The organism is Pseudomonas graminis, from assembly GCF_004364335.1.
GTDB classification, from domain to species: domain Bacteria; phylum Pseudomonadota; class Gammaproteobacteria; order Pseudomonadales; family Pseudomonadaceae; genus Aquipseudomonas; species Aquipseudomonas graminis_D.
In genome coordinates this window covers 1-56,530 of record NZ_SOCR01000013.1, presented here as the reverse complement: position 1 = coordinate 56,530, position 56,530 = coordinate 1, and the positions used below count along the sequence as shown (strand labels likewise).

The 56,530-nt window shown below is 61.5% G+C and carries 55 protein-coding genes (1 of these 55 cut by a window edge); 18 read left to right on the top strand and 37 right to left on the bottom strand.

Annotated features, from left to right (window positions below; translation table 11 throughout):
* A protein-coding gene (locus EC919_RS22410) for a T6SS phospholipase effector Tle1-like catalytic domain-containing protein (protein ID WP_133776508.1) crosses the window boundary here: on the top strand, window positions 1-1,129 show its 3' portion. 335 nt of this gene lie to the left of the window's left edge; 1,129 of the gene's 1,464 nt are visible here — the last part of the coding sequence; the start codon falls outside the window, past its left edge; the stop codon is at window positions 1,127-1,129.
* 93 nt (window positions 1,130-1,222) lie between these two features.
* Here the strand turns inward: EC919_RS22410 and EC919_RS22405 are convergent, their stop codons facing one another.
* Window positions 1,223-1,459, bottom strand: a complete 237-nt coding sequence (locus EC919_RS22405; RefSeq protein ID WP_133776507.1) for a DUF2789 domain-containing protein — start codon at window positions 1,457-1,459, stop codon at window positions 1,223-1,225.
* A 1,102-nt stretch (window positions 1,460-2,561) separates the two neighbouring features.
* Between EC919_RS22405 and EC919_RS22400 the strand changes: the two genes are divergently transcribed.
* A complete protein-coding gene (locus EC919_RS22400; RefSeq protein ID WP_133776506.1) occupies window positions 2,562-3,029 on the top strand; it encodes a hypothetical protein in 468 nt (155 codons plus the stop codon).
* 107 nt (window positions 3,030-3,136) lie between these two features.
* On the opposite strand, the gene EC919_RS22395 is transcribed toward EC919_RS22400, so the two are convergent.
* From EC919_RS22395 to EC919_RS22370, 6 genes are read right to left on the bottom strand one after another with little or no spacing between them, the layout of a single operon-like run.
* Complete coding sequence (locus EC919_RS22395; protein ID WP_133776505.1) at window positions 3,137-3,502, bottom strand: Na+/H+ antiporter subunit G; 366 nt, start codon at window positions 3,500-3,502, stop codon at window positions 3,137-3,139.
* A complete protein-coding gene (locus EC919_RS22390; RefSeq protein WP_133776504.1) occupies window positions 3,499-3,777 on the bottom strand; it encodes a K+/H+ antiporter subunit F in 279 nt (92 codons plus the stop codon). The genes EC919_RS22395 and EC919_RS22390 overlap by 4 nt, the downstream gene beginning before the upstream one ends.
* The gene (locus EC919_RS22385) at window positions 3,774-4,262 is read right to left on the bottom strand and encodes a Na+/H+ antiporter subunit E (protein ID WP_133776503.1); all 489 of its coding nucleotides are present in this window, start codon (window positions 4,260-4,262) and stop codon (window positions 3,774-3,776) included. The genes EC919_RS22390 and EC919_RS22385 overlap by 4 nt, the downstream gene beginning before the upstream one ends.
* Complete coding sequence (locus tag EC919_RS22380) at window positions 4,259-5,938, bottom strand: monovalent cation/H+ antiporter subunit D (protein WP_133776502.1); 1,680 nt, start codon at window positions 5,936-5,938, stop codon at window positions 4,259-4,261. The genes EC919_RS22385 and EC919_RS22380 overlap by 4 nt, the downstream gene beginning before the upstream one ends.
* On the bottom strand, window positions 5,935-6,279 hold the full coding sequence (locus tag EC919_RS22375; protein ID WP_065986226.1) for a Na+/H+ antiporter subunit C: 345 nt from the start codon (window positions 6,277-6,279) through the stop codon (window positions 5,935-5,937). The genes EC919_RS22380 and EC919_RS22375 overlap by 4 nt, the downstream gene beginning before the upstream one ends.
* Window positions 6,279-9,221: a monovalent cation/H+ antiporter subunit A gene (locus EC919_RS22370; RefSeq protein ID WP_133776501.1), complete on the bottom strand. Its 2,943-nt coding sequence runs from the start codon at window positions 9,219-9,221 to the stop codon at window positions 6,279-6,281. Before EC919_RS22370 ends, EC919_RS22375 begins: the two co-directional genes overlap by 1 nt.
* Window positions 9,222-9,452: 231 nt before the next feature.
* On the opposite strand from EC919_RS22370, the gene tusA reads away from it, so the two are divergent.
* Complete coding sequence (tusA, locus tag EC919_RS22365) at window positions 9,453-9,707, top strand: sulfurtransferase TusA (protein ID WP_133776588.1); 255 nt, start codon at window positions 9,453-9,455, stop codon at window positions 9,705-9,707.
* An 88-nt stretch (window positions 9,708-9,795) separates the two neighbouring features.
* Complete coding sequence (gene pdxB / locus EC919_RS22360) at window positions 9,796-10,944, top strand: 4-phosphoerythronate dehydrogenase PdxB (protein WP_133776500.1); 1,149 nt, start codon at window positions 9,796-9,798, stop codon at window positions 10,942-10,944.
* Window positions 10,945-11,126: 182 nt separating this feature from the next.
* On the opposite strand, the gene EC919_RS27215 is transcribed toward pdxB, so the two are convergent.
* The gene (locus tag EC919_RS27215) at window positions 11,127-11,303 is read right to left on the bottom strand and encodes a PA1571 family protein (RefSeq protein WP_166650608.1); all 177 of its coding nucleotides are present in this window, start codon (window positions 11,301-11,303) and stop codon (window positions 11,127-11,129) included.
* Between the two features lie 172 nt (window positions 11,304-11,475).
* Between EC919_RS27215 and EC919_RS22355 the strand changes: the two genes are divergently transcribed.
* Window positions 11,476-13,254, top strand: coding sequence for an ABC transporter transmembrane domain-containing protein (locus tag EC919_RS22355; protein WP_133776499.1), 1,779 nt, complete (start codon window positions 11,476-11,478; stop codon window positions 13,252-13,254).
* A 21-nt stretch (window positions 13,255-13,275) separates the two neighbouring features.
* Here the strand turns inward: EC919_RS22355 and EC919_RS22350 are convergent, their stop codons facing one another.
* Both EC919_RS22350 and EC919_RS22345 read right to left on the bottom strand, forming a co-directional pair.
* A complete protein-coding gene (locus EC919_RS22350) occupies window positions 13,276-13,563 on the bottom strand; it encodes a pyrimidine/purine nucleoside phosphorylase (RefSeq protein WP_133776498.1) in 288 nt (95 codons plus the stop codon).
* Between the two features lie 90 nt (window positions 13,564-13,653).
* On the bottom strand, window positions 13,654-14,196 hold the full coding sequence (locus tag EC919_RS22345; protein ID WP_133776497.1) for an exonuclease domain-containing protein: 543 nt from the start codon (window positions 14,194-14,196) through the stop codon (window positions 13,654-13,656).
* Between the two features lie 569 nt (window positions 14,197-14,765).
* On the opposite strand from EC919_RS22345, the gene EC919_RS22340 reads away from it, so the two are divergent.
* Window positions 14,766-15,596 carry a substrate-binding periplasmic protein gene (locus EC919_RS22340; RefSeq protein WP_133776496.1) on the top strand — a complete coding sequence of 277 codons (831 nt, stop codon included), beginning with the start codon at window positions 14,766-14,768 and terminating at the stop codon, window positions 15,594-15,596.
* A 117-nt stretch (window positions 15,597-15,713) separates the two neighbouring features.
* On the opposite strand, the gene EC919_RS22335 is transcribed toward EC919_RS22340, so the two are convergent.
* On the bottom strand, window positions 15,714-15,881 hold the full coding sequence (locus EC919_RS22335; RefSeq protein ID WP_065986232.1) for a DUF2897 family protein: 168 nt from the start codon (window positions 15,879-15,881) through the stop codon (window positions 15,714-15,716).
* A 175-nt stretch (window positions 15,882-16,056) separates the two neighbouring features.
* Between EC919_RS22335 and pyrF the strand changes: the two genes are divergently transcribed.
* Entirely contained in the window at window positions 16,057-16,755 is a 699-nt protein-coding gene (gene pyrF / locus EC919_RS22330) for an orotidine-5'-phosphate decarboxylase (RefSeq protein WP_163022158.1), read from the top strand.
* 137 nt (window positions 16,756-16,892) lie between these two features.
* Here the strand turns inward: pyrF and EC919_RS22325 are convergent, their stop codons facing one another.
* Together EC919_RS22325 and EC919_RS22320 are read right to left on the bottom strand one after the other, a co-directional pair.
* Window positions 16,893-18,032: a glycerophosphodiester phosphodiesterase gene (locus EC919_RS22325; protein ID WP_133776495.1), complete on the bottom strand. Its 1,140-nt coding sequence runs from the start codon at window positions 18,030-18,032 to the stop codon at window positions 16,893-16,895.
* Between the two features lie 242 nt (window positions 18,033-18,274).
* Window positions 18,275-18,727, bottom strand: a complete 453-nt coding sequence (locus EC919_RS22320; protein ID WP_133776494.1) for a DUF2442 domain-containing protein — start codon at window positions 18,725-18,727, stop codon at window positions 18,275-18,277.
* Window positions 18,728-19,001: 274 nt separating this feature from the next.
* On the opposite strand from EC919_RS22320, the gene EC919_RS22315 reads away from it, so the two are divergent.
* The 4 genes from EC919_RS22315 (at window position 19,002) to EC919_RS22300 (ending at window position 22,599) form a co-directional block, all read left to right on the top strand.
* Entirely contained in the window at window positions 19,002-19,934 is a 933-nt protein-coding gene (locus tag EC919_RS22315; protein ID WP_133776493.1) for a 2-hydroxyacid dehydrogenase, read from the top strand.
* Window positions 19,935-20,006: 72 nt separating this feature from the next.
* On the top strand, window positions 20,007-20,771 hold the full coding sequence (locus EC919_RS22310) for an SDR family oxidoreductase (protein WP_133776492.1): 765 nt from the start codon (window positions 20,007-20,009) through the stop codon (window positions 20,769-20,771).
* A gap of 136 nt (window positions 20,772-20,907) precedes the next feature.
* Entirely contained in the window at window positions 20,908-21,597 is a 690-nt protein-coding gene (locus EC919_RS22305) for a fumarylacetoacetate hydrolase family protein (protein ID WP_133776491.1), read from the top strand.
* Window positions 21,598-21,693: 96 nt separating this feature from the next.
* A complete protein-coding gene (locus EC919_RS22300) occupies window positions 21,694-22,599 on the top strand; it encodes a helix-turn-helix transcriptional regulator (RefSeq protein ID WP_133776490.1) in 906 nt (301 codons plus the stop codon).
* 190 nt (window positions 22,600-22,789) lie between these two features.
* On the opposite strand, the gene EC919_RS22295 is transcribed toward EC919_RS22300, so the two are convergent.
* Entirely contained in the window at window positions 22,790-23,668 is an 879-nt protein-coding gene (locus EC919_RS22295; protein ID WP_133776489.1) for a LysR family transcriptional regulator, read from the bottom strand.
* An 89-nt stretch (window positions 23,669-23,757) separates the two neighbouring features.
* Here EC919_RS22295 and EC919_RS22290 point away from each other — a divergent pair, with 89 nt between their 5' ends.
* Window positions 23,758-24,468, top strand: coding sequence for a CTP synthase C-terminal region-related (seleno)protein (locus tag EC919_RS22290; protein ID WP_133776488.1), 711 nt, complete (start codon window positions 23,758-23,760; stop codon window positions 24,466-24,468).
* A gap of 4 nt (window positions 24,469-24,472) precedes the next feature.
* A complete protein-coding gene (locus tag EC919_RS22285; protein WP_133776587.1) occupies window positions 24,473-24,799 on the top strand; it encodes an antibiotic biosynthesis monooxygenase family protein in 327 nt (108 codons plus the stop codon).
* Window positions 24,800-25,133: 334 nt separating this feature from the next.
* Here EC919_RS22285 and EC919_RS22280 read toward each other — a convergent pair whose 3' ends face one another.
* From EC919_RS22280 to EC919_RS22270, 3 genes are all read right to left on the bottom strand, one after another.
* Window positions 25,134-26,552 (bottom strand): short-chain fatty acid transporter, encoded by a 1,419-nt coding sequence (locus tag EC919_RS22280; RefSeq protein ID WP_133776487.1) that lies wholly within the window; start codon window positions 26,550-26,552, stop codon window positions 25,134-25,136.
* A 302-nt stretch (window positions 26,553-26,854) separates the two neighbouring features.
* Entirely contained in the window at window positions 26,855-27,511 is a 657-nt protein-coding gene (locus tag EC919_RS22275; protein WP_133776486.1) for a CoA transferase subunit B, read from the bottom strand.
* A gap of 91 nt (window positions 27,512-27,602) precedes the next feature.
* A complete protein-coding gene (locus tag EC919_RS22270; RefSeq protein ID WP_133776485.1) occupies window positions 27,603-28,304 on the bottom strand; it encodes a CoA transferase subunit A in 702 nt (233 codons plus the stop codon).
* A gap of 130 nt (window positions 28,305-28,434) precedes the next feature.
* Between EC919_RS22270 and EC919_RS22265 the strand changes: the two genes are divergently transcribed.
* The 3 genes from EC919_RS22265 (at window position 28,435) to EC919_RS22255 (ending at window position 31,386) form a co-directional block, all read left to right on the top strand.
* Window positions 28,435-29,337 (top strand): LysR family transcriptional regulator, encoded by a 903-nt coding sequence (locus tag EC919_RS22265; RefSeq protein WP_133776484.1) that lies wholly within the window; start codon window positions 28,435-28,437, stop codon window positions 29,335-29,337.
* A 104-nt stretch (window positions 29,338-29,441) separates the two neighbouring features.
* Complete coding sequence (locus tag EC919_RS22260) at window positions 29,442-30,812, top strand: gluconate:H+ symporter (RefSeq protein WP_133776483.1); 1,371 nt, start codon at window positions 29,442-29,444, stop codon at window positions 30,810-30,812.
* Between the two features lie 298 nt (window positions 30,813-31,110).
* The gene (locus EC919_RS22255; protein ID WP_133776482.1) at window positions 31,111-31,386 is read left to right on the top strand and encodes a hypothetical protein; all 276 of its coding nucleotides are present in this window, start codon (window positions 31,111-31,113) and stop codon (window positions 31,384-31,386) included.
* 9 nt (window positions 31,387-31,395) lie between these two features.
* On the opposite strand, the gene ssuE is transcribed toward EC919_RS22255, so the two are convergent.
* The 17 genes from ssuE to EC919_RS22170 form a co-directional block, all read right to left on the bottom strand.
* Window positions 31,396-31,977: an NADPH-dependent FMN reductase gene (gene ssuE, locus EC919_RS22250; RefSeq protein ID WP_133776481.1), complete on the bottom strand. Its 582-nt coding sequence runs from the start codon at window positions 31,975-31,977 to the stop codon at window positions 31,396-31,398.
* 346 nt (window positions 31,978-32,323) lie between these two features.
* Window positions 32,324-33,406 carry a polysaccharide biosynthesis/export family protein gene (locus tag EC919_RS22245; protein WP_133776480.1) on the bottom strand — a complete coding sequence of 361 codons (1,083 nt, stop codon included), beginning with the start codon at window positions 33,404-33,406 and terminating at the stop codon, window positions 32,324-32,326.
* Between the two features lie 171 nt (window positions 33,407-33,577).
* Window positions 33,578-34,990: an undecaprenyl-phosphate glucose phosphotransferase gene (locus tag EC919_RS22240; RefSeq protein ID WP_133776479.1), complete on the bottom strand. Its 1,413-nt coding sequence runs from the start codon at window positions 34,988-34,990 to the stop codon at window positions 33,578-33,580.
* A 13-nt stretch (window positions 34,991-35,003) separates the two neighbouring features.
* Window positions 35,004-36,227, bottom strand: coding sequence for a glycosyltransferase family 4 protein (locus EC919_RS22235; RefSeq protein ID WP_133776478.1), 1,224 nt, complete (start codon window positions 36,225-36,227; stop codon window positions 35,004-35,006).
* 96 nt (window positions 36,228-36,323) lie between these two features.
* A complete protein-coding gene (locus tag EC919_RS22230; RefSeq protein WP_133776477.1) occupies window positions 36,324-37,364 on the bottom strand; it encodes an acyltransferase family protein in 1,041 nt (346 codons plus the stop codon).
* 9 nt (window positions 37,365-37,373) lie between these two features.
* The gene (locus EC919_RS22225) at window positions 37,374-38,492 is read right to left on the bottom strand and encodes a glycosyltransferase family 4 protein (RefSeq protein WP_133776476.1); all 1,119 of its coding nucleotides are present in this window, start codon (window positions 38,490-38,492) and stop codon (window positions 37,374-37,376) included.
* Between the two features lie 126 nt (window positions 38,493-38,618).
* A complete protein-coding gene (locus EC919_RS22220; protein ID WP_133776475.1) occupies window positions 38,619-39,941 on the bottom strand; it encodes a hypothetical protein in 1,323 nt (440 codons plus the stop codon).
* Between the two features lie 100 nt (window positions 39,942-40,041).
* Entirely contained in the window at window positions 40,042-41,295 is a 1,254-nt protein-coding gene (locus EC919_RS22215) for a glycosyltransferase family 4 protein (protein WP_133776474.1), read from the bottom strand.
* Window positions 41,292-42,293: a glycosyltransferase gene (locus EC919_RS22210; protein WP_133776473.1), complete on the bottom strand. Its 1,002-nt coding sequence runs from the start codon at window positions 42,291-42,293 to the stop codon at window positions 41,292-41,294. Before EC919_RS22210 ends, EC919_RS22215 begins: the two co-directional genes overlap by 4 nt.
* A gap of 119 nt (window positions 42,294-42,412) precedes the next feature.
* A complete protein-coding gene (rfaH, locus tag EC919_RS22205; protein WP_108121322.1) occupies window positions 42,413-42,937 on the bottom strand; it encodes a transcription/translation regulatory transformer protein RfaH in 525 nt (174 codons plus the stop codon).
* A 5-nt stretch (window positions 42,938-42,942) separates the two neighbouring features.
* Entirely contained in the window at window positions 42,943-43,743 is an 801-nt protein-coding gene (locus EC919_RS22200) for a WbqC family protein (RefSeq protein ID WP_133776472.1), read from the bottom strand.
* A gap of 27 nt (window positions 43,744-43,770) precedes the next feature.
* Window positions 43,771-45,987, bottom strand: a complete 2,217-nt coding sequence (locus tag EC919_RS22195; RefSeq protein ID WP_133776471.1) for a polysaccharide biosynthesis tyrosine autokinase — start codon at window positions 45,985-45,987, stop codon at window positions 43,771-43,773.
* On the bottom strand, window positions 45,988-46,440 hold the full coding sequence (locus tag EC919_RS22190) for a low molecular weight protein-tyrosine-phosphatase (protein WP_133776470.1): 453 nt from the start codon (window positions 46,438-46,440) through the stop codon (window positions 45,988-45,990). It lies immediately after the preceding gene.
* Window positions 46,430-47,359 (bottom strand): glycosyltransferase family 2 protein, encoded by a 930-nt coding sequence (locus tag EC919_RS22185; protein WP_133776469.1) that lies wholly within the window; start codon window positions 47,357-47,359, stop codon window positions 46,430-46,432. Before EC919_RS22185 ends, EC919_RS22190 begins: the two co-directional genes overlap by 11 nt.
* Before the next feature lie 17 nt (window positions 47,360-47,376).
* On the bottom strand, window positions 47,377-48,891 hold the full coding sequence (locus tag EC919_RS22180) for a lipopolysaccharide biosynthesis protein (RefSeq protein WP_133776468.1): 1,515 nt from the start codon (window positions 48,889-48,891) through the stop codon (window positions 47,377-47,379).
* 42 nt (window positions 48,892-48,933) lie between these two features.
* Window positions 48,934-50,055 (bottom strand): DegT/DnrJ/EryC1/StrS family aminotransferase, encoded by a 1,122-nt coding sequence (locus tag EC919_RS22175; protein ID WP_133776467.1) that lies wholly within the window; start codon window positions 50,053-50,055, stop codon window positions 48,934-48,936.
* Window positions 50,056-50,157: 102 nt separating this feature from the next.
* A complete protein-coding gene (locus tag EC919_RS22170; RefSeq protein WP_208295009.1) occupies window positions 50,158-50,943 on the bottom strand; it encodes a hypothetical protein in 786 nt (261 codons plus the stop codon).
* Window positions 50,944-51,853: 910 nt separating this feature from the next.
* On the opposite strand from EC919_RS22170, the gene EC919_RS22165 reads away from it, so the two are divergent.
* Entirely contained in the window at window positions 51,854-53,662 is a 1,809-nt protein-coding gene (locus EC919_RS22165) for an aminopeptidase P family protein (protein ID WP_133776466.1), read from the top strand.
* A 44-nt stretch (window positions 53,663-53,706) separates the two neighbouring features.
* On the opposite strand, the gene EC919_RS22160 is transcribed toward EC919_RS22165, so the two are convergent.
* Window positions 53,707-54,300, bottom strand: a complete 594-nt coding sequence (locus EC919_RS22160; protein ID WP_133776465.1) for a 2-hydroxychromene-2-carboxylate isomerase — start codon at window positions 54,298-54,300, stop codon at window positions 53,707-53,709.
* Window positions 54,301-54,363: 63 nt separating this feature from the next.
* On the bottom strand, window positions 54,364-55,104 hold the full coding sequence (locus EC919_RS22155) for an SDR family oxidoreductase (protein ID WP_133776464.1): 741 nt from the start codon (window positions 55,102-55,104) through the stop codon (window positions 54,364-54,366).
* 93 nt (window positions 55,105-55,197) lie between these two features.
* On the opposite strand from EC919_RS22155, the gene EC919_RS22150 reads away from it, so the two are divergent.
* Window positions 55,198-55,770: a TetR/AcrR family transcriptional regulator gene (locus EC919_RS22150; protein ID WP_133776463.1), complete on the top strand. Its 573-nt coding sequence runs from the start codon at window positions 55,198-55,200 to the stop codon at window positions 55,768-55,770.
* Here EC919_RS22150 and EC919_RS22145 read toward each other — a convergent pair.
* On the bottom strand, window positions 55,767-56,057 hold the full coding sequence (locus tag EC919_RS22145) for a hypothetical protein (protein WP_133776462.1): 291 nt from the start codon (window positions 56,055-56,057) through the stop codon (window positions 55,767-55,769). The genes EC919_RS22150 and EC919_RS22145 overlap by 4 nt on opposite strands.
* Window positions 56,058-56,530: the final 473 nt, after the last annotated feature.

The following is a 56,530-nucleotide window of genomic DNA, read 5'->3' as shown; positions in this document are numbered from 1 at the left end:
TGGCGGGCGCGATTCCCGCGTGTCGGGCCAGGGCTTTGGTCGAGGCACCACCGGTGTGGTGGCAAAAGTGTCGCGTGGCATCAAAAAACTCGCCGACGAACTTCAGACGTTTGAAAGCGATAACCCGGGCTGCGTCATCGGGGCGCTGGAGCTGGACGTGTTTGGCTTCAGTCGGGGGGCGGCGTCAGCCCGCCATCTGGCCAACGAGGTGCTGAAAAAGTCCCGGGGCGCGCTCGACCCGGTGCTCGATCCCCGCAAGCTGCCGCTGTCGGACAGCTTCTCATGGGCCAGCGGCAGCGTGCGGTTGAAGGTCATCGGGCTGTTCGACACCGTGGCTGCGGTGGGCGGGATTTCCGATCTGGGCAGCGTTCGCGATGCGGTCAACAAGCGGGTCAATCTGTTTCTGCCCCCGGGGTGTGCGCAGCAGGTGCTGCATCTGGTGGCCGGCGATGAGCATCGGCGCAACTTTGTGCTCAACAGCGTCAAGCCCGACTGGCCCCGGGAAATCGTGCTGCCCGGCAGCCATTCGGACATCGGCGGTGGCTACCAGCCCCAGGAAGTGGAAAAAGTGTCGCTGTTCCGGCCTCGCCGCAGTCTGGTCAGCGTCAGTACGCCGTACGACGCCACGGACGCATGGCTGCAGGCCCACGCCGAACTGTCCACCCTCGACGCCGCGCGTCTGCTCGACCCCACCGATGAAAGTGCCTCGCTGGGCGTTGAATGTTTCGAACGGTTCGCCAGCAGCTCACGCGGGGTCAAGACGGTGGTCGCGACGGTGACGCTGGAGCGCCGCGTCTACAACCATCTGGCCCACGTTTACCTGCGGGTGATGCACACGCTGGCCACTGACGAAGGTGTGCCGTTCTTGCCGATCCGTGATTCAGCGGAGATCACCCTGCCACCGGAATTGCGTTCCATCGCCGCCAAGCTGATCAGCCACGCGAAAGGAGAAGGCGCGGTATTGAACGATGCAGAGCTGACATTGTTGTATCAGCGCTACATCCATCGCTCGGCCCACTGGAACAACGCCCGGCGTGATGCGCTGGTGGATGGTCTTTTTGTGCACGCGCCTGCGCGCAACGGGCGGCAGATGTTTTCCAATATCGGCCAGCCCGGTTATCCACACTGAGCGGGCTGCAACGAGCGATCCGGTGACGATAATGGTGAAGCAGGAAAAAAAAGGGCGGCCTCAAGGGGCCGCCTTTTTTACGCGTGCGCCGGATCAGGTCGGCGTGTGCAGCAATACGTTCAGTTCGTCGACGATGGGTGCCCAATCGTCATCCAGCTGGATCTTTTCCTTGAGCAATGCCGCTTGATTGTCTGTCCAGAAATCAGCTTCGGACACTTTCACACCTTCCGGCAGAGGATGTTCGGCGACGAATGCGTCGATGCTGGCCTGATCAGACTCCAGCCCCAGTTGTTCAAACAAAAGCTCAAGCGACGGCGTCATGATTTCCATTTTTTCTCCCGAACGGGTCAAGGACCCGGATTGGCGTTGTCAGTGAGTAACCTTCTGTTGCATGGGAGTGCGCGGGGCAGGCAAGAGTTCTAACTGATTGCCTGAAAGCGTGGGCCCCGGCGTCTTGATCGGCATGGGGCAGGGCGTGAACACAGAGGCTGCTGGCTGACGCGCATCCTGTAGGAGCGCGCTTGCCCGCGAAGGCGTTATTCCTGTGAAAACTGTATCGCCTGGTTCACCGATTTCGCGGGCAAGCTCCTACAATTGCCCGCGTCAGGCAGCAGATCGTCAGTGAAGCCAGTCAGCCAGTGCATGCACGAGGTTTTTAAATGGGGCGGGCGTCTTGATCGGCATGGGGGCAGGGCGTGAACACAGAGGCTGCTGGCTGACGCGCATCCTGTAGGAGCGCGCTTGCCCGCGAAGGCGTTATTCCTGTGACAACTGTATCGCCTGGTTCACCGATTTCGCGGGCAAGCGCGCTCCTACAGTTGCCCGCGTCAGGCAGCAGATTGTCAGTGAAGCCAGCCGGCAGTGCGTGTGCGATGTTTTTAAATGGGGCGGGCGTCTTGATCGGCATGGGGCAGGGCGTGAACACAGAGGCTGCTGGCTGACGCGCATCCTGTAGGAGCGCGCTTGCCCGCGAAGGCGTTATTCCTGTGACAACTGTATCGCCTGGTTCACCGATTTCGCGGGCAAGCGCGCTCCTACAATTGCCCGCGTCAGGCAGCAGATTGTCAGGGAAGCCAGTCAGCCAGTGCATGCACGAGGTTTTTACGTGGGACCGGCTTTAGCCGGGAAGGCGTCAGGTGTCGCACTGCAGCGTTGATGGTTGCCAAGGTTGCCAAACGGGCCTCTTCCCGGCTGAAGCCGGTCTCACCAAAACATCCCATCGCATCTTGCAGTGTAGGGCCAGCCCCACCGGAATATCGTATGGCCGCAAAAACCACATCACTCCGGACGAATGGGATATAGCCCGTATAGACTGACTGCCGGTAGAATCCGTGTTCACGCCAGCGTCCGGCTTCAGGGCGCACCATTTCTCGTTTCTTTCTCGCCCGGTCCGCTGTCCGGGCGAGTTCCTATCAGGTTGGGAGTTTGTACATTGGCAGTAGGTAATCTGGATACCCACGCGTTATTCGTGCTCGGCGACGTGCGCGCGAAGTTGGTAAAGCTGTTCCAGGCGCGATTTGTTTATGTCATCGAACAATCCCCTGAAGGCATTTACATGTCGGAAATCGACACCGAAACCGCTCTGGTAGTCGATGACAAACCCGGGCTGGAACTGAAAGTGGGTGACCACTTCCGTGCCGCGGTATTGCCCAGCCGCGAAGGCGGCAAGTTCGAAATCCGCTTCCGCGACATCAAGATGACCATCTACGGCCTGGGCGAATACGCGTTTGTCGAAGTGCCGGAAGGCCACGGCATCGTCTTCAAAGAGTCCCACAGCATCTTTATGGTGTTCGCCGCCCACGAACAGATTCAGTCCGGCCTGAGCAAAGTACTCAAAGCCGCCACCGCCAAAGCCGCCAAATGGCGCAAGGGCGAGCTGACGTTCAAAGCCAGCGAGTAAGAACAGCCCTTCACAAAAACCTGCACACGGAACGCGCCCACATCCCCCCACGCGACAGCGATGGGTGGCGGGCATGCGTGCGTCCGGTTATCGCCAACGGCATGGAATCAATGCCCCTGCTGTCTGCCGTCGCTGACCTCAGGAGGCACGTCGTCGCCGGCCATGCGCTTGCGAAACAGCCCGGTGCGCGCCAGCAGCAGGGTGGTCACCGGCACGGTGATGGCCAGCAGGGTCGGGATCAGCCAGGCGTGCAGCACAGGACCGTTCTTCAGCGCCGAGAAGTAGACAATCGACGCCAGCGCCACACACCATGCGCCCAGGGTCGAGGCCAGTGCGGGCGGGTGCATGCGCTGGAAAAAGTCCTTCATGCGCAGCAGACCCAGCGCGCCGATCAGGCCGAACAGGCTGCTCAGCACCAGCAGCACGGCGGTCAGCACTTCGACCCAGAACGGCAACACCTGCAACGAATTCATTCGATCACCTCGCCGCGTAACAGAAATTTGGCCAGCGCGAAGGAGCCGACGAAGCCAAACAGCGCGATCAGCAGCGCCGCCTCGAAGTAAGTGTCACTGGCATAACGAATGCCCAGCACCAGCATCATCAGCATGGCCAGGATGTACAGGTAGTCCAGTGCCAGCACCCGGTCCTGCGCCGACGGGCCTTTGAACAGGCGAATCAGGGTCAGGACCATGGCGAGGGTGAACGCCGACAGCGTGAACAGAATCGCGTTGGTGAGCAGGGCGCTCATTGGAAAATCTCCATCAGTGGCCGTTCGTATGTGCTTTTGAAGTGCTCGATGAAAGCCGCTTCGTCGTCCAGATCAAACACATGCATCAGCAGCACGCTGCGATCCAGCGCCAGTTCAGACCAGACCGTTCCGGGCACCACCGTGCAAATCATCGCCAGCGCCGCCAGGCCGTGGGCGTCGTGCAGGTCCAGCGGCACCTTGACGAACGCCGAGCGCGGCGGACGACGGCCCGCGCGCAGCACGCCCCAGGCGACGACCAGATTGGACGCCACCACATCGCGGCCCACCAGCAGGAACAAACGGAGGGCGACGCCGGGTTTGCGAATCCGCGCAGGCGAGGGGCGCAACGGCGCGAAAATGTACGGCGCGAAGAAGCCGAGCAGGGCGCCCAGCAGCAGATGGCCCGGGCTCAGCGACAGGTTGAGCAACAGCCACAACCCCCACAGCGAAAGGGATAACAGCGGCGCGGGAAACAGACGCTTCATGGCTGCACCTGCGCCGCGGCCGAAGCGGGCACCGGTATCGGCCGCGCTGCCATCACCGACAACACGTATTGCTGCGGGTCATGCAGCGCTTGCGCGGTGTCCTGGGTGTAATGCAACAGCGCCTGAGCCTTGAACGTCAGCACGATGGCGCAGCCCACCAGCAAGGCGATCGGCAGGCATTCGTTGAGTCGCAGCATCGGTGCCGCGTGTTCCTGGGGTGTCCAGAAGCGCTTGATGCCTACACGCACGAAGGCAAACAGCGACGTCAGCCCGGAAATAATCAGCAGCGCCACCAGCGTCCAGCTGTCAGCGCGAATGGCTTCGTCCTTCGCCACATCAAGGCCCAGCGGATTGAGCAGGGCGCTGATCAGCGTCAGCTTGCCGAGGAAGCCCGACAACGGCGGCATGCCGATGATCAACAGCGCGCAGGCAATGAAACTCAAGCCCAGAAACGCCATGGTCCAGGGGATGACGTGGCCGACAACGGCTTTCTGCTCGTCATCCAGGTTGGTCCCCGGTACCGGGTGCAACGACTCCAGCGCCTTGGGCAACTGGTCGGCGTCCTCGTCGAGGGCGATGTCGTTGGCCGAGCGCGAGCGTTCGATCAACTCCGCCAGCAGAAACAGCGCACTCAGCGCCAGGGTTGAGCTGACCAGATAGAACAGCGCCCCGGCGGTCAGGCTCGGCTGCGCGAAACCGACCGCCGAGAGCAGAATCCCCGCCGACACCAGAATGCTCAGGCTGGCCATGCGTTCCAGGCGCTGGGCAGCAACCACGGAAATCGCGGCGACGGTGACGGTGGCCATGCCGCCCCAGATCAGCCAGTCCCCGCCGAAGAACGCCGACGCCCCGGCCTGCCCGGAAAACAGCAGCGTCCACAACCGCAGCAGCGTGTAAAAGCCGACCTTGGTCATGATCGCGAACAGCGCCGCCACCGGTGCGCTGGCGGCGGAATAGGCCGGCACCAGCCAGAAATTCAGCGGCCACATGCCGGCCTTGGCCAGAAACGCCACCGCCAGAATGGCCGCGCCCGCGTGCAGCAAACCCAGGTCGCCGTCCGGCACCTGGGGGATTTTCACCGCAAGGTCCGCCAGGTTGAGTGTGCCGGTCACGCCATAGATCAACGCCGCGCCGATCAGAAACAGCGACGAGGCCAGCAGATTGATAGTGATGTAATGCAAGCCCGCGGACACCCGCGCTCGTCCCGAACCGTGCAGCATCAGGCCGTAGGACGCCGCCAGCAAAACCTCGAAGAACACGAACAGGTTGAACAGGTCGGCGGTGAGAAAAGCGCCATACAGCCCCATCAGCTGAATCTGAAACAGCGCGTGGAAACTCGCCCCCGCGCGGTCCCATCGCGCCAGGGCGAAGAGCAGGGCGCAGAAGGCGACGATGCCGGTCAGCACCAGCATCAGCGCCGACAGGTGATCGACCACCAGCACGATGCCGAACGGCGCCTCCCAGTTGCCCGGCAGGTACACACCGATCGAGCCGGTGGTGCCGGTTTTCTGCACCCACATCATCAGCGTGATGGCGATGGCCAGGCCGAGGCCGGTGGAGAACAGGTTGATCCGCGCTTTCAGCGGGCGGTGCTTCTCACCGAGCCACAGCATCAGCGCGGCGGTCAGCACCGGCAGCAGGATCGGCGCGACGATCAGTTGATTCATCAAACTCATTCACCCAACTCCCGACCGTCGACGTGGTCGTTGCCGGTCAGACCCCGCGACGCCAGCAGCACCACCAGAAACAGCGCGGTCATGGCGAAACTGATGACGATGGCCGTCAGCACCAGCGCCTGGGGCAGGGGATCGGTGTAGTTGAGCAGGTCCTGGGGCACGCCGTCCTTGATGATCGGCTCCTTGCCGATGAACAGGCTGCCCATGCTGAAGATGAACAGATTGACGCCATAGGACAGCAGGCACAGGCCCATGACGACCTGAAAGGTCCGTGGACGCAGGATCAGCCACACGCCGGAAGCGGCGAGCACGCCGATGGCAATGGCGATGACTTCTTCCATCAGATGGCTCCTTGTGAAATCGGGCTGTCGGCCGGGACCGGTTCAATGGGCTGCGGCAGCGAGGTCGGGCGATGGCTGCGCACCGACTGGTGAGCCAGCGCCGTGAGGATCAGCAAGGTCGAGCCGACCACCACCGCGTACACGCCGATGTCGAAAAACAGCGCGCTGGCGATGTGCAGGTCACCGAGTATCGGCAGGACCACGTGTGCGGTGTGGGTGGTCATGAACGGATAACCCAGGGCCATTGAACCCAGACCTGTGGCCAGCGCGAAGAACAGACCGGTGCCCATCCAGCGCAACGGCCGCAGGCTCATGTTGGCCTCGACCCACTGGGTGCCGGCCACCATGTATTGCAGGATGAACGCCACCGACATCACCAGCCCGGCGACGAAACCGCCACCCGGCTGGTTATGCCCGCGCATGAACAGGTACATCGACACCACAAAAGCCACCGGCAACAGCAGGCGCACCAGCACCGCCGGCACCATCATGAAGCCCAGTGCCGTGTCGGCGGCGTGACGCGGATTGACCAGATCGGTGACCACGTCACGGGCCAGCAAGCGCTGTTGGGCCGGCAGGGCGATGCTTTCCTTCGGCGGGCGGAAGCGCCGCAGCAGGGCGAAGACCGTCAGCGCCACCACGGCCAGCACGGTGATTTCGCCAAAGGTGTCGAAGCCACGGAAGTCCACGAGCATGACGTTGACGGCGTTGGTACCGCCGCCCTGGGCCAGGGCGCGGCTCAGGTAGAACTCGGAGATGGTATTGGGCGTCGGTCGCGTCAGCATCGCGTAGGACAACACCGCCATGCCGCCACCCACCGCCACGGCGAGGACGAAATCGCGGATCCGCCGCACCTTGGCCCGGCGTCGTGCCTGGGACGGTGGCGGTACGTTTTCATTGCGTCGCGGCAGCCAGCGCAGGCCCAGCAGAATCAGCACCGTGGTGACGACTTCCACCACCAGTTGGGTCAGTGCCAGGTCCGGCGCGGAGAACCAGACGAAGGTCACACAGGTCATCAGCCCGCAGACGCTGACCATGGTCACGGCCGCCAGACGGTGGTACTTGGCTTGCCACGCAGCGCCGATGGCGCAGGCAATCGCGATCAGCCAGAGCATCACAAACACGCCGGAACCCGGAATCTTCGGGCGATCACCCCAGCTCAGGCCGCTCTCGTACATCGGCACGAACCCGGCGACCACAGCGGCCAGCACCATCAGAAACAGCTGGGCCTGCAGGCGACGCGTGGTCAGCAGCCCCACCAGTCGGCGTGCGCCACGCATCTTCAGCACCAGTACGCGCTCGAACATACGCTTGCCGTTCAGCCGCCAGATCAGCGGCGGCCCATTGACCTGTTTGCGCTTCATCGGGCTACGCAGCAGCAGGTACAGGCCGATGCCGGCGGCCATGGCGATCAGGCTCATGAACATCGGCGCGTTCAGCCCGTGCCAGATCGCCAGGCTGTAGTCGGGCAACTCCCCACCGACCACTGGTTGCGCCGCGGCGGCCAGCAATGGACCGACGGAGTGTGTGGGAAAAATGCCGACGATCAGGCAGGCCAGCACCAGCAATTCCACCGGCAGGCGCATCCAGCGCGGCGGTTCGTGGGGCGTGTGGGGCAGGCGCGTGGCTTTCGGGCCGAAAAACACATCGACGGTAAAGCGCAGGGAATAGGCCACGCTGAAAATCCCGGCGATCGTGGCGATCACTGGCAGGGCGATTTCCACCCAGTCGGTCGAAGTGATAAACACTGTTTCTGCGAAGAACATCTCTTTGGACAGAAAGCCGTTCAGCAGTGGCACGCCGGCCATTGACGCGCTGGCGACCATCGCCAGCGTCGCGGTGTAGGGCATCAGCTTGATCAGCCCGCTGAGTTTGCGGATGTCGCGGGTGCCGCTTTCGTGGTCGATGATCCCCGCGGCCATGAACAGCGACGCCTTGAAGGTGGCGTGGTTGAGGATGTGAAACACTGCGGCGACGGCGGCCAGTGGACTGTTCAGGCCCAGCAGCAGGGTGATCAGCCCCAGGTGACTGATGGTGGAATAGGCCAACAGGCCTTTGAGGTCGTTTTGAAAGATCGCGGAATAGGCGCCGATCACCAGCGTGCACGCACCCGCGCCGCTGACGATCCAGAACCACTGTTCACTGCCCGACAGCGAAGGCCACAGGCGCGCGAGCAGGAATACCCCGGCCTTGACCATCGTCGCCGAGTGCAGATACGCCGACACCGGTGTCGGCGCTGCCATGGCGTGGGGCAGCCAGAAATGGAAAGGGAATTGCGCGCTCTTGCTCAGCGCGCCGATCAGAATCAGCGTCAGCAGCACCGGGTACAGCGCGTGGGCGCGAATCGCCTCGCCCGAGGCCAGCACGCGATCCAGGTCATAACTGCCAACGACGTGCCCGAGCAGCATCATCCCGACCAGCAGCGCGAGGCCGCCGGCGCCGGTGACCATCAGCGCCATGTAAGCGCCGCGCCGGGCGTCGGCGCGGTGGTGCCAGTAGCCGATCAGGAGGAACGAGAAGACGCTGGTAAGCTCCCAGAAAAACACGATTTGAATGAGGTTGCCGGACATGACCAGCCCGAGCATGGCGCCCATGAACGCAAGAAAAAATGAAAAGAAGCGCGGCACCGGGTCATCCGGCGACATGTAATAACGCGCATACAGCGACACCAGCGCGCCGATCCCCAGCACCAGCATCGAGAACAGCCAGGCAAAACCGTCCAGGCGCAGGACGAAATTCAGGCCCAGGCTGGGCAGCCAGAAAAACTCTTCTCTGATGACCCCGCCATGGGCGATCTGTGGATACCACAGTGCGACCTGCACCGCGCCGATCAAGGCGATCAGGCCGGCGAGAATGGATTCACTGTTGCGTGCGTTGTGCGGCAAAAGGGCCGCCAGACAGCTGCCGATGAAAGGCAGAAGCAGTAGAACTATCAGGGACATAGGTTTCTAATCTGCGAAGAAATGTCAAGGATCATACGTGCCGGGTCCGGTATGACCAAACGCCAAGATGTCGCAGAATCCTACAAAGTTTGTAGGCAGCAGCGTAGTCCATGGCAATTGACGCACCGGTGTTAGCCTGAAGCCCGTTGCCCGATTTGGCGTCCTTCATCAATTAGGCGACAATGCCGGCCTGTTTTCGGAGCCCCCCTCATGCCTGATTCCATCGCCTCCATGTCTGATTCCGTTGAAAGGCCCGCCGTCGATGCCGTGCTCGACGCCACCGGCCTCAATTGCCCCGAGCCGGTCATGATGCTGCACCAGAAGGTGCGTGACCTGCCGCCCGGCGGCCTGCTCAAGGTGATCGCCACCGATCCTTCCACCCAGCGTGATATCCCCAAATTCTGTGTGTTTCTCGGCCACGAGCTGGTGGACAAACAGGCGGGCGGCGGCGAGTTCCTTTACTGGATCCGCAAGAAGCTTGACTGATTGGCGGCGTACCGGCTGACGCATTACGCGTCACGCTGGCTCGACAGGGCGCTGGCGCCTACACTGCGGCCACTCCAGGAGCCCTGACATGCGCATAGTTGCCGACGAAAACATTCCCTTGCTCGACGCGTTTTTCGCAGGCGTCGGCGATATCCAGCGATACCCGGGCCGCACGCTCGACCGCGCCGCCTTCGCCGAGGCCGATATTCTGCTGGTGCGCTCGGTGACCCGGGTCGACCGTGCCTTGCTCGAAGGCACCCCGGTGCGCTTCGTGGGCACCTGCACCATCGGCACCGATCACCTCGACCTCGATTACTTCAAAGAAGCCGGCATTCAATGGTCCAGCGCCCCGGGCTGCAACGCTCGCGGCGTGGTGGACTACGTGCTGGGCAGCCTGCTGACCCTTGCGGAAATCGAAGGCGTCGAACTCGCCAGTCGCACCTATGGCGTCGTCGGCGCGGGGCAGGTCGGCAGCCGCCTGATCAAGGTTCTGCGCGGCCTGGGCTGGAACGTCCTGGTCTGCGACCCGCCCCGTCAGGCCAGCGAAGGCGGCGATTACGTCAGCCTTGACGAGATCATCGCCCGCTGCGACGTGATCAGCCTGCACACGCCGCTGGATAAATCCGGCGACACGCCCACCTGGCACCTGTTCGACCGCGCCCGCCTGCAGCAGCTCAAGCCCGGAGCCTGGCTGATCAACGCAGCGCGTGGCCCTGTGGTCGACAACACCGCTTTGCGCCAGGTGTTGCTGGAACGCGAAGACCTGCAAGCGGTGCTGGATGTCTGGGAGCAGGAACCCGCGGTGGACGTCGAACTGGCCGAGTTGTGCGTCATCGGTACGCCGCACATCGCCGGCTACAGCCTCGACGGCCGGCAGCGCGGCACGGCGCAGATCTATCAGGCCTTATGCGCGTACCTCGGCCAGCCGGCGAGCATCCGTCTGGAAGACCTGCTGCCCAAGCCGTGGCTGGCCGAGGTCACGCTGGACGCTGCCACGGACCCGGTGTGGGCGCTTAATGCGCTGTGTCGCGGCGTTTACGATCCTCGCCGCGACGACGCGGATTTCCGCCGCAGTCTGGTGGGGGATGCCCAGAGCCAGCGGCTGGCCTTCGATGCCTTGCGCAAGCACTATCCGCCACGTCGGGAAATCGACAGCCTGCGGGTTCGTATCAACGGCGAGTCCGCAGCGCTGCGCCAGATCGTTGAAGCGTTGGGCGCGACGGTTGTCACTGAGTGAGTCGCACACTGCGGGACGGTGTGAATGCCAGCAATGCTCATCGATCTTGGCATTGACGCCGGCTCCTACAGAGCAGGGTCAACGTTACGCAAACAGGGCCTCAAGCCGCTTTGCGCCGGATGACGCCGATCGGCGCCCATAAAAAACCCGGCAACAGGGCCGGGTTCAATGGAATCTGCACATCAATCTTGTTTTTCGGGCTGCACCCAGTATTTCTCGCATTCCTGGCAGGCGGCCTGGACCATTTCTTCAGTGATCAGAATTTCCTGCCCGTTTCTGTCGAGAATCGCGCCACCCAGTTGCAGTTCGGGTTGAGGGCGGAACACGGGTTCTTGATTGCTGCTGCTTTGCAAGCTCATGGGCTGTCTCCTCATCAGGTCAGTGCGCGTCGATAGTCATCACGCCGGCATGAACGCGCCGTGACAGCATTCCTTGACTGACGGCGGTGCGCGGAGTTCAGCGAAAGCTGACGAGCGTGCGCGTGGAGGGAGGTGTAGGCTCTGCGGCTGATCCGTCTCGTGAGTGTCCTCCATGGCTTCAGTGTTCTCCGGCCGTCAGCGGCATGCCATTCGCCTTGCCCTGCGCATGATCGCGCCGTACCGCAAGCAGGCCATCGGCGCGTTGCTCGCACTGGTGGTCACCGCGGCCATCACGCTGTCGATGGGGCAAGGTATCCGGCTGATGGTCGATCAGGGGTTCATGACCCGTTCGCCGACGCTGCTCAACGAAACCATCGGCCTGTTCATGGGGTTGGTGGTCGCCCTCGCCATCGGCACTTTCGCGCGCTTTTATCTGGTGTCGTGGATTGGCGAGCGGGTGGTCGCGGATCTGCGCAAACAGGTGTTCGATCATCTGGTCAGCCTGCATCCGGGCTTCTACGAGAACAATCGCAGCTCGGAAATCCAGTCACGACTCACCGCCGATACCACGTTGTTGCAGTCGGTGATCGGTTCGTCGCTGTCGATGTTCCTGCGCAACGCGCTGATGGTCATCGGCGGGATCATCCTGCTCTTTTTCACCAATCCCAAGCTCACCAGCATTGTGGTGGTTGCACTGCCGCTGGTGATCGCGCCGATCCTGATTTTCGGGCGCCGCGTGCGCAGCCTGTCGCGGGAGAGCCAGGACCGCGTGGCGGATGTCGGCAGCTACGTGTCCGAGGCCCTGGGGCAGATCAAAACCGTTCAAGCCTATAACCATCAGGAGCAGGACCGGCAGCGTTTCGCGCAGACCGCCGAAGACGCCTTCGAGACGGCGCGCAAGCGGATTCTGCAGCGCTCGTGGCTGATTACCCTGGTGATCGTGCTGGTGCTGGGCGCGGTGGGTGTGATGCTGTGGGTCGGCGGGATGGACGTGATTGCCGGCCGCATCTCCGGCGGCGAGCTGGCGGCGTTCGTGTTCTACAGCCTGATCGTCGGCAGCGCGTTCGGCACCCTCAGCGAGGTCGTCGGCGAAATGCAACGGGCGGCGGGCGCGGCAGAGCGCATCACCGAATTGCTGCAGGCACGCAGCGAAATCACCGCGCCCGCCAGCGATCTGCTCACGCTGCCGGCGCGCATCAGCGGTCGTCTGGCGCTGGAAAACCTGAGTTTCGCCTATCCCTCGCGCCCCGAACGCAATGCCGTCGACGGCTTGAGCCTGACCGTCGAAGCGGGGGAAACCCTGGCGCTGGTCGGGCCATCCGGGGCTGGCAAGTCGACGCTGTTCGACCTGTTGCTGCGTTTCTATGACCCGCAGCGGGGGCGTGTGCTGATTGAAGGCATGCCTGCCGAACGCCTGGATCCGCTGGATCTGCGCCGTTGCTTCGCCTGGGTGTCGCAGACCCCGGCGCTGTTTTTCGGCTCGGTGGAGGACAACATTCGCTACGGCAACCCGGCGGCCAGCGTCGAGCAGGTGGAGGCGGCGGCGCGGATTGCCCATGCCCATGAGTTCATTCAGTTGCTGCCCCAGGGTTATCAAACGCACTTGGGTGACGGCGGGATGGGCTTGTCGGGCGGCCAGCGTCAGCGGTTGGCGATCGCCCGGGCATTACTGGCCGATGCGCCGATTCTGTTGCTCGACGAAGCCACCAGCGCACTGGATGCCCAGAGTGAACACCTGATTCAGCAGGCGCTGCCGACATTGATGAAGGGCCGCACGACCCTGGTGATCGCCCACCGACTGGCGACGGTACAGAACGCCGACCGTATTGCGGTCATGGATCAGGGGAAACTTATCGCGGTGGGAACCCATCGCGAGCTGATTGCCAGCAACCCGCTGTACGCGCGGCTGGCAGCGTTGCAGTTCAACGCCGGGGTGGAGCAGGCCGGCTGAATGCCGACCTGCATCTGCGCATCAATCCTTGCGGTATTCGCAGAGGTAAGCGGTTTCTTCGGTCGCTTCGACATCGAATTTGACGTTCGCCGGGATCTTGAAATCCGTGCCGGCTTTGAAGGTCTCCCAATCATTGGCGCCCGGCAGCAGTACTTTCAACTCGCCTGAGATCACATACATGATTTCGCGGTCGCCGGTGCCGAAGTTGTATTTTCCGGGAGCCATGACGCCGATGGTCGCGTCGCCTGCTGCTTGCTTGAAGGCGATGGATTTGACGGTACCGTCGAAATACTCGTTGACCTTGAACATGGCTGATCTCCTTGGGAAAGGCTGGAAAAGGCCGGACAGTATGCCGAACGTACAAAAGGCCGTCATCCGCTTTGATAAATGCGTCACGACCTAGCCGGGAATCACCAACGGTAACAAGCGTGCGGTATTGCGCGCGTCCGACAGTGCCCGGTGTTGCTGGCCATTGAAATGCATTCCCGCCAGTTGCAGCGCGGTGTTCAGGCCGCAGGGTTTTTGCAGGTGACGGGCCTTGGCGAAGCGTTGTTTCAGGTTGATGTGGGGCAGGGTGGCGAGTTCGCTGGCGAGCTGGTGCTGACGCCAGTCCTGTTGCAGTTGCTGACGGTCGTAATCGCCCCAACTGGTCCAGGCGACCAGTCGCGCGCGGTGTTGGGCGATCCAGCGCTCGAATTGTGGCCATACGGCCGGCAGGGTCAAAGCGCTGTCGATGAAGCTCTGCTGAATGTGCGTCAGCTCGCGGCAGAAGGGCGTCAGCAACGGCCGGCGCAGAGGCCGCACGTAGCGTTCGAAATGGTCGATTTCGCGCCCGTCCTGATTGACCAGGGACGCACCGATTTCGATGATTTCCATTTCCGCTACCGGCCATCCGCCCTCTTCGGTGGTGGCCTCCAGGTCTATCACCAGCCAGTAGGACATCTCGAACTCCTGTTTCATAACCTGCGGCAGCGCTCTGGAGCGTAGCCACATCACGGCCCTCACGTCCAACTGCCCGGCGCAGATGATCCATGATTGGGACTCGCGGCAGTCAGGAAGGTTTGCAGGGCCAGCGTCTTTTGTAGCGTCTGACTGGCATATGGCCGGGACAGCCCTTGCCTGGCCAACGCGCCTCGGCATAAGTTGCAGGCGCATTCGGTCCTCACATAAAGCGCCGTGCGGTCGATAACGCAAAGGACAAGGACGGCTTGAGCCGGAATTACACTGTGAGTGGGACCGGTTTTGCCCGGGAAAGCGTCGTGCGGCACACCCTCAAATGGGTAGCGCACAGACGAGCCTCTTCCCGGCTAAAGCCGGTCCTGCAGAATATCGCGCGCTGTGAGTGGGACCAGCTTTAGCCGGGAAGAGACAAACATGGACAGGGGGCAGCAAGACGCAAGGAGGGCGGGAGTTGGGATGACAGGGGCGATTTAGCCTCTGTTTGACCGTTGTCTAATTGATCGCGAACGCATAGCTTACGTACTCCGTTTCGCCTGAGGTGCCTTGTCTTGATGTCCACGCCGATGCGGATGGCTTTTAAAACCCTGCTGTTCACGACCACAACGCTGTGGGCCTGGCAGGCCGGTGCGACGCAGGTCGTGCGCATCGGTGCGGCGCATTTCCCGCCGTATACGATTCGTCCCGAGCGAGGTGAAGACACCGGGCTCTTGCCGCAGATGATCACTGCGCTGAACGCGATGCAGAACGACTACCGCTTTGAAGCGGTGCCCACTTCCATTCCGCGCCGGTTTCGCGATTTCCAGCAGGCGCGCTTCGACATGGCCATTTTCGAAAACCCCGCTTGGGGTTGGAAAGGCATTCCCCATGAAGATGTCGATATGGGGCTCGAAGACGCCGAAGTGTTTGTCGCCCATCGCTTGCAGGGCAGGACCCAGACGTATTTCGATGAGTTGCACGGCAAGCGCCTTGCGCTGTTCAGCGGCTATCACTACGCGTTCGCCCGTTTCGATGCCGACCCTAAATTCCTTGCCGACAACTACAACGCCACGCTGACCTATTCCCATGACAGTAACCTGCTGATGGTGCTCCGTGACCGTGCGGATATTGCGCTGGTAACGCGCTCCTACCTGAGCACGTTCATGTCGAACAACCCGCAGGACGCCGACCAGTTTCTGGTCTCGGATCGGGTGGATCAGGTGTATCGGCATTACGCGCTGTTGCGCCCGGATGCGCCCATCAGTGGCGAACGCTTCAGCGAATTGCTCAAAGAGCTCCGGGAGAACGGCGAGATGTTCAAAATCTTTCAGCCGTTTCGTATTGCCGTGACGCCGCAGTCCACTCATCACGCGGTGGCTCAAGGCGAAGGCGCGAAGAGCGATTGACGCAGGCACGTATGACTGGCTGAAGAAGCGCGGCGCGACATTGGAAGGGGGCGGTGCAGGAGCGCTGGCAACGCGCTCCTGCAAGGGGATTTAACCGTATCGTTTGGCGGGGGAGACTCAGCGGTCCCGCGCTTCCTTTGCGTCCATCTCGGCATTGCGCTCGTGGACGCGCTTGAGCTGTTCATCGGTCAGGGGCAGTTTCTTCGCTGAATCCTTGAGCATCAGCAGACCGCCGACGATCGAGCCGATTGCAACGACCAGAATTAACCAGGCATACCAGGGCATAACGCTCTCCTTCTTGTGATAGGGATTGGAGCAGCGACGCTGTCCAGTGGTTCAATTGTAGGAGATGCTCGACGCCCGGCGCGGGTCGGGCAGGCATTTACCGATTGCCGGGTCCCGCCCTGCGGGATGTTCGGCTACAATGCGCGCCGATTTCGACTTGCCAGAGAACCCGCTCATGTCCGCCTGCCAGACCCCTATCATCGTCGCCCTGGATTTCCCGACCCGCGAAGCCGCGTTGAATCTGGCTGATCAACTGGACCCTAAGCTGTGCCGGGTCAAAGTGGGCAAGGAGCTGTTTACCAGCTGCGCATCGGACATCGTCGAAACCCTCAACGCGAAGGGCTTCGAGGTGTTTCTGGACCTCAAATTCCATGACATTCCCAACACCACGGCGATGGCGGTCAAGGCCGCTGCTGAAATGGGCGTGTGGATGGTCAATGTGCACTGCTCAGGCGGCTTGCGCATGATGGCGGCCTGCCGTGACGTGCTGGATCAGCGCACCGGCCCCAAGCCGCTGTTGATCGGTGTCACCGTGCTGACCAGCATGGAGCGCGAGGACCTGGCCGGGATCGGTCTGGACATCGAGCCCCAGGAGCAAGTCCTGCGTCTGGCGGCGCTGGCTGAAAAAGCCGGGATGGACGGTCTGGTGTGTTCCGCGCTGGAAGCCCAGGCACTGAAAGCTGCGCACCCGTCACTGCAACTGGTGACGCCGGGCATTCGTCCGGCTGGCAGCGCGCTGGACGATCAGCGTCGCATTCTGACGCCGCGCCAAGCGCTGGATGCGGGCTCTGATTATCTGGTCATCGGCCGCCCGATCAGCCAGGCGGCCGATCCGGCGAAGGCGTTGGCTGCGGTGGTGGCGGAGCTGGCGTAACTGGCGTAACAACCCGCCATCCCCTGCTCAACTCCACCCTGTAGGAGCGCGCTTGCCCGCGATCGCGGTATGTCAGCGAAACCGGTTACCGCCTGACACGCCGTATTCGCCAGTAGCGCGCACCACCGGTTTCTCACTCAGAAGCCGCTGCGCTTCAGGATTGAGTCCATGCTTTCCTTCGAGGGCCGACCGTAGAACTTCAGCAATTCCGAAGCCCGGTTGGTGAAGAACCCGTCCACGCCCTGTTCGCTGATCGCCTTGAAATCCACCGCGTCATCCACGGTGTACGGATGAACGATCATCCCGCGATCGTGGGCCATCTTGTTCATCCACGGCTGCACCAGGTCACTGTAACTCTGGTCCCCGCCGTTCTTCAGTGCTGCTGACGGCCCGGTACCTACGGCGCCGTGGGCTTTGGCCCAGTCCATCCAGGCGGCGAACTCTTCTTTGGATTTCACCTGCTGGCTGGCGTAGAAGCTGGCTTTGTCCTTGGCCCCCGAATCCTTGAAAGTCTTGCCCGACGCCGTTTCGATGGAGCCGTCACCCAGCCACAGCAGCAGCACTTTCGGCGTGTCGGGCATGCTCTTCTGCAGCAATTCCAGGCTTGGTTTTTCAAAGGTCTGCAGCACCACGCGGCCCGGCATGTGGGCGACATTGACGTAGCCTTTCTCGGCAGCAGGACGCTGGCCCAGCCAGCCACGCTGATCGAGCTTCTTCTTCAAATCTTCTTCAATGCCCGGAAACTGCGCCGGCACCTTGGTTTCGATGTACAGACCGGGCTTGTTCTTGCCGCCTTCGGCAATGTCGATGACTTCGTCCAGTGTCAGAATCTTCAGCCCGGCGTAGGTGGCGCGTGCGCGATCCGGGTAGGCCTTGTTGAACCAGGAGCCGGCGTCCAGGCGCTTGATTTCTTCCAGCGTGAACGTGTTCAGCGGGTCCTTGGCCCGTTGCGGGTAGACCTCGGCGATGTTGGTGGTGCGCTCCAGCGTGTTGTCGTGCAGGGCGATGAGCACGCCATCCTTGGTGCGCTGGATGTCCATCTCCAGGTAGTCAGCACCCAGTTCGCGGGCCAGCGTGTAGGACGGAACCGTCTCTTCGGGCGCATTGAACGATGCGCCGCGATGGGCAATCACCGCCGGCCACGGCACGCCGATCTTCGCCGCCAGCGCCCGACCCGGTTCCTTGCCGGTGTCCGCGGCCGCCAGGGCCACGGCGGATGACAACAACACACCGGCAATCGCGGCGCCGCTCAACGTTCTGGATAATCCTTTCAACATGGTTCTGACGTTCCTTTTGTGCAAGTCCGTTCATGGCGCAGCCGTTGCCGCACCCCGTGGCACATCGTTTTTATCGTGACGAAATCAGGTGTCCCAAGGCACAAACCTTAAACAGCAACCGGCATGACGGGCAACCGGGGTTATCGTTGTGAAGGGGGATTGCTGTCAGTTACAGGCGTTAGCGCGCTGCCAGTTTCCGGGATTTTTATGACACTGAGGTGCCGACGGACGCTAACCGGGGACTACGTCTCGGCAACTTTTTTGCGCGGTCGCCCGCCTTTCGATCCGTTAGCCTTCGAAGCGGTGGCTTTTGCCGCACTGACGCGCCGCCCGTTCCGCGCCGCGATCAGGCTACCGGCAACGCCCATGAGCGACTCGCTGGCCGAAATCATGCCCGAGATCGACATATGCAAATCGCGATGATCGAGGCAGATGGCCTTGCCGCCGAATCCCAACTCCATCTGCCCGAGCTCGCTGCCTGAGAGCTCGCGCAGCTCGGGGTAATTGGCGACAGGGAGGAGGAGGGCTGTCTGGTCGGAAAAACCGATGGCCAAGGCATTTAGCTCACTGAGAAAACGTAATGTTGTCGGCTGAATGTTGGGCGCATTTCGTTTGCGCCCCTGGTCGATGGCCTGGTTCAGGACCCGCTGGGTAACGGGCTGATCATCATATTCCCGCGCTTTGATTACCTTCATAACTCAATCTCCAATGGCTCGACGTACCCGCGAGGTACAACTGCGTTTAGCGCTGCTGACGTTTTACAGGCAGATCCATATCCAGGAAATGCCCAGTGCCAGATTTGTGGACGGATTAGCTCAGTGGGCTTCGGTTTAGCCAAGAAAAATGCAGGGGGTGGTTATCCGGCACCGTGTCTATTATGAAATCCATCTCTATCTGGCTTCCAACCCTGCCCAACCGCTCTAACTCGCGCTACTGTCAGCACCACGAATGTCGCGCAGCGGAGGGATGATGAAAACGGTGTTGGTGCTGGTTGAAAGCGTGAACATGTATTTGCCGATTCTGGAAAGCAGCGGCTTTCGCCTGATTCTGGCGCCGACGCCGGCGATGCGCGCCAAGGCGGTGGCAAACGGGGGCGGGGAGATTGATGCGGTGTTGACCCGTGGGCCGCTGGGGTTCACCGCCGAGGAAATGGCCGCGCTGCCGAACCTCGGCATCATTTGTGTGATTGGCGCGGGCTACGAGCGCGTCGACCTCGAAGCCGCCGAGGCGCGGGGCATTGTGGTGACCAACGGGGCAGGGGTGAACGCCCCGACCGTGGCGGACCACGCTATGGCAGTGCTGCTGGCAGCGGTTCGCGACATTCCCCAGGCCGACGCGTCGGCGCGCCGCAACGAATGGCGCAAAGTCACACGGCCTTCGTTCGCCGGCAAACGCCTGGGCATTCTCGGCCTTGGCTCGGTCGGAATGGCCATCGCCAAACGCGCGCTGGGGTTCGACATGCTGATCAACTATCACAGCCGCTCGCCCCGCGCGGGCGTGGATTTCAACTACTGCGCGACGCCGCTGGCGCTGGCCGAAGCGTCGGACTTTCTGGTGGTGGCAACGCCGGGCGGCGGGTCGACGCGGCACCTGATCGACAAGGCCGCCATCGAGGCGTTGGGCGCCGAGGGCTTCCTGGTCAACATCGCCCGGGCCAGTGTCGTCGACACCGACGCGCTGATCGACGCGCTCCAGCACGGCCGCCTGGCCGGGGCGGCGCTGGACGTATTCGACGACGAGCCCCACGTCCCCGATGCGCTGAAAGCCTTGACCAACGTGGTCCTCACGGCGCATCTGGCAGGGTTGTCGCCGGAAGCATCCCGTGACACGGTGCAAATGGTCGCCGACAACCTGCTGGCGTTTTATGCGGGCAAGCCGGTGCTGACCCCTGTTCACAGCTGACGATTGGCCGTCTGACTCTTTCTAATGACAGCTTTTCCAACAACACCTTCCCAATAACAAGAGTAATCGCCCATGTCTTCATCTTCAGGTTTGAAAGTCGCTCTGGTCACGGGCGCCGGCAGCGGCATTGGCCGTGCCGTGGCCCTACAGTTGTTGGCGGATGGTTTTGCCGTGGTGCTGGCCGGGCGTCGGCCAGAGCCCTTGCAGATGCTGGTCGAACAGGCAAAGGTTGCCGGCCAGCAGGCGCTGGCGGTACCGACGGACGTGCGCGACCCGGCCAGCGTCGAGGCGCTGTTCGCGACCATCGAAAACACGTTCGGGCGGCTGGACGTTTCGTTCAATAACGCCGGTATCGGCGCACCGGCAGTGCCGATGGATGAGCTGTCGGTGGAGCAGTGGAAGAACGTCATCGACACCAACGTCACCGGGATGTTTTTGTGCGTGCGCGCAGCGTTCGGCCTCATGCGGCGTCAGGTGCCCCAGGGCGGCCGGATCATCAACAACGGTTCGATTTCCGCGCACACGCCACGGCTGTTCAGCTCGCCCTATACGTCCAGCAAACACGCCGTGCTGGGCCTGACCAAAAGCACAGCGCTGGACGGTCGGCAGTTCAATATCGCCTGTGGCCAGATCGACATCGGCAACGCCCTCACCGAAATGACCGATCGCATGACCAAAGGCGTGTTGCAGCCCAACGGTGAGCTGCAGGTCGAGCCGACCATGAATGTGCAGCACGTGGCTGAAGCGGTGAGTTACATGGCCGGGCTGCCACTGTCGGCCAACGTGCTGAATATGACGGTCATGGCCAGCAGCATGCCGTTTGTAGGGCGTGGCTGATCTGTCGGCTCGTTGACTTGAATTGAGTCGCGTTGCGTTGTTTTGTCCAAAACCTGGTGGGTTCCGTCCAACCTGGCTGAGCACTCAAACGCCATACTCAACCCATGCCCAGCCACCTTCAATCGAGGACACCGCCATGACCGAGTTCGTTATTGCCCCTGTTGCCACACCGTCCCTGGCCGTTGCCGGGACGGCCAGCCGTTTCCCGATTCGCCGTGTGTTCTGTGTCGGCCGCAATTACTCCGATCACGCCCGGGAAATGGGCCACGACCCTGACCGCGAGCCGCCGTTCTTCTTCATGAAGCCTGCCGACGCCGTGGTGCCCGCTGAAGGCCGGATTGCCTATCCGCCGCTCACCGAGGACCTGCATCACGAGATTGAACTGGTCGTGGCGATCGGCAAGGACGGCGTGAACATCGACCCGCAGGACGCCCTGACCTACGTATGGGGCTATGGCGTCGGTCTGGACCTCACGCGCCGCGACTTGCAGGCGCAGGCCAAGAAAATGGGCCGGCCGTGGGAATGGGCCAAAGCCTTCGACGCCTCCGCGCCCGCCACGCCGTTGCACCCGGTCAACGAGATCGGCCATCCGGAAGCCGGCGCGATCTGGCTCGACGTCAATGGCGAACGCCGCCAGCGTGGCGATCTGGCTGACCAGATCTGGGCTGTGCGGGACGTGATCGCGCACCTGTCGCAATCGGTGGGCCTCAAAGCGGGCGACCTGATCTACACCGGCACGCCAGCCGGGGTGGGTGCGTTGCAGCGCGGCGATGTGGTCACCGCCGGGATCGAAGGCATTGCCGAACTGAGTGTGACAATCGGCTGATCCCAGGTTGACGTCCGCCTGAGAATCGTTTGGTCCGGCTGCCGCGGTTGCCCTACCATGGGGCAGTCCGAACCGGCGATTTCAGGTGTTTCAGCGATGGCCCATCCCTCCCGCATCCAGACCTATGGCATGCAGCAGCGCAGCGACCGCATGGATTTCTACATCCGTGACAAGTCCGCGCGACCTGCGCTGACAGCGCCCCATCGTCACGAATATTTCCAGATCCAGATCAACCTCGGTGGCGACACCGTGCAGCACATCGGTGGCGCGGTCAGGCCGTTTCCGCGCAACACTCTGGCGTTCATCCTGCCCCATCGATTGCACGTGATTCCGCACCCGGAAGACGGCAATTTTGTGCTGATCAATTTTTCTCAGGAATTTCTCCTGCAGCATCTGCAGTGCGATCCGATGGACCTTGAAGACGTGCCCGTCGCCGAGGCGCCTGAGTTGGCGCCGTTCCGGTTTCAGGAGCATCTGGATTTCACCCTCGATGACGCTGACTTCGCCGAAGTGGCCGCGCTGTTGAGGCAGATGCGCGACATGGACCGCGCCCGGCAGTTGGGCTCTGGCGCGATCCTGCGCGGCTGCCTGTTGCAGCTGATCGGCACAGTGTGCAATCGCTACGAAGCGCAGTTGCTGGCGCTGTCGGCGAACAAGGCCGAGCGGCGTGGACGTCGCGATGCGATGAGTCGGGTGATCGAGTACATCCGCGCGCACATCGCCGATCCGGCCATGACCCTCACCGATGCCGCGGCGGCGGCGTTTCTGTCGCCCAATTACCTGACCCACCTGCTGCGCAAGGAAACCGGCAACAGTTTTTCCGAACTGGTCCTGGAGCGGCGCATGCGGCTGGCGCGCACGCATTTGATGAACAGCAACAAACCCTTGAGCCACATCGCCGAAATCTGCGGGTTTACCGACGAAGCCTATTTCTCGCGGCGCTTTCGCAAAGCCCACGGCATGCCGCCAGGGCAGTTTCGTCGGGAGCGGCGGGGTGGTTGAGGAAGTAAGGATTCGCTGCCTGGACCTTGCGACGGGCTGGGCGTATTGGTGGTGCGCCAACTCTGTAGGAGCCGGCTTGCTGGCGAACCCGATCTGCCTGTGAAGTATCCGGCGACTGCCACGCCGCTTTCACCAGCAAGCCGGCTCCTACGGAGTCATACGTCGTCGGCCAATTCTCGTTCCGCTCCCCCTACAGCTCAATCGCCTTGGTCAGCTCGCTGAACAGCGCCGACACCGAGCGCAGCGCCCGGCAGTCCGGCCGGGTCAGCAGCCACAGCCCGGTGTCATGCCCTTCGAGCGCTTCGCTCACGGGCTGAAGCTCGCTGTCCTTCAGCATGAAATCCGGCAGCGCTGCCACGCCCATGCCTGCGCGCACCAGTTGGGCCACGGCCAGCATGGAGCTGCAACGGTAGGCGAGGTTCACGCCGGGCAGATGCTGCCGGCGCCACATCACGGTCGGGTGATCGGGGAGGAAATCGTCGGGGGCGATCCAGGCCATGTCGTCGAGGGCCAGATCACTGCAGCGATGCACGTAGGCTTCGCTCGAACAGACCCGATACGCAACCGTGCCCAGGCGGGTGCCGACCAGGTGCTCAGGCGGCGTGTTGGTCAGACGCAGCGCAATGTCGGCGTCGCGGCGGCTCAGGTTGGCAAAGGTGCTGGACGTGTTCAGCTCAAGGCGCAGGCCCGGGTAGTTCGGCATGAATCGGCTCAGGGCGGGGAGCAACAGGCTTTGCAATACGGCCTCGGTGCAGGTCAGGCGCACGGTGCCGCTGACGACCTGCCGGCCCTGCTCGAGGCTCAACTGCGCGAGGGCCAAGGCATTCTCGGCACTCTCGGCCTGCTGGGCGAGCGCCAACGCTGCACCGGTCGGCACGTAGCCGGCGCGGCTCTTGTCGAAGAGCGCCGTGCCCACCGACTTTTCCATCCGACGCACCGCACGGAACACCGTCGAGACATCGACCTTCAGCAGTTCGGCCGCCTTGGCCAGCGTCCGCCCCCGCACCAGCGCGAGGATGAGGCTGAGGTCGGCATGATTGATTCGATAGTGCGCGGCTGCATTGAACACTTGCCTGGACGCCAATTCTGATTGCAGGGCGACAAGCTTATAGTCGCCCCCGGACCTTACGCAAAGCGTTTTGATATCAGGGAGCACTTATGACTCAAGGGCAAAAAATCCGGATCGCGCTGGTGGGCGATTACGACCCGAGCGTGCCGGCGCATCAGGCGATACCCGTGGCGCTGGACAGGGTAGCGAACGAAACCGGGCTCAATGTTCAGGCAGTGTGGCTGCCGACGACGGACATCGGGGATGGCGCGAGCCTGCAGGCGTTTGAGGGCATCTGGTGCGTACCGGCCAGCCCCTATCGCGACATGGACGGCGCGCTGACGGCAATTCGCTTCGCTCGCGAACGGCAGGTGCCTTTTCTCGGGACGTGCGGCGGCTTTCAGCATGCGTTGCTGGAGTACGCGCGCAATCATTTGGGCTGGGCCGATGCCGAGCACGCCGAGACCGCGCCGGAATCGGAAAACGCAGTTATCACGCCGTTAAGCTGTTCGCTGGTCGAGGCCTTTGCACCGATTCGTCTGCGGCCGGGTTCGCGGATTGCCGCCGCGTATGGGACGCTGGAAACACAGGAGCGCTACCGCTGCCGTTACGGTTTGCGCAAGGAACTGGAAGCAGATGTTTTTGCCGGCCCGCTGAAAGTGTCGGGCTATGACCAAGACGACGAGGTGCGCGCGATGGAGCTCGACGGTCATCCGTTTTTCATCGCGACGTTGTTTCAACCGGAACGCGCCGCGCTGGAGGGCAGTACCCCGCCGCTGGTGAAGGCGTTTGTGCTGGCCTGCGCGGCGGAGTTGATTTGACATGGTGATGGCAAACACCTTTGGCGCGCCGTATTACGCGGTGATTTTTACCTCGGTGCGCACTGAGCTCGAAGCCCTGGAATATGACGACGCCGCCCGGCGGATGCTCGAACTCGTTGGTCAGCAGCCGGGTTTCCTCGGTGTGGAGTCGGTACGCGGCGACGATGGGCTGGGGATCACCGTGTCGTACTGGGCCAACGAAGCCGCGATCCTGGCCTGGAAGGAACATCCGGAACACCGAGAAATCCGTGAGCGCGGCCGGTCGACCTGGTATCGGCAATGCACCACACGGGTTGCCAGGGTGGAGCGCGAATACAGCTTCGGACGTTGATGCTCGATCAAGCTCATTTCGAGGTGGTTATGCCACCGCCGAGGAATGTCGGTCGTACACAAAATCCGTAGTAGCCGGCTTGCTGGCGAACGCGATTAACCCGTGGCATGTCCAGCGACTGACACGACGCCTTCGCGGGCAAGCGCGCTCCTACAGAGGGTTTTGCGACGGCTGAGGAATGTCGGTCGTGCACAAAATCCGTAGGAGCCGGCTTGCTGGCGAACGCGGTTAACCCGTGAAATGTCCAGCGACTGACACGACGCTTTCGCCAGCAAGCCGGCTCCCACAAAGGGAGTATGGAGTCTCTCAACCTCGTTTAGAGATCGTTTCTCCCTCAAGGCATGACCGGCGGGATGTACGCCAACGTCGTGCCCAACACCCACAACAGAAACAACACCAGCGGCGTATGCACCAGCAGTTGCACGAACGAGAAGCCGATCAAATCCCGCGCCTTCAGGCCCAGTACGCCCAGCAGCGGCAGCATGTAGAAGGGGTTGATCAGGTTCGGCAGCGCTTCGGCGGCGTTGTAGATCTGCACCGCCCAGCCGAGGTGGTATTTGAGGTCGTTGGCGACCTGCATCACGTACGGCGCTTCGATGATCCACTTGCCGCCGCCGGACGGAATGAAGAACCCGAGAATCGCCGAGTACACGCCCATCAGCAGCGCATAGGTGTCGTGGGAAGCGATGCTGGTGAAGAACGTCGAGATGTGGTGCGCGACCGTCTGCGCATCGCCGCCCTTGACGGTGGTCAGCAGCGCTGCGGTCGAACCGTACAACGGAAACTGAATCAGCACCCCGGTGGTGGTCGGCACGGCGCGAGCCACGGCATCCAGGAAACTGCGCGGACGCCAGTGCAGCAGCGCACCGACCATGATGAACAGGAAGTTGTAGGTGTTCAGGCCGGAAATCGCGGTGATTGCGGGCTTGGTGCTGAACTCGTTGTACAGCCAGCCGGACGCCAGCGCGACCATCAGAATGATCAGCAGCGGGCTGTATTCCAGCCATTCGCCCGGGCGGGTGCGTGGCGGCAGCGGCGGCAGGCTGAAGCTTGGATCGATGCCGCACTCCTTGGCATCGCGGGCGTTGGCCGGGCCGGGCGCCGTGGCGTAGGCAACGATGATCGAGACCACCACCAACGCCAGCAGCATCACCCCGGACTGCCAGAGGAAGATCGTCTGGGTGAAAGGAATCACCCCGGTGATTGCCAGGATCGACGGCGGCAGGCTGGCCGGGTTGGCTTGCAACTGCGCGGCGGACGACGACAGGCCCAGCGCCCACACCGCGCCCAGACCCAGATAAGCCGCGGCACCGGCGGCGCGGTAGTCCATTTTCAAATCCGTACGCCGGGCGAGGGCACGCACCAGCAGGCCGCCGAAGACCAGCGACAAACCCCAGTTGAGCAGGGAGGCCACCATGCTGATCAGCGCGACCCAGGCCACAGCCGAGCGGCCGTTCTTCGGGATGCGCGCCAGGCGGTCGATCAGTTTGACCGCCGGCGGCGAGCTGGCGACGACGTAGCCGCCGATGACCACGAAGGCCATTTGCATGGTGAAGGGGATCAGGCTCCAGAAGCCGTCACCGAAGGCTTTAGCGGTGTCGGCGGGCTTGGCGCCGATGACCAGCGTGGCGAGGGTGACGATGACCACGGCGAGGGCGGCGAACACCCAGGAGTCCGGGAACCAGCGTTCCGCCCATTTGGCGCAACGCAGGGCAAAACGGGCGGAGCGGCTTTCTTCGATGTCGGCGGCCACGTGTATTACCTCTTGGAGTTATTGTTCAGGTTTTTTTTGGACGGCAGTTTCAAGTGTTGGCGGTAACGCGAAAAAAGCACCGGCTCAGAGACAGCAAAGCCCCTTCATCGCTGAAGAGGCAGGGCGGTCTGACCAAAGGTGCGGGTGTGGCGAATGCTCAGGGTGTTGCCAAAATGCCAAGCACGACGCGGATCCTGTAGGAGCGCGCTTGCCCGCGAAAGGGGCTTTCAGACACTGCGTGGGTGTCTGGCCGTCCGCGGTTCGCGGGCAAGCGCGCTCCTACAAGTACCGCGCCATCGCCGTTAAAACGTCATTTCCACCACGTCATCCGGCACGATCAGTTTGCCGGCGGTCTTGGCGATGATTTCATCGACGGTCACGCCCGGTGCAGTTTCGCGCAGCACGAAGGCGCCGTTTTCGATCTCCAGGTAAGCGAGGTCGGTCAGCACTTTCTTGATGCAGCCAGCGCCGGTCAGCGGCAGGCTGCAGCGCGACAACAGCTTGGATTCGCCGTCCTTGGACGCATGGGTCATGGTGACGATGATGTTCTCGGCACCCGCCACCAGATCCATCGCGCCGCCCATGCCCTTGACCAGCTTGCCGGGGATCATCCACGAGGCGATGTTGCCTTCGACGTCCACTTCGAACGCGCCGAGCACGGTCAGGTCGACGTGGCCGCCACGGATCATCGCGAAGGACTCGGCCGACGAAAAGATCGAAGCGCCCTTGCGCGCGGTCACGGTCTGTTTGCCGGCGTTGATCATGTCAGCGTCGATGGTGTCTTCGGTGGGAAACGGGCCCATGCCGAGCAGTCCGTTTTCCGACTGCAGCATCACGTCGATGCCGTCGGGGACGTAGTTGGCGACCAGGGTCGGAATGCCGATGCCCAGGTTCACGTAGAAGCCGTCTTGCAGTTCGCGCGCAACGCGCTGTGCCATTTGTTCGCGGGAGAGTGCCATGGTCTTGGGTCTCTTTTATTCTGTCCGGCCTGTGGGAAGCCCCAGCACCGGAAATACAAAGTGGGAAATCGGTTCGAGTACGACGCTGGCGTCAGGCTTTTCTGACGGTTCGCTGCTCGATGCGCTTCTCGAACGTGCCCAGGATCACGCGATCGACATAAATGCCGGGTGTGTGGATTTCGGTGGGCAGCAGGACGCCGGGTTCGACGATTTCTTCGACTTCCACCACGGTGATCTTGCCGGCTGTGGCCACCACCGGATTGAAGTTCTGCGCGGTGTGACGGTAGACCACGTTGCCGAAGTGGTCGGCCTTCCAGCCTTTGACGATGGCGAAGTCGCCGATGATGGCTTCTTCCAGGATCACGTTGCGGCCGTTGAACTGACGGGTTTCCTTGCCTTCTGCGACAGGCGTGCCGTAGCCGGTGGCGGTATAGAAGGCGGGAATGCCGGCGCCGCCTGCGCGCATTTTTTCCGCCAGGGTGCCTTGGGGAGTGAGCTCGACTTCCAGCTCGCCGCTGAGCAACTGGCGCTCGAACAGGGCGTTTTCACCGACGTAGGACGCGACCATTTTGCGGATCTGCCGGTCTTCCAGGAGGATGCCGAGGCCAAAGCCGTCGACGCCGCAGTTGTTGGAAACCACTGTCAGGCCTTTCACACCCATGCGTTTGATTTCGGCGATGAGGTTTTCCGGGATGCCGCACAGTCCGAAGCCGCCGGACAGCACGGTCATGTTGTCGGTCAGCCCGGCGAGGGCTTCAGCGTAGGTTGCCACGCGTTTGTCGAGTCCAGCCATGGTGAGATCCCGCCTTATTTGTAGTTGTGTCCGACAATCTAAGCATCGGAGAGCGTTGGCCGCATCTTCTCTCGCACGCACTGATTTGTTAATTTTGTTTTTTTGATCAATTGATAAGTAATCCAAATATATGAACGTGAAACAGCTACGGGCGTTTCTGGCGGTGGCGCAGTGCTTGAGTTTCGCCCAGGCGGGGGAGCGGCTGCATGTGTCGCAACCGGCGTTGAGTCTGACCATCAAGGCGCTGGAGGAAGACCTGGGTGGGCAATTGCTGACCCGCACTACGCGCAACGTCAGCCTGACCCCGGAGGGCGAGGCCTTACTGCCGCTGGCCCGCCAATTGCTCGCCGACTGGGACAACACCGAAGAACTCCTGCGTCAGCGGTTTACCCTGCAAATGGGCAAAGTGTCGGTGGCCGCCATGCCGTCATACGCAGGCAATCTGCTGCCGATTGCGCTGAAGGTGTTTCGCGAGCGTTACCCACGGGTGAACGTGGCGGTGCACGACGTGATCAACGAGCAGGTGGTGGAGATGGTCGGGCATCGGCGCGTGGAGTTGGGCATCGGCTTCGAGCCCGAGGCGGGCAATAACCTGATCTTCACGCCGTTTTACATGGATCGTTTTGTCGCCGTGGTGCCTAAGGATTCGCCATTGGCCGCGCGCCGCGAAGTGAGTTGGGAAGAACTGCTGCGCCACGACTTCATCACCCTGCAGCGCCCGTCCGCCGTGCGCTTGTTGCTGGAGCAGGACCTGCGGAGCCAGCACGGCAAGCTGTCGGTGGCGTTCGAAAGCCATCAGCTGTCGACGGTGGGCCGCATGGTCGCCAACGGCCTGGGCGTGAGCGCGGTGCCGTCGCTGTGCATCGCGCAGATGGAAGAACTCGGCGCCCGCTGCATTGCCCTGAAAGGCCCGCGTATCGAGCGACGTATTGGGTTGATGACCCAGGCGGACCACCAATTGTCGGCAGCAGCCCAAGGGCTGCGCGAGGTGCTGATCGAATGTGCGCGGGGGCAAATCGGCCAGATCCTGTGAAAATTTAACTGCGACGCAATGCCGCATCCGGTATGGTTCGGCCGGTTGAAACATGTTGTTTCAAACCATCCTGAGATAAAAACCGAACGAGAAGGGGGTCCGCGTTGGATCTGTCGTCTGCTGCCTGGGTGTTTCATGACACTCGCCTGATCATCTGCTGCCTGATCGCCATTGCCACCATCATCGTGCTGATCAGCGCCACCAAGCTCCCGCCGTTTCTGTCGATTCTGGTGGGCACATTCATCGCAGGGATAGGGGCGGGGTTGCCAGCGGAGGCAGTGGCGAAGGCGTTCAGCAAGGGCGCGGGCGGGATTCTGGGCGAGGCCGGGATCATCATCGCCCTCGGTGCCATGCTCGGTGCGCTGATGGCCGAATCGGGTGCGGCCGACCGCATTGCCTCGACGCTGCTGGGGCTGGGCAAGGGCAAGATGCTGCCGTGGGTCATGGCCCTGGTGGCCATGGTCATCGGCCTGCCGCTGTTCTTCGAAGTGGGCCTGGTGATGATGGTGCCGATCATCTTCGTCATGGCGCGGCAGTCGAATCAGCCGCTGTTGAAAATCGCCATTCCGGCGCTGGCCGGCATGACCACGCTGCACGCCCTGATGCCGCCGCACCCGGGGCCGCTGATTGCGGTCAGCGCCTTGCACGCCGACCTCGGCCTGACCATGTTGCTGGGGTTTTGCGTGGCGGTGCCGGCAGTGATTCTGGCCGGTCCGCTGTACGGCAACTGGCTGTCCAAACGCATGCACATTGAGGAGCCGGCGGAGCTGGGCGAGCTGTTTTCGGCCAAGCCCACTGCCTCCCGACAGCCAAGCTTCGGCATCTCGTTGCTGATCATCCTGTTGCCAGTGATTCTGATGCTTGGCAGCACCTTGGCGAAAATCGCCATGGAGCCGGAAAGCAACATCGCGCTGACGCTGAAATTCCTCGGTGAACCGCTGGTGGCGCTGGGCATCGCGGTGCTGGCGGCGACGGTATGTCTGGGCTGGGCCAATGGTATCTCCCGTGAGCAAGTCGGCGGCACGTTGCGTAAAAGCCTGGCGCCGATTGCCGTGCTGCTCTTGACCATCGGTGCCGGCGGCGGCTTGAAGCAAACCCTGCTGGACGCCGGTGTCAGCCAGACCATCAGCAAAGTGGCCGAAGGCGCGCACATGCCGTACCTGCTGCTGGCGTGGTTGATTGCCGTCGCGTTGCGTCAGGCGACCGGTTCGGCCACCGTCGCGACCACCACCACGGCGGGCATTCTCGCGCCGATGATGGCCGGGCTGGCGCCGGTGGAAGCGTCACTGGTGGCACTGGTGATCGGGGCGGGCTCGGTGTTCTTCTGCCACGTCAACGACGCGGGATTCTGGATGGTCCGCGAATACTTCGGCCTGCAATTGAAGCAAACCATTTGGGTCTGGTCGGTGCTGCAGACGATTGTGTCGGTGGTGGGGCTGATCGGCACGTCGCTGCTGTGGCACTTTTTGGTCTGACCATGTCCAGAGCAAACGCTGAAGCCTTTTGGGAGTGAGCAGCCCTATGGAATGGTATTTGCCAAGAAATTGATGGCGGTCATGCGGGCCTCTTCCCGGCTGAAGCCGGTCCTACATTGGGTATGCGGTGTCTGTAGGACCGGCTTCAGCCGGAAAGCCGTTGATCTTGCTTTTCGAACGCAAAAAGCCCAGTCACCGCCCAACCCGATAGCCACTATCAAGACGACTGATTTCTGCTGGAAAGGCCCGGCGCGTAGCCTTGGCTTCATTCCAGAAACGAGCCGAATGGAGGCTCCCAATGAACCGTCTTCTTGCCCTCTCCCTGTTACTCTCCGCCTCCGTTCTCGCCGGTTGCGCCGCTGGCAACCATCCCGAACTGCGCCCTTACAGCGCTGAAGAAACCCACCAGTTGGCCCTTGAAGACCTCAACCGTCGCGGCTTGTCCTACGACGAATTCCAGGCCCGCAAGGCGCAACTGATGGAACAGCCACAGCTGCAACGCGCCCACGCGTTCGATAACCGGGGCGAAGTGAGCGCCGAAGTGAGCGTTGCTTCGAAAGCACGTCAGGGTTGAGTAGAAAGCCTACAACGCCAGTTTCAAATGCCCGCCCGCTTCCTTGTGACGCGCATGGGTCCGGTGTTGCAGGCCCAATAGAAAATGATCCAGACCCTCATGCAGACGCTGGGTCAGCAGTTCATCCAGCTCACCGCCCAACGCGTGCTCGCCGTAGCTGATCTGGCTGTCGATGGCGAACACCCCGTGCAGCACTTCCTGGCATTTCAGCGCGGACAGCACCGGTTTTAGCGCGTAATCCACCGCCAGCATGTGCGCAATGCTCCCTCCGGTGGCGATCGGCAAGACCACTTTGCCGTGCAGTGAACGCTCCGGCAGCAGGTCGAGCAGCGTCTTCAACGCCCCCGAAAACGATGCCTTGTACACCGGCGTGGCGATCAGCAGACCGTCCGCTTTTGCCACCGCTTCGATGAAAGCGACCACCTGCGGGCTGTCGAAACGGGCGTAGAGCAAGTCTTCGGCGTTGAAATCCTGAATACGCACACCGTTCACTTCCACACCACGGTCCTTGAGCCAGTGCGCAGCATGTTGCAGCACCACGCCCGAGCGCGACCGGGTGGAAGGGCTACCTGAAATCGAAACTACCAACATGTGTTGTTTCCTTGGGGTCAGTCACCCGAGGTGCCAGGCACCGAGCAGGCCGCGATCATCGCGAGGTAATGGGCGTGAAGACCCTTTGCCGGTACTAAAGCAGCATGCGTGCCAGCGCTCGCCATTGACTGCCGGCCCCGTCACACCAACAAACAAGACGCTGCAATACCCCCAGACTGTTGATTCACACCCACCCCTCTGTTGATTCACTGTTGCTCCGGCAACACTTGATCTCATCAAATCAAACCCAAAAAAAATCCCCGCAGTCGGACCACTGCGAGGATTTCCCTGTTGCTCTGCTGTCAGCTTGCAGCTTCAAACTTGCCGCTTGAAGCTGCCTGCCCCATCAATTCCTGAACATAGCGCCCGTCTGGATGATGTTGTTCGAACCCAGCAACTGGCTCACGTAACGGCTCCACCGAGTGATGTTGGCCGGGCCGACAAACACCACGTCCTGGGCCGCCAGTTCGAAGCCTTTCGCCAGCGCATAACTGGTCGGCTTTTTCGCTGCCAGGTGATAAACCGTCGCGCCGTGGGTGGCGTCCTGCGCACGAATCACATACACCGCATCGCCATCGGCTGCGTCAGGGCTCAGGCCGCCAGAGGTGCCGAGCGCTTCCAGCAAGGTCACGCTGGTGGTGCTGAACGAGATCACTTGCGGGCGCTGAACTTCGCCCAGCACGTAGATCTTGTTTTTCGAGTTGCTGTTGAGGTGCAAGTAGTCGCCGTCTTTCAGGAAGATCTTGCTGATCTGCGAGTCCTTGCGGTTCAGCGAGTCAACGTCGATCACGTAATCCTTGCCGTCGCGACGCAGGGTCAGGCCGGCGAGGTTGGCGTCGGTCGAATCAAGACCGGCCTGGCTGATGGCTTGAACCAGGCTCAGCGGAATATTGGTGATCGGTTGCGGGCCAGCCGATTTGAACGCACCCGAGAGCAGAACGCGCTGGCTGTTGTAACGCAGCACTTTGACGTCGACTTTCACTTCGGTGTATTGCGGCGCCAGACCCATGCGCAGCTGGTCGCGGATCTGCGAAACGGTCTTGCCGGCGGCCTGAATACGGCCCACGTACGGGAAGAACACGGTGCCGTCGTTCAGCACTTCGCGGCTGTTGGCGTCCAGTTGTTCCTGGGAGCCGGGCGCGGTCAGTTCAGGGTGTTCGAACACGGTCACCAGCAAGGCGTCGCCCGGGCCGACGATGTATTCAGGCGTCTTGTAGTTCAGCAGTTCCGGGGGCAGCGGTTTTGCCGCTGCGTCCGCTGTTTTCTGCTGCTGGGCAAGGGTGGCGGGGGTGATGTTGATCAGCGTGACCTGGGGACCGTCGGGGTCTTTGTCGGTGACATCGCTGTAAGACATGTACTGACCGGGGGCGAATGCGCAGCCTTGCAACACCAGACTGGAAAGCAGCACGACCGCTAACGTTACTTTCATATGAATGTTCCTTCTCATCCTACTAATAGGTGCGTACTGGCACCGCAGTGATTTCTTTGCATCCCTTACTTACACCGAACATCGGATCACATTCGTTCATGCACCCGTGCACCTCCCGCCAAGTTTACTAGCCCTTGGCCATTATTATTGTTGTTGTTGGCAGATTTTCTTTTAGAAGGCGTTCTTGTTGACGAAGCCTTTGAAGAGCGTCAGCAGGATGATTTTCAGGTCCAGCCAGACCGACCAGTGCTCGATGTACTGCAGGTCGAATTCAACGCGTTTCTGCATCTTGTCCAGCGTGTCGGTCTCGCCGCGCCAGCCGTTGATCTGTGCCCAGCCGGTGATGCCCGGCTTGACCTTGTGCCGCAGCATGTAGCCCGACACCTGTTTGCGGTACTGCTCGTTGTGCGCCACGGCGTGGGGGCGCGGACCGACAATGGACATTTCGCCGCGCAGCACATTGAAGAACTGCGGCAGCTCGTCCAGCGAAGTACGGCGCAGGAACGCGCCCAGCGGCGTGATGCGGCTGTCGTTGCGCGTGGCCTGGGTCACCACGTTGCCGTTTTCCTGCACGCTCATGCTGCGGAATTTCCAGACCATGATCGGCCGCCCGTCCAGGCCATAACGGCGTTGACGGAACAGCACCGGGCCGGGGGAGGTGAGCTTGATCGCCAGGGCGATCAGCATCAGCGGCAGCGCGATCATGGTCAGGATGATGCTCGACAGCACGATGTCTTCCAGACGCTTGACCACGCTCCAGGCGCCGTCCATGGGCGAGTCGAAAATGCTGATGCTCGGCAGGCCGTTAATGCTTTCGCTGCGGGCGTGCAGCAGCTCGAACATGAACACATCCGGGATCACGTAGACCGACGCGGTGGTGTCGCTCAAGCCTTTGATCAGTGCCTGCAAGCGTTCTTGTGCACCGAGTTCGAGGGTGATGTACACCTTGTCGATCTTGCCGTCGCGGGCGTCCCGGATCAGTTCATCCAGATCGCCCAGCACCGGAATGCGTCGGCCGATGCGTGCCAGATCGATCTGCTGCGGCGCTTCGTCATAGAAGCCGAGCAGGTTCAGGCCCATCCACGGCGCGCGTTCGATCGACATCGCCAGGCGTTCGCCGCAATGGCCGGTACCGACAATCGCCACGCGCCGGGTGTTAAAGCCCTGGGCGCGCAAGGTGTGCAGCACGCTGCGAATCGCCAGACGATAACCACACAGCGCCACCAGCACGGCAGCAAACCAGGCCATCTGGCTGTCGTCCGCCAGATCATCGGGCTGCAACAGCAGGTAATCAACGAACAGCAGCAGTACGAAGGCCAGGCCCCAGTAATTGGCGACCTTCAGCAGCTCGCGCACAATCCGCTCGCCACGCCACGAGCCATACAGCTGGTGGTATTCGGCCAGCCAGTGAAAAGCCACCGCCGCCAGCAGAATCTGCATCCAGGCTTCGCTGCTCATCGGCGTGCCGGTGAGCAGGTTGACGCCGTAACCGCCGATCGCGATGACCGCCAGATCCAGCAGCCGGTGAGCGACGGACAGCGACGATGAATGGGCATGCAGGATGCCCCTTAATGGTGTGCGCATATTCTTGGCTCGCTCAGACGGATTTGATCGGAACAACGCGGGCGGAGAGGTCGCTGCTGACCAGCGTCGGCGCGACCTGGATCGGCCGGGGGTGCGCAGGCTGGCGGCTTTGACGGGCAGCGTTCAGGCGGGTCTCGACGAACTGGCGCATTTCCAGTTCGAAGCGGGCTTCGCTGAAGCGCTCGGCATTGGTCCGGCAGGCTTGCGCGGTGATGCGTGCACCGTTGATCTCAAACGTCTCGATGGCGGCCATCAGCGACGCCACGCTCTGCTCCGGGTAGAGCACGCCGGTGGGCTGCGGATGATCCAGGCCGCAGACCGTTTCCACCACGCCGCCCTTGGCGAACGCGATGACCGGCGTGCCGCAGGCCTGGGCTTCCACCGGGCTGATGCCGAAATCCTCTTCGGCGGCAAACACGAATGCCTTGGCGTTGCTCATGTGTTCCTGCAGCACCGCGAACGGCTGATAACCCAGTAGCGTGACATTCGGCGCGTTGACCGCAGCGGCCTTGGCCTTTTCCATTTCCGGACCGTCGCCAATCACCACCAGGCGCTTGTTCGGCATCGCCGCGAAAGCTTCGATGATCATCGGCATGCGCTTGTACGGGACCATGCGCGAAGCGGTGAAGTAGTAGTCCTGCTTCTGTTCCTGCAGCGCGAAACCCCGGGTGTCCACCGGCGGGTAGATCACCGTGGATTCGCGACGGTAAGCCTTGGTGATGCGCGCGCCGATGAAGTGCGAGTTGGCGATGAAGTCATCGACGCCTGCCGCCGTGCGCTGATCCCACATGCGCATGTAATGCAGGATCATCCGCGCCACTTTGCCTTTCAGGCCGGTGCTCAGGTTCGCCTCTTTGAGGTACTGATGCTGCAGGTCCCAGGCGTAACGGATCGGCGAGTGTACGTAGCTGACGTGCAGCTGGTCCGGCCCGCACAGCACGCCCTTGGCCACGGCGTGGCTGCTGCTGATGATCAGGTCGTAACCGGACAGATCCAGTTGTTCGATGGCCATCGGCATCAGCGGCAGGTAGCGCTGGTATTTGGTTTTGGCCTTCGGCAGGCGCTGGATGAACGTAGTTGTCGCGACTTTGCCGCCCAATTGGGCACGGTCCTGGTCGCTGAGGAAATCGATGACGGAGAACAGATCCGCCTCGGGCCAGATTTTGATCAGCGATGCCAAAACCCTTTCGGCACCGGCGTACGTCACCAACCAGTCGTGGACGATTGCAATTTTCATTGGAATTCTCTGCATTAACGGCCGCAGGACGCCCGGCACGTCGAGCAAAGCTCGCGAGGGCAGTCCCACAACCTTTCCATGTTCGCAGGCGCTAAATCAGACGCTCACAGGCTGCGTCTTGGCGTTGCGGTTATTGAGGCGTTTTCCGAGCTGGATGAAAGGGTGTTCGATGTAGCGAAAGCACAGATGGGCAGCGCCCAGGGTCAGCACCGTCGCGACCAGCGCCACCAGCAGGCCCGGTGCGTCGGTGCCGCGCAGCAGAAACTCGCTGAGCATGCCCATCGACGGGTGCAGCAGGTACAGCGAGTAACTCACTGCGCCCAGCCAGACCAGCGCCGGGTGGTTCAGACGCACACTGCGGGTCAGCAGCACGAAGCTGACGATGGCCACGGCGTAAGTGAAGCAGTAACGGCCCCAGGTTTCGCCGGTGCCCATGTCCTTGCTGTAGGCCATGATCAGCGTCGGCGGCAACAGCACGGCGAAGGCCACGAACAGCATCTTCAGGTTCCGCGTCAGCGCCGCGCTGTGCTCGGCCAGCAACCACTGGCGCCAGACCGAGCCGAAGAACATCAGCGACAACGCCAGGGGCAGCGCCACCGGCAGTTTGTGTTCGGTCAGCGCGCGGGCAATGCCCATCGTCAGCGCGGCGAGCAGAAACACCAGGGAACAGCGCGCCCGAAAGGCCAGGTCGTAGAGCTTGCCGGCGATGAACAACGCCAGGCACAGGCCGTAGAACACCAGCTCGATGAACAGCGTCCAGTACAGGCCGACCACGTCCTCGAAGCCCAGTGCCGCCTGCACCATCGTCAGGTTGGCAACGATCTGCGGCCAGGACGGCAGCGGCGCTCCGGTCAATTCAAGCATCAGCACAAACAGCACCAATGACAGCCAGTAGGCCGGGTACAAGCGCATGAAGCGTGAAATCAGGAAACGTCGGGCGCCGTCAGGCACCGGTTTCAGGCTGTAGGGAATCACGACGCCGCTGATCATGAAAAACCACAGCACCCCCAGCTTGCCGGGGTCGATCAGGTAATCCAGCACCCAGACGTGACCGATGACCGGTGCGTACAAATGGGTGAAGACCACCATCAAGGCGGCAATGCCGCGCAATGCGTCGAGATAGGCAAGGCGTTTCATGGCAGTGCCTCAGTTGCTGGACGATTCGCGACCCAGGGCATCGCTGCCCTGGCTGCTGCGCCGGTCTCTGGCCGGACTCAGCAGCGCGTCGATGCGTTGGGAAACCTGTCGTGCCGACTCTTCCCAGGAAAACCGCGTGACGTTGTTCAGCCCGCGTCGGCGCAGGGACAGGCGCAGCGGCATGTCCGTCAGAATGCGTTCCATGGCGGCGGCCATGTGGTCAATGTCCAGCGGGTCGAAATACAGCGCGCTGGCCTGCAGCACTTCAGGAATCGACGCCGCATTCGCCGCCAGCACCGGGCAACCGCACGCCTGGGCTTCCAGGGGCGGAATGCCGAAGCCTTCGTACAGCGACGGAAACACAAAGGCCGTTGCGCCCTGGTACTGGCTGATCAGTTCTTCATCGCTCAGGCGCCCGAGAAAACGGATCCGCGGGTCACGGCTGGCCAGGCGCTGCAAGTTGTCGTCGCTGAAGATCCCGCTGGCGCCACCAACGATGCGCAGTTGCAGATCATCGTGGCCGCGCAGCAGCAGGAACGCCTGAATCATCCGGCTGAAATTCTTGTGGGCGCTGGGCGAAGACACCGCCAGCAGGTAGTCCTGTTGCTCTTTGAGCGGCGGGCCCGGCTGAAACGCACCGCTCACCGCATTGGGCACCACGAAGATTTTCTTCTCCGGGAATTTGTAGAACTGCGAGATCTCACCCTTGGAGAAGGCGCTCACGGTCAGCAGCGACTTGATCCGCGACAGCATGATCGGCGTCATGGTCCGGTAGAGCAGACGGAACGTGCGCGTGTAGCTTTCCGGGTGACGCACATAGGTGACGTCGTGGTGGGTCGCGATCTGATTGCCGTACAGCAGCGGCGCGGTGCTGCACAGGGAAATCAGCAGCGGGTTGCCCTGACGGCGCAGGTACCGTGGCAGGTCCAGTTGTTCCCACAGGTGGCCGCTGTGGCTGCCGATGCATTGCACATCGAGGGCCTTGGCGCTCTCGTGCATCTGAATGCCGTGGGGGGCAACAAACACCACGTCGTCGCGCAGTTGCTTGAGGGCCAGGCAGATCTGTTCGGCGAAGCGCTGAACGCCACGCAATTCCTGAGTCAGAAAACGAGCATTGATCACAATCATTGTGGTCGACCTGTAGAAGAGATAAAGGGGTCGTGCGCAGAAGCCGTCAGCGCGCTCAGTCAAGAGCCGTCAGCGCCCTGGATGAAGGGGCGCCCGGAAGGCGGGCCGGAATAAAAAAGGCGGAACTCAGGGCAAGGCAAACAGTGCCGGGCGTGTGCCCAGGCTTATTATTTTCGGGAAGTCATCGATCGGCACTTGCGCCGAACAACGCCCGTCGTTGCAGTTCCACGGGATACCGCTGTCCACCAGCCCGCTTTGCGGCTGGCGGGTGTCGATGTATTGCACGTTGCCGCGCAGCACGCTGCTGGCGTCGACCTTGATCGCTCGCGGCAGCCCGGCGGTCCAGGCGACCATGATCTGCTCCGAACCCTTGGCGAACCGCAGCAGGTATTGCGAGTCGATTTCGCGACTCTTTTCAGCGTCGTAACGGAATTGATGCAGCGTCGGGCTGATGGCCTTCAGTGTCAGGTAGGCCTGCTTGACGCTCAGGTCCTGATCGAGCAGGCCAAAGTTCTGCTCCGGGTCAGTGAGGTCGGGCCCGTCGTTGAGCAGGCCGTTCCACCACATGCCTTTGATGTTGGGCATGGTCTGCGCCAGAAAGAAACTGCGCGCCAGGAACGCCGCCTGGGTTTTCTCATCACCGCCGCAACGCCCTTCGTTGCTGGGCCAGCCCATTTCGGTGAGGTACAGCGGCACCGGGCCTTTGTTGCGGTTCTTTTCCTTCAGGTCCTCGCTGATTCGTCGCAGCCAGGCAATCCAGTTTTCCGGGGTGTTGCGCTCATCCGAACGGCAATACACATAGGGATGAAGCGACAGCCCGTCGACATGGTTGAGCACGCCCGATTCCACCAGCCGATCGGCAAACCCCAGGTCCATGCCCTGACTGGTCACGGCACCGGCCAGAATCACCATGGGCCGCTGATTGGCGCGAATGCGCTGGGCGGTTTGTTCGATAAGCAGGCTGTAGTCCCTGGCGAACCCCGGATCGACCGGGTTTTCCTTGTCCCACTCGTTCCAGATCTCGTAGAAGTCCACGCTGTCGGTGAGCTGGCGGGTGACGAAACTGGCGTAGTTGCCGTAAGCGTCGCGCACCGAGGGTTTCCGCGGTTTGGCGTAGTTCTCGTAAAACGGGTTGCCGTAGCCCAGCACCAGGAGCGGCCGCAGACGCTGTTCCTGGGCGGAGCCCAGGAACGACTGCCATGAAGGCTCGATCTTCAACAACCCTCGTCGGGGCTCGGCGCTGGACCAGTAGGCATCGTCGCGCACCGAGTCGACACCCGCCGCTTTCAACAGCTGCAACGCGCGGGTGGAGGTGCCGGGTTTGTTCATCAAGTGCGTGTCGACACCGATGATGAATGCTTCGTCAGCCCGCGTGATGCAACTGATCAACAAGCCCAGCAACAGGACCGCCGAGGGTCGTCGTAGCCGGGTCAGGTAAGGGATGAGCATGGCTTGTCTCAATGAAGAGGCACGGTCCGGAGCGCTTGCTCAGGTAGGTCTCGGGCCGTCAGCGGTAAGGTCGGCATCGCGTACGGGCATGCCGCTGTGGTCAAACCGGGTGGGGCAGTGTGTGCCGGTTGCGCTGGGCAACGTCGTCCAGCAGCGTCTGGGCAAAAATGCTTTGGTAACTGTCGAGCATCAACTCCAGGTTCAGTAACGACGCCACGCTGACCCGCGCCTGACCGCTCAGACGCGCCAGCAATTCCGGGTTCTGGTGCAAGCGCAACATCGCCTGGCCCAGTGAGTCAGGATCCTGCGGGTCGCACAACAAACCGTTGAGCGGGTCCTGAATGATCTCCGGCAAACCGCCCATGCGGCTCGCGATCACCGGCACGGAGTGGGCGCAGGCTTCAACGGCGACCATGCCGAACGGCTCGTTCCACAGCGAAGGCACCACGGCAACGTCGATCTGGCGGTAGAACGCTTCAGGCGTCTGGTACCCGACAAAACTGATCTTCGACGACGTCGCCAGCGCCTTGAACGTGGCCTCGTCATCATTCTGGCCGCGGCCGGCGATCTGCAGGGTGGCGTCGAAGGGCAGTCGCTGGAATTGCTCGATCAGCCAGGCCACGCCTTTCTGATGAGACAGTGTGCCCATGTAGCCGAAGCGCAGCGGTGCTTTCTTCGCCACCAGGTCCGCTTGCCGCCGCTGATGGGGCGAGGCGGTCGGCGGCGTGAACGGGCTGGCGTTGTGCACGACGTAAGGGCTGGCGGCGCTGAAATAACCGCGCACCTGCAGCTTCTCAAGCATGAAGCGGCTGACCCCGACCACTGCGGCGACCTGCGCCGAGCGCGCGTCGTGGCCCTTGCGAAAGGTCTGGCAACTGCCGCATTGCTGCTGGCAGCACTCGCCGCGTTTGAACATGTTGCTGCTCGGGCACATCAGATACATGTCATGCAGCACCTGCACGATCGGCAGTTTTGCGGCGGTGATCTCGTCCCAGACGGACACCGACCAGCCGGCCAGGTTGTGGCAGACCACCAGTTGCGGCTGCTCGCTGCCGATGACCTGTTTCACGTAGCTGCGCATCGCGCCGTTGTAGCGGTCGCGCAGGTGCCAGCCCAGGCGCGCCAGACGGCCAGGCCGTTGCGCACCGAAATGCCAGTAGAAGTTACGCAGGCCGGCGCGGTAGACCTTGACGCCGTTCACCGCTTCAACGCTCAAGCCCGCGTCGGGACCGGTCACCAGCACGCTGACTTCACAGCCGCGTTGCTGCAGGCCTTCGACGGTACGCTGAAGAATGATTTCCGCGCCGCCTCCAATGTGAGGGGCATACAGGCTGCTGATGAACAGTATTTTCATAATGGATACGACTGATTCAGACCCAGTACCCCGGACTCACCGTCACGGATGGCTTGTTCGATCAGGCCAAGGCGCTCCTCGGCACCGCGTCGCTTGGCGATCAGCCGCAGCAGGCGGAAGAACACCCAGCGGTTGAGGCCGTACAGCAGCGACGAATTGGCCCAGATGTTTTTGTCGAACCAGGCTTGGTTGCGCGCGCCGTAGTAGGCCCGCAAGTCCGAGCCGCCCAGCAGGAAGCTCTCGTAAATGTTGTTGGTGCGCGCCTTGATGTTCCACGAGCTTTCCAGGTCGTCGAGCAAGGCATCCGGCACCAGGAAGATCCGGCCGCCGCCCGCCGTGATGCGCCAGGTGTATTCGCTGTCGTCGGCGTAAAGCATCAACGCGTCCAGCGGCAGGCCGATGCGGCGATACAGATTGCGGTGGGCGAGCAGGCCGCCGTAGGTGGCGAACGGCAACTGCACCATCGGCAGTTTGCTGTGCGGGCTTTGCGGCGCGCCCCACGGCAGTCGGCGCCAGATCTTGTACGGCAGTTGCGCGATGTGAAAACCGAAGAAACTCGAGCGGCGCTGAATGGCGAAGCGGTTCGGCACGCCGGCGGCGATGTCCGCCTGATGGGTCGGACGAAAGCCCAACACGGCGGCCTTGTCTTCGCCATCGATGCGTTTACGTTCTTCGAGCACCTGATGCAGTGTGGCAATGGCGTTGATGGTCGGCGCGTTGTCGTCGTCCATCAGCCAGATGTGCTCGGCACCGGCGTCCAGTGCGGCTTGAATCCCCACCGAGTAGCCCCGCGCGGAACCGGTGTTCTCATGCATGTAGATCACGCTGACCTGATTCGGCCAGGTGCGGCGCAGGGTGTCCAGCGGCGCGGTGGACGCGTTGCTGACGATGATGACGCGATCGATCAGCGGGCTTTCCAGCGAGCGACTGACCAGCGTGTGCAGGTAGTTGAAACGGTCACCATAGGTGAGCGTCACCAGCGTGGTTTTCTGGGTCATGGCGAGTTCCGGGCGAAGGGGGGTCAAGAGGCTGAAAAAGCATCAGCCCCGTGGGAATCAGGATGTGTGGAAAGGGATGGACGACGTTAAGGCGGTGGGACTTCGTTCAGGCCTGGGGATCAGGCCTGCGCTTGCATCCGCGACAGACTGCTGACCGGCAGGGTGACCTTCTGCTCGCGCTGCAGCAGGTTGAGCAGAATCACCGCACGTTCATCACCGTCGGCCGCGAGGAAGATCGCTTCGACGTCGTTGAAGCCCTCGGCCGTGATCCGCACCGTTTCACCTTCTTGAAAGGCCACCCTGGCCGGCGGCGCCAGAAGACGCTGGCGTATCTGCTCGATCAACGCATCCTGCACCGGAACCGGCATGCCGCCGAAGGTGACGATGCGCGCCACGCCCCGGGTCGAGCGGATCGGGTACCAGTTGTCGCTGGCCTGGTCCATGTGGATGAACAGGTAGCCGGGGAACAGCTCTTCTTCGGCCGGTGCCCGTGAGCCGCGTTTTTTCTCGCCGTGCTTGACCGGGCGGTAGCACTCGAACTGCTGACGTTGCAGGTGCTCTGCGGCACGTGCTTCCTGGCGGGGTTTGGTCTGGATGAGATACCAGCGCGCGGAGCCACAGGCGCTATTGACGACTTCAGACATACACTTCACTCCACTGCGATCCGGTGAGACCCGGTCAGGACAACGTCAGGTTTTTGCGCCAGCCCGTGCATCATGCCCGGCCTCGCGCAGGGTGGACTCTTGTCCAGCCCGTATTCGGTCAACATCTGCTGCACCTGCTCGACGCAGTTGAACATCAGCACATCGATGATCGACAGGTTGGCGACGAAAGGTTGCCGGAACTGCCGATACACCACCGGGTTCATCCGGAAGAACCGCACCAGCAAGCCGTTGCGGGCGAAGTGGTCACGGTCATAGATGACCGATCCGCCTTCCGGGGTAATGAACGTGGTGGCTTCAAACGTGTGAGCGATGCGAATGATGCGCTCCTGCTTGTCCGCAGCGCTACCCAGTATAAGGTCCGAGCTGCGCAGGATCGGCGTCACGATGTGTAGATAAGCACACATTTCACGGATTGCGTGTTCGGCATACAGCGCGATGTTCTGCTGCGGGAAACGGATCAGCCGCTCCAGCAGCGGCATGACCTGCGCAAAGTACGGCGCCCCCCGGTAACTCTCGGCGAGCAGATCGATCAGCCGCAGCGCCTCATCGCTGAAGTGCTCGCACAGTTGGCGCTGATTGATCTGCAACTGAAAGCGGTCTTTCTTCAACGGGAAGGTGATCAGCTTCGCTTCGCCGTTATGCAGGATGCGGTTGCGATTGACCCAGCCGGACCGCACATACTGCAGATCGTCTCCCAGGACGAAGACGTCTGCGGCGGCAATGAGCTGAAAGTAACCCAGGTACGGAAACAGATAGGGCTGCATCACTGCAAGGGTCCTGGCCATGTGTATCTCCTTGGCGTGCGTGTCGATTTACTTGCGGACCGTGGTGTAGTCGTAACCGTACGCGGCGCAGTCGTAGTCGGCGGTCGACGCCTTGCGCAGGACACCGTTGAAGATCGCACCCTTGATCAGAATGCCGTTGTGCATCAGGCGGCGCTTGCACGCTTCGATTTCCTTGGCAGTGCTCAGGCCGAAGCGGGTCACCAGCAGGCAGGTGCCCGACTGGCGGCCGACCAGGGTGGCATCGGTCACGGCCAGGATCGGCGGGGTGTCGATGATCACCAGGTCATACAGCGGCGACAGCTCGCTGATCATTTTGTTGAAGTTGTCGTGCATCAACAGCTCGGACGGGTTCGGCGCCGCGTAACCGCAGGAGATGAAGTCCAGGTTGCGCACTTCGGTGTGGTTGATGACTTCCTTGCTGCCCAGACGCGCGGCGAGGGTGTCCGACAAACCGTGCTTGGGCGTCAGGTTGAACATCTTGTGCAGGTAGCCTTTGCGCATGTCGGCGTCGATCAGCAACACGCGTTTGCCGGTCTGCGCAATGATTACCGCCAGGTTGCTGGAGACGAACGACTTGCCCACGCCCGGCGTCGGGCTGGAAATCATCAGCACGTTGTTGCGGGCTTCGAGCATGGCGAAGTGCAGGCTGGTGCGCAGGCTGCGCAACGCTTCGATCGCCAGCTCCGTCGGCGCGCTGACGCTGAGCAGGCGCGGCTCCTTGCTCGCCGAACGGCTCTGGGCGGCCTTTTCCATGCGTTCCTGCAGTCGCGAATACGGCAGCGACGCGTACACCGGCATGCCGAGGTTTTCGATGACTTCCGGGTTGTCCACGCCGCGATAGAACGCCTGGCGCACAAACACGGTGGCAACGGCCAGCAGCAGACCGATCAGGGCGGCGACCAGGACGATGATTTTGCGCATCGGCTTGACCGGCTCTTCGACGTTGGCGTCGGCGTTGTCGATGATGCGGACGTTGCCGATGCTGCCGGCGCGAAGAATGTCCTGCTCCTGGCTCTTGTCCAGCAACAGGGTGTAGGTCTGCGAGGTGACCTGCATGTCACGGTTCAGACGCAGCAGCTCTTGTTGCGTGGCCGGCAGGGCTTCGATCTTCTTCAACAGCGCGGCTTTCTGGGATTCAACCTGGCCAATCTGCGTCATCAGGGCGCGGTAGGTCGGATGCTCCGGCGTGTACAGACGCTCGACGTCGACGCGCTTCATTTTCAGGTCCGACAGCGAGCCTTCCAGCTTGACCACCTGATCCAGAACCGACTTGGTTTCAACGCTCAGGTCAACCGACTTGGCGCCCATCTGGAAGTTGTTCAGCGCGATTTCCGACTGCTCCAGCTGCTTGCGCACGGCAGGCAATTGCGAACGCAGGAACTCCAGACGCTGGGCGGCTTCGGCGGAACTGCGCTCGACGTTCTGACGCACATACAGGCGGCTGACTTCGTTGAGGATGCGCTTGGCCAGTGCCGGGTCCGGGTCCTGAATCGACAGGTAAACGATCCCGGAGTCCTTGCCCGCTTCCATGATTTTCAGGCGGTCCTGATAATCCAGCGCGGTGGTCAGGGTGCGTTGACGCGCCACGGCGAACTCGGTGCCCGGACGGGCATTGAGCACAGCCACCTGGATCTTGATGCCGCTGCCTTCGACGGTCTGACCGACCGGGCCGCTGAGCAGCTTGTTGCGGTCGTCGTCATACAGGGTGAAGGTGCCAGGCTTGCCCGCCACCATGGTCATCCTTTCACCCAGCAGCGCATCCGGTACTTCCAGCTGGAAGATGTCGATTTTCTCGCCGCCCCAAGCGTAGCTGTTCAGGCCGAACATCGGATCGGCCAGCGCGCCCTCATGCTCCGGCTTGAACCGACGCGCCATGTAGCTGCCCAGCCCCGGGATGTATTTGGGCTTCTGCACGATGTACAGCTTGAGGTCATCAACGACCTTGCCCAGCACTGCGCGGGATTTGATCAGCTCGATTTCGGTGGTCGCCTGGGAAACCGACAGCGGCTTGTTGGAGACTTCAGTGCGGCCCTCGATGCCGACTTTGCGCGGCTCGATCTGAATCATCGCGTTGGCCTGGAAAATCGGCGTGGCCAGAATGGCGTAGGTGGCGCCGAGCAGGACGCAGATGCCGACAATCGACGCAATCAATCCTTTGTGATCGAAAAGTGTGCGCAAGATAGTCGCCAAATCGATCCGGGAGTCCTGGACCTCGTCCAGAGAAGTACGGTTCATAGCGGTCATTTATCTTGGATCTCCTGACTGAAGATAAGGAAGCCAGTCGTCGACACAACGCGAAAGCAGCTCGTAGGTCTGTTCAAAGGCTAGTTTCGGGCACCGGTAGGGATCGGCGATTTCCAGCTCTTGTTGCCATTTGCCAATCAGAAACGTCTTGCCGCGTACCTCGGGGGCCAGCTTGAGGACGCTCTGGGTCTGACGATGCTCCATGACCAGAATCAGCTCTGCTTCGTGGAGCATCTGCCGATCGATCTGACGGCTTCGATGTTTGTGGGCGGGGACGCCGTTGACGTGCAGCACGGCCTGAGCCAGCGGGTCGATGGTGGAACTGAGCATGGCGTGGGTACCGGCCGACGAGATCTGGATGCGCGCGTTCGGCACCCGTTGTCGGAACATGGCTTCGGCCATGGGGCTGCGACAGATATTGCCGACGCAGACCACCAGAACGTTATTGAACATGACCTTTGCTGAGGCTCGTCATCAGCCTCTTGCTGATGTTGCTGCTGAAGTTCTGCCCGACCGCCAGGAGCGTCTGCATCTTGCGTTTCGGGGTGATCGCCGACAGCGAGTACTCGACCAACTCCATCAGGAAGTGCTCATAGAGCTCCTGATTACCGAGCCGGTTGTAGTAGTTGGCCAGGGCGCCCGAGGTCTGCAGCGCCATGTGCAGCTTGCGTTTGTTGGAGCGCATTGAAAACACGCCGCCCGGGTGCAGGCGGTACATGGCCGGCTTGACCTCGCCCATGAACTTGCCCTTGCCGTAGGCACCGAGCAGCGACCACCAGACCAGATCGTTGAGCGGCGCGGCCCGTAGCTCGGGCGGCAACGAGTCGAACACGTTGCGGAACACCGTGGTCAGCGTCGACACCGGCCGCGCCTTCTGCAGCTCCAGCGCCGTGGCATCCCCGCGCAGCTTGCCTTGCAGCTGAATCGGGTATTGGCCGCTGATGTCGAAGGGGATCGCATCGTGGTAGGTCAGTACGTAATCCGGGTTGTTCTCGAGGAAATCCACCTGAATCTGCAGCTTGCGCGGGTCAGTCCAGTAATCATCGCCCTCGCAGTAGGCGATGTAGCGGCCCCGCGCTTCGCCGAACAGGCGCGGTACCGGCGGGTTGTTCAGCGAGTACTGATTGGTCTCGTGATAGAAGGGGCGGATCAGCGCCGGGAAGCGTTTGACGTAATCGGCAATGATGCGGGCGGTGCCGTCCGTGGAAGCATCGTCGTTCACCAGGATTTCAAAGGTGAAGGTGGTTTGCTGTAGCAGGAAGCCATCCAGCGTCTGCGCGATGTAGGCTTCCTGGTTATAGGCTGGACAGACGATGCTGACCAGGGGTGCGGCGGACGGCGAGGTGCTCGTCTTATTGCTATTAGCATCCATGGCTTGGGTTCTCAGAGTTAAACGCTGGGTTTGCTGAACAGAACGGAAATCTTCATCACCAGCGGCTTGTAGCTGGCGGCCACAATCAGCAGCGTGAGCAGGCCGCAGACGGCCAGGCCCAGGAAGATGCTGATGCGGTTTTCATTGGCGATCAGGCGCAGCAACGGCTCGGTGATCGCCAGGCCCACGCCGGTCATCACGCTGATGCGGATGATGTCGCGCAGCCATTGACTGTGAATGCCCGGGGCCAGGCGCTGGTGGACGATCACCGGCCAGATGGCGAAGGACACCACCCGCAACACAAACCAGGCAATCGCCGCGCCGTAAGCGCCATAACCGCGAATCGCCAGAAACATCACCGGCACCGTGATCAGCGTTGAAACCACGCTGTACCAGACATGCAGGTGCATCCGTCCGTAGGCGTATTGCAGGTAAAACTGGAACGTGCTGACCGCCATGATGGCGCTGCCCAGCGAGTACCACGGCAGAATCGTCCGGCTCCAGTCGGCGGCAGGACGATCACCCGACCAGGCAAACACCATTTCGTCGGCATGCAGCGCGATCAATGCCGCGAGGGGAAACAGGAATGTGCACACAAACCGGTTGGCCGCCAGATACAGCTGATGCATGTCATCCCGGCGCCCTTCGGCCATCAACACGGTGAGGCGCGGCAGTAACGTCTGCGCCAGCGGGTTGGAGAGCATCATGATCCCGGTGGTGATCAGCGCCACCAGCGAGAAGTAACCATACTCGTTGAGCGGCAGCAGCTCGGAGAGCAGCACCTTGTCAATCTGGGTCAGCACGATCCACAGCACTGCGGTGCCGGACATGCTCGCCGCAAAGGGGATGATCGGCTTGACCAGATCCCAGTCGAAGCCGGTCAGCGGCGACGGCGTCGGCATCTGCTGATAGGCACGGGCCGCGAAGATCAACGCTTCGATCAAGCCCACCAGCGCCTGGAACTCGAAGAAGTGCACCGGGTCGTTGGAAATCGTGCTCACCAGCAGCAGGCCGCCGAAGTAGCGCAGCGTGGCGATGATCACGTTGGCGATGTTCAGCCACGCATGCTGTTCAAGGCCTTGAATCCCGCTTTTATAAAGCGTGGAAAACAAGCGCAGGGCGATGACGATGCCCATCAGCCCGATGCACTGCACCAGCGTCTCGGTCGACAATTGCTGGGCATTGAGCCAGTGCACGGCAATCCATTCGCTGCCGGCGTACATCGCCACGCAACAGAAACCCGCCAGTGGCAGGAAGATGATCTCGAACGAACGCAGCAGGCGACCGGTATAGCGATCCAGTCCATCGCTGCCCTGGCGGTGCGCCACCGCCCTGACCAGACTCGGTGACAACCCTGCGTCCAGCAATTGCAGCCAGGCCTGCAGCACCGAGAAGAACCCGATCAGCCCGTATGCCTCGGCGCCCATGTGGCCGAGGTAGAACGGCATGATCAGGATCCCCACGAGCAGCGTGTAGGCCTGGCCTGTATAGCTCAACGCAGTGTTGCGTATGACTGAGCGCTTGGTTGACATCGAAAGTCCTTCCGGCGAAACACGGTGAATGGTGCGGTGGCGTTACATGACCTGAGCGAGTGACGGCACACGGTACGGCGAGTGAGCGGCGCTGGTTTCGGCGATCACCGTATTGATCACGCGCTCCTGATCGTCGCGCAGCAGGCCGGGGTAAATCGGCAGACACAGCACGCGCTCGCTCAATGAACGCGAAGCGGTCTGCGCGGCTTGCGGCTGCAGGTATTCAAGGGTGTCCAGCGACGGGTAGAAATAGCGGCGCGGGTTGACGCCGTTGGTGTTCAGCGCCGAACGCAAACGCAGCAGCTGTGGTTCGTCGCGCAGGGCGATCGGGTAGTAGCTGTGGTTGAGCTCGCTGTTGTTTTCCGGCCGCTGCAGGTCGACGTAGTCGCCCAGGCGGGTGGTGTAGCGGTCAGCAATTTCAGCGCGTTCCTGAAGAATGTTCTCGATGTCGTCGAGAATGCACAGGCCCATCGCGGCGGAGAATTCGTTGAGCTTGGCGTTGATGCCGATGCCGTCGATTTTGTCGACGTCGACGATGCCGAAGTTGCACAGCAGGTGAGCCCGGCGCGCCGTTTCGTCATCGTTGGTGATGATTGCGCCGCCTTCGATGGTGTGAAACAGCTTGGTGGCGTGGAAGCTCAGGGTGCTGACGTCGCCCCAGTTGAGCACCGACTGGCCGGCGTGACGCACGGCAAAGGCATGGGCGCCGTCGTACACGACTTTCAGATTGCGCCGGCGAGCAATTTCTTCGATGCGCTCAACGGCGCAAGGATTGCCGAACACATGGGTGCCGACGATGGCGGTGGTGTCGGAGACGATGCGGCTCTCGATGTGGTCCGGCGAGATGTTCCAGGTCTGTGCGTCGATGTCGGCGAAGATCGGGCGAATGCCTTCCCACTGCAACGAACTGCTGGTGGCCACGAAGCTGAACGGCGTGGTCACTGCGCTGCCGCTCAAACCCAGCGCGCGGTAGGCGACTTGCAGGGCGAGGGTGCCGTTGTTGGTAAGGATGACGTGCTTGACGCCCAGATAATCTTTCAACCGCTGTTCGAGTTCGCACACCAGCGGCCCGTGGTTGGTCAGCCAGCCCCGCGCATAAATGCCCTCGACGTAGCCTTTGAACTTGTCGATATCGCCCAGGTAGGTCTTGGTGACGTTGATCATCGAATTCTCCATTTCAGATGCGAAGCTTTTAAAAGGCTTTCGGGGCAGTGATGCGGTGGCGCCTGTCCGGCGCCGGGCTTTTAACGCCAGGTCCGAGCGAAATCAGTTCGGGGTGGATGCTGGCGGCGGGTTGCCTGCCTTGCTGCTCATCCGCCGCGCGCGGCCCTGATTGATTTTCAGGATCAACCGGGTGGCGAGACTGCCTGCATGGGGGTCGCCGAAGTGGAAGAGCGCGGTGGCGCGCTTCACGTCCGGCCGGCAGGCTTGATTGGCGTGCAGGCTGCGATAACCCCAGAAGAAATAAACGCTGCCCGGCTCCAGGCGCAGGACATAGGGCTTGAGCCAATCGCGCTGCATGCCTTTGATGATCCAGCCGCGGGTAACCTTGTTTTGCAGCAGGGCTTTCTCGATCACGTTGAACAACACCCATGAGCGCACCCGGCGGATGTTCGGAAACAGCATCAGGTCGCCGCGTCCTTCGCCTTCGCTGGGGATGAACACCGGGATCAGCGCGGTCACCAGGCTGGCGTCGTAATGGAAGCTGTTGGATTCGCGCTTGCCCTGATTGCCCTGCACGCAGCGCAGCACCGGAAAGATACGGCCGCTGGCGGCGTCACGGCGGGCCGCGTGCTTATAAAGGCGACCCAGCAGCGTTTTGAAACGCGGGTCAGACCAGTAGCTCGCCAGCAGGCTTTCGCTCAGTGCCGCTTCGCCGTGGTAGGCGAAGTATTCGCCCTGGTGTTTCTGCGCCTGCTGGTCCGTCCACGCCTGCAACTGCTGCAAATCTGCGTCAGGCACGGCCGCGTTCAGTTTTGCAAAACCGTTGGTATCGATTTCGTCAGCCAGTCGCTGAACCAGCTGCTCATCCATGTCGAAAGATAAAGGCATTGCATCAGGCCCTCGGAGAGAGTGAGGAGAGCAGGGCAGGGGGTGAATTGCGCTTCAGGCACGCTACCGCCCGAATCTGCAGATCCTGCCGTTGTACTAATTAAGGCGTGCATTCAAACGGCGGCTTCATTCAGCACTGGCTGACAAAAGCGTTGGGCAAAGCTACCGCCCGACCGAGCACGTTCAGTCTTTCGAAAAAGCTTTCTTTGAACCAAAAACTGCCCACCGGCGCTGATTTCACACCGTTTGAATCGTCAACTTTTTGGGCAGTCGCAGGCTTATTAAGTCGGAATGCTCTCGGCGCACGGCTCTAGGGCCGCACTGCAAAAACGGGAAAACATTGGACATGCCTATATATCGGCGGAGCCGGAGTTTCTGTCAAATTATTTCGCCATCATTCTGTTAAATTTTTGATAAGCGGATGATCAGGGATGCTAAGTGCTTGATTTTAAACAGAGTCAATAAAACATCGCCGCCCTCTTGTGGTGCGCGACGCTTTTTAGGCGCCCGCCACGACCTCCTCTTTGACGACCAGAAATCACGAGAAAGACATTTTTCCAACGTCAGAACTTGGGCGCTGGGAGGGAGGAACGGTTTTATGGCGCTCGATAATTGAATGCGTCATTCAAGCGTGATTACACGCAGCAGTAATTATCAGCGGAGTTTGAATGGGTCAATTAAGCAAGCATGGCAGTGTTGCAGTTTTATAGATGAAACTGTGTTCGGTTATATATAAATCAACGTGGGTGAGTAAGTGATAAGTCAGCAGATCCCATCGGTGCGCAATGCATTTGCCCGGGCGCGTCCTTGCCGCGCCTTGGGTGGAGACGGTGCTGCGGTTGCTCAGGCTCGATCGCTGCTCCATTATCCGGGTCTGCGATGCAAACAATTCGAGTCACCAGGAGATTCAATGAATACGCAGTCGAAAACCACCGGAGTGGTGATGCAACGTCTTGCGCAGGCGCGCGCCCTGATGAGCCGTGAAGGCATCGACGCCTGGCTGGTGCCGTCGGCCGACCCTCATCTCTCTGAATATTTGCCGGGTTACTGGCAAGGGCGGCAGTGGCTGTCCGGCTTCCACGGCTCCGTCGGCACCTTGATCATCACCCGGGACTTCGCCGGTCTGTGGGCCGACAGCCGTTATTGGGAGCAGGCGAGCAAGGAACTGGCAGGCAGCGGCATTGAGTTGGTCAAGTTGCAGCCGGGCCAGACCGGCCCACTTGAATGGCTCGCCGACCAAGCCAGGACAGATTCCGTCGTTGCAGTGGATGGCGCGGTATTGGCCGTGGCGTCGTCGCGTACGCTGGCTGCCAATCTGTACGAAAAAGGCGCGCGGCTTCGTACCGACCTCGATCCATTGACGGAGCTGTGGAATGACCGTCCGGCGTTGCCGGCCCAGGCTATCTATGAGCACGGGGCGCCACACGCCACTGAAACCCGCCCTGACAAGCTCAATCGACTGCGCACGGTGATGGCCGAGCGCGGCGCGGAGTGGCACTTCCTCGCCACGCTGGACGACATCGCCTGGCTGTTTAACCTGCGCGGCGCGGATGTCTCCTACAACCCGGTGTTCATATCCTTCGCCCTGATCGGTCCAAACAGCATCAACCTGTTCGTCGCGTCAGAGAAGGTCGATGCCGCGCTGCGCAGCACCCTGGAGCAAGACGGCATCACCCTGCATGAGTACACGCGCATCGGCACCGCGCTGCGCAACGTGCCCAAGGATGCGCGACTGCTGGTCGATCCGGCGCGGGTCACCTGCGGCCTGCTGGATTATCTCGACAGTGAAGTCACGCTGGTCGAAGGCCTCAATCCCACCACGCTGTTCAAATCTCAGAAAAGCGCCGCTGACACCCGGCATATCCGCCAGGCGATGGAGCAGGATGGCGCGGCGCTGTGCGAGTTCTTCGCCTGGCTGGATTCGGCGTTGGGCAAAGAGCCTGTCAGCGAACTGACCATCGACGAAAAACTCAGTGCAGCGCGGGCCCGCCGGCCGGGCTACGTGTCCCAGAGTTTCGCCACTATCGCCGGCTTCAACGGCAACGGGGCCATGCCCCACTACCGCGCCACTGAAGAAGAGCACGCGCAAATCGAAGGTGATGGCCTGCTGCTGATCGACTCCGGCGGTCAATACCTGGGCGGTACGACGGATATCACCCGCATGGTGCCCGTCGGCACGCCGACGGCTGAGCAGAAGCGCGACTGCACGCGCGTGCTGAAGGGCGTGATCGCGCTGTCCCGGGCGCACTTTCCCCGGGGCATTCTTTCGCCATTGCTTGACTCGATTGCTCGCGCACCGATCTGGGCCGAGGGCGTCAACTACGGTCACGGCACCGGTCACGGCGTCGGCTACTTCCTTAACGTCCACGAAGGTCCGCAGGTGATTGCCTACCAGGCTGCCGCCACGCCGCAGACTGCTATGCAGCCGGGCATGATCACCTCCATCGAGCCCGGCACCTATCGGCCGGGGCAGTGGGGTGTGCGCATTGAAAACCTGGTGATCAATCAGGAGGCAGGCAAGACCGAGTTCGGTGAGTTTCTCAAGTTCGAGACGCTTACCCTGTGTCCGATAGACACGCGCTGCCTTGAAATCGGCCTGCTGACGCAAGAGGAGCGTGAATGGCTGAATGAATACCACGCCCAGGTCAGGCAGCGCCTCAGTCCATTAGTGAAGGGCGCCGCGTTGGCCTGGTTGGAAGGTCGGACAGCGGCGGTTTGACCCTGAACGCCACCGTCCTCTTTGGCGGTGGCGTTACTGACGGGTTATTCGGTTAGCGCTTCCCTGACGAAATCGAGTCGGTCCTGGCCGAAATAGAGTTCGTCGTCGACAAACATGCTCGGGGCGCCAAACACGCCTCGTGCAACGGCTTCTTCGGTATTGATTTTCAGCTGGTCCTTGACGCTGGGGTTGCTGACCCAGCCAAGGATTTCTGCCGGATCAAATCCAGCCTTCATAAGCGCAGCTGGCAACACCTCAGGATCGTTCAGGTCCAGCGCGTCTACCCACATCGCGCCGAACGTGATTTCCAGCAACTCAATGAACCGTTGTGGCTGGAGAATCTGCGCCGCAGTCAAGGCGCGCATCAGGCTCAACGTGTTGATCGGGAAATGGGGGTTGAGGGTGAGGGGGACCTGATAGCGCTTGGCGAACCGTGCCAGATCCTTGATGGAGTAACGCGCTTTGGCAGGCACGTCGTTGGGCGAGGCATTGCCAGTCGCTTTGAACACCGCGCCCAGCAAGATGGGGCGGTAGATCAACGTCGCTGACATCTCATCACAGATCTTTCGCAATTGGGTGTAGGCCAGGTAACTGGTCGGGCTGCCCACATCGAAGTAAAACTCCACGCTCCGGCTCATCGTTGCATTCCTTCTTCTTATATAGGTAAGGGCGCGCCCCAAGTGATTCGCAGACGCCCGAGTCTACCAGCGTTCGTTCCAGGGACGCAGGTCCAGCTCGAACGTCCATGCGTCCCGAGGCTGGCTGTGCAGGTACCAGTAATTCTCTGCGATGTGTTCAGGGTCGAGGATGCCGTCCTCATCCTTCAGCGCGTAGCGTTCGGGAAATTGAGTGCGGATGAAGTCAGTGTCGATTGCGCCGTCTACCACCACATGAGCCACATGGATGTTCATCGGACCCAGTTCGCGAGCCATGCTTTGCGCCAGTGCCCGTAGCCCGTGCTTGGCACCGGCGAAGGCCGCAAAATGGGCAGCGCCGCGCAGGCCTGCAGTCGCCCCGGTGAACAGAAGGGTGCCGCGTTTGCGTTTGGCCATTCGCAGCGCAACCTCCCGGGCATTCAGAAACCCTGAGAAGCACGCCATCTCCCAGATCTTGAAATACTTGCGCGCCGTTTCTTCAAGAATGCTGCACGGCACGTTGGCGCCGATATTGAAAACGAACGCCTCAATAGGGCCGATCTCATTCTCGATCTGCTCAATCAGCGCAACCACGTCGTCTTCCTTGCGCGCGTCGGAGGCGAATCCGTAGGCTTCGCCGCCACTCTGCCGAATCGAGTCCACGAGAGGCTGAAGCTTGTCGGCGCTCCTGCGAGTGACGCACGCCACGTAACCCTCCCGGGCGAAGCGTCTGGCAATCGCGCCTCCTGTTGCGTCGCCTGCCCCTACAACCAGAACGACTTTCTTGTTATTCGAGGTAACGGTCATCGCGATTCCTTTATTAAACGATCGTTCACTTAACGGACGTTATGCTAGGGTCGGGAGGGCGTCAAGGTACTCACTCAGGTAACAGGAGAAACAATGCGCTATTCGGCCGACCATAAAGAGCAAACTCGGCGCGCCATGCTCGACAGCAGTGCCTCTCTGGCGAAGGAGAAGGGCTTCGCGCCAATGGGAGTGGACGGTCTGATGAAAGCCGTAGGCCTTACCGGCGGGGCTTTCTATAGCCACTTCTCTTCGAAGGATGATTTGTTTCAGGCAATCGTCGAGCGCGAGTTGACCCGCAGCCTGGCGTTACTCGGTGGCGATGAGAAGCTGACCAGGGACAGAATCAAGCAGTGCTTGCGGCATTACCTGACACTGTCGCACGTGCAAAACCCGTCTGGTGGATGTGTCATTCCTGCACTGGGCGCCGAGATTTCCCGCGCAGAAGGACCTGCCCGCCTGCGTGCCGAACACTGGTTGTGCGAATTACATAAGGCGTGGGCTGAAGTGCTTGGGGACGAAGATCTGGCTTGGGCAGCCATTGCTCAGTGCGTCGGCGCACTGACGGTCGCGCGAATGATGGCGAGCCCCGAACTGCAGCAACGTGTGGTGGACGCCAGCCATGACCTGCTGTGTCAGCAGGTAGATGCGCTGTCGGTAGCCGACTAGGGGTTAGTCGGCTTCTTGCATACGACGATCATGCTACGGCTGGTATACCCGGCCGGATTGAGGCCGAGCGGGTAGCCTCCCGTGTCTTCGGCGCCGTCACCGGATTTGGCGATCACACGATACTGCTTCGACACGCAGGAGTTGGTCGCCATGTCATAGCACTGTTCCCAAGAGGACGACAGGCCTGAGCAGTTGATGTGGATACCGCGTTTACCCATGACCGGTTTAGACGTCGCCGCGCAGCCAGCGACAGCCAATGCTGCCAGTGCCATCAAAAAGTACTTCATTCATATCCTTACCTGACCGGCACGCTGCGGTCAGTGACTATCCAGAATTCACATGCTGCCATCGACGATCGCGTCCGTGTGGAGCGAGGGCACCATGTTAGGCGCACGGGCTAAACATCGCTCAATAGTGAGACAAATGCCAGTGACATCGTGTATCACGCCGATGGCTGCGCTGCTTATCGTTGCTCCGAGCCATAGGGGGGCTGGTTCACAAGGGCTTGCGTCCCTTATAAGAACCTACAGGCAGAGGTCTGTTAAGCAGCAAAGGCGCCAAATATCAGTGATCGGTAGCCAAGTTGAAATAAGTGCTTGACGCCTCTCTGTATCTGTCTATAATTCGCCCCACTTCCGGCGCAGACGAAACGGAAAACTCCTTGGTAATCAAAGAGTTGGACGAAGTAGCAGCGAGGAATGCTTCGGTTCAGATGCTTGAATCGACAGCGGTGAAAAAGGCAGTTGACAGCAGGTTGTAA

Coding starts and splice junctions, on each gene's coding strand:
- EC919_RS22150 (WP_133776463.1), top strand. CDS start 55,198: ATGCGCTATTCGGCCGACCATAAAGAGCAAACTCGGCGCGCCATGCTC.
- EC919_RS22245 (WP_133776480.1), bottom strand. CDS start 33,406: ATGAAAGTAACGTTAGCGGTCGTGCTGCTTTCCAGTCTGGTGTTGCAA.
- EC919_RS22355 (WP_133776499.1), top strand. CDS start 11,476: ATGGCTTCAGTGTTCTCCGGCCGTCAGCGGCATGCCATTCGCCTTGCC.
- EC919_RS22165 (WP_133776466.1), top strand. CDS start 51,854: ATGAATACGCAGTCGAAAACCACCGGAGTGGTGATGCAACGTCTTGCG.
- EC919_RS22220 (WP_133776475.1), bottom strand. CDS start 39,941: ATGCTCATCCCTTACCTGACCCGGCTACGACGACCCTCGGCGGTCCTG.
- EC919_RS22370 (WP_133776501.1), bottom strand. CDS start 9,221: ATGTCCCTGATAGTTCTACTGCTTCTGCCTTTCATCGGCAGCTGTCTG.
- EC919_RS22210 (WP_133776473.1), bottom strand. CDS start 42,293: ATGACCCAGAAAACCACGCTGGTGACGCTCACCTATGGTGACCGTTTC.
- EC919_RS22195 (WP_133776471.1), bottom strand. CDS start 45,987: ATGACCGCTATGAACCGTACTTCTCTGGACGAGGTCCAGGACTCCCGG.
- EC919_RS22175 (WP_133776467.1), bottom strand. CDS start 50,055: ATGATCAACGTCACCAAGACCTACCTGGGCGATATCGACAAGTTCAAA.
- pyrF (WP_163022158.1), top strand. CDS start 16,057: ATGTCCGCCTGCCAGACCCCTATCATCGTCGCCCTGGATTTCCCGACC.
- EC919_RS22235 (WP_133776478.1), bottom strand. CDS start 36,227: ATGAAAATTGCAATCGTCCACGACTGGTTGGTGACGTACGCCGGTGCC.
- EC919_RS22180 (WP_133776468.1), bottom strand. CDS start 48,891: ATGTCAACCAAGCGCTCAGTCATACGCAACACTGCGTTGAGCTATACA.
- EC919_RS22350 (WP_133776498.1), bottom strand. CDS start 13,563: ATGTTCAAGGTCAACGAGTATTTCGACGGTACCGTCAAATCCATCGCC.
- EC919_RS22200 (WP_133776472.1), bottom strand. CDS start 43,743: ATGGCCAGGACCCTTGCAGTGATGCAGCCCTATCTGTTTCCGTACCTG.
- EC919_RS22305 (WP_133776491.1), top strand. CDS start 20,908: ATGACCGAGTTCGTTATTGCCCCTGTTGCCACACCGTCCCTGGCCGTT.
- EC919_RS22315 (WP_133776493.1), top strand. CDS start 19,002: ATGAAAACGGTGTTGGTGCTGGTTGAAAGCGTGAACATGTATTTGCCG.
- rfaH (WP_108121322.1), bottom strand. CDS start 42,937: ATGTCTGAAGTCGTCAATAGCGCCTGTGGCTCCGCGCGCTGGTATCTC.
- EC919_RS22290 (WP_133776488.1), top strand. CDS start 23,758: ATGACTCAAGGGCAAAAAATCCGGATCGCGCTGGTGGGCGATTACGAC.
- EC919_RS22300 (WP_133776490.1), top strand. CDS start 21,694: ATGGCCCATCCCTCCCGCATCCAGACCTATGGCATGCAGCAGCGCAGC.
- EC919_RS22185 (WP_133776469.1), bottom strand. CDS start 47,359: ATGGATGCTAATAGCAATAAGACGAGCACCTCGCCGTCCGCCGCACCC.
- EC919_RS22405 (WP_133776507.1), bottom strand. CDS start 1,459: ATGGAAATCATGACGCCGTCGCTTGAGCTTTTGTTTGAACAACTGGGG.
- EC919_RS22320 (WP_133776494.1), bottom strand. CDS start 18,727: ATGAAGGTAATCAAAGCGCGGGAATATGATGATCAGCCCGTTACCCAG.
- EC919_RS22225 (WP_133776476.1), bottom strand. CDS start 38,492: ATGATTGTGATCAATGCTCGTTTTCTGACTCAGGAATTGCGTGGCGTT.
- ssuE (WP_133776481.1), bottom strand. CDS start 31,977: ATGTTGGTAGTTTCGATTTCAGGTAGCCCTTCCACCCGGTCGCGCTCG.
- EC919_RS22255 (WP_133776482.1), top strand. CDS start 31,111: ATGAACCGTCTTCTTGCCCTCTCCCTGTTACTCTCCGCCTCCGTTCTC.
- EC919_RS22325 (WP_133776495.1), bottom strand. CDS start 18,032: ATGTTGAAAGGATTATCCAGAACGTTGAGCGGCGCCGCGATTGCCGGT.
- EC919_RS22240 (WP_133776479.1), bottom strand. CDS start 34,990: ATGCGCACACCATTAAGGGGCATCCTGCATGCCCATTCATCGTCGCTG.
- EC919_RS22265 (WP_133776484.1), top strand. CDS start 28,435: ATGAACGTGAAACAGCTACGGGCGTTTCTGGCGGTGGCGCAGTGCTTG.
- EC919_RS22395 (WP_133776505.1), bottom strand. CDS start 3,502: ATGAATTCGTTGCAGGTGTTGCCGTTCTGGGTCGAAGTGCTGACCGCC.
- EC919_RS22145 (WP_133776462.1), bottom strand. CDS start 56,057: ATGAAGTACTTTTTGATGGCACTGGCAGCATTGGCTGTCGCTGGCTGC.
- EC919_RS22230 (WP_133776477.1), bottom strand. CDS start 37,364: ATGAAACGCCTTGCCTATCTCGACGCATTGCGCGGCATTGCCGCCTTG.
- EC919_RS22345 (WP_133776497.1), bottom strand. CDS start 14,196: ATGTCCTACTGGCTGGTGATAGACCTGGAGGCCACCACCGAAGAGGGC.
- EC919_RS22385 (WP_133776503.1), bottom strand. CDS start 4,262: ATGAAGCGTCTGTTTCCCGCGCCGCTGTTATCCCTTTCGCTGTGGGGG.
- EC919_RS22270 (WP_133776485.1), bottom strand. CDS start 28,304: ATGGCTGGACTCGACAAACGCGTGGCAACCTACGCTGAAGCCCTCGCC.
- EC919_RS22275 (WP_133776486.1), bottom strand. CDS start 27,511: ATGGCACTCTCCCGCGAACAAATGGCACAGCGCGTTGCGCGCGAACTG.
- EC919_RS22160 (WP_133776465.1), bottom strand. CDS start 54,300: ATGAGCCGGAGCGTGGAGTTTTACTTCGATGTGGGCAGCCCGACCAGT.
- EC919_RS22390 (WP_133776504.1), bottom strand. CDS start 3,777: ATGAGCGCCCTGCTCACCAACGCGATTCTGTTCACGCTGTCGGCGTTC.
- EC919_RS22190 (WP_133776470.1), bottom strand. CDS start 46,440: ATGTTCAATAACGTTCTGGTGGTCTGCGTCGGCAATATCTGTCGCAGC.
- EC919_RS22310 (WP_133776492.1), top strand. CDS start 20,007: ATGTCTTCATCTTCAGGTTTGAAAGTCGCTCTGGTCACGGGCGCCGGC.
- tusA (WP_133776588.1), top strand. CDS start 9,453: ATGTCTGATTCCGTTGAAAGGCCCGCCGTCGATGCCGTGCTCGACGCC.
- EC919_RS22170 (WP_208295009.1), bottom strand. CDS start 50,943: ATGCCTTTATCTTTCGACATGGATGAGCAGCTGGTTCAGCGACTGGCT.
- pdxB (WP_133776500.1), top strand. CDS start 9,796: ATGCGCATAGTTGCCGACGAAAACATTCCCTTGCTCGACGCGTTTTTC.
- EC919_RS22375 (WP_065986226.1), bottom strand. CDS start 6,279: ATGGAAGAAGTCATCGCCATTGCCATCGGCGTGCTCGCCGCTTCCGGC.
- EC919_RS22155 (WP_133776464.1), bottom strand. CDS start 55,104: ATGACCGTTACCTCGAATAACAAGAAAGTCGTTCTGGTTGTAGGGGCA.
- EC919_RS22380 (WP_133776502.1), bottom strand. CDS start 5,938: ATGAGTTTGATGAATCAACTGATCGTCGCGCCGATCCTGCTGCCGGTG.
- EC919_RS22215 (WP_133776474.1), bottom strand. CDS start 41,295: ATGAAAATACTGTTCATCAGCAGCCTGTATGCCCCTCACATTGGAGGC.
- EC919_RS22335 (WP_065986232.1), bottom strand. CDS start 15,881: ATGCCCTGGTATGCCTGGTTAATTCTGGTCGTTGCAATCGGCTCGATC.
- EC919_RS22340 (WP_133776496.1), top strand. CDS start 14,766: ATGTCCACGCCGATGCGGATGGCTTTTAAAACCCTGCTGTTCACGACC.
- EC919_RS27215 (WP_166650608.1), bottom strand. CDS start 11,303: ATGAGCTTGCAAAGCAGCAGCAATCAAGAACCCGTGTTCCGCCCTCAA.